Source organism: Geodermatophilus sp. SYSU D00766 (assembly GCF_054049915.1).
The window spans coordinates 1-57671 of the sequence record NZ_JBJGYI010000026.1 but is presented as its reverse complement, the minus strand read 5'-3'; the positions used below and the strand labels follow the sequence as shown (position 1 = coordinate 57671).

At 76.2% G+C, this 57671-nt stretch carries 51 protein-coding genes (1 of these 51 running past the window's edge); 28 read left to right on the top strand and 23 right to left on the bottom strand.

Annotated elements, in window-relative coordinates; all coding sequences use genetic code 11:
- Both ACI8AD_RS17560 and ACI8AD_RS17555 read left to right on the top strand, forming a co-directional pair.
- A protein-coding gene (locus tag ACI8AD_RS17560; protein WP_456871807.1) for an alpha-galactosidase crosses the window boundary here: on the top strand, positions 1–998 show its 3' portion. The gene continues 1180 nt to the left of window position 1, outside the view; only the last 998 of its 2178 coding nucleotides appear in the window; its start codon lies off the left edge, out of view; the stop codon is at positions 996–998.
- Positions 999–1009: 11 nt separating this feature from the next.
- A complete protein-coding gene (locus ACI8AD_RS17555; protein ID WP_456871806.1) occupies positions 1010–2191 on the top strand; it encodes an MFS transporter in 1182 nt (393 codons plus the stop codon).
- Positions 2192–2212: 21 nt separating this feature from the next.
- Here ACI8AD_RS17555 and ACI8AD_RS17550 read toward each other — a convergent pair whose 3' ends face one another.
- A complete protein-coding gene (locus tag ACI8AD_RS17550) occupies positions 2213–4132 on the bottom strand; it encodes an MFS transporter (RefSeq protein ID WP_456871805.1) in 1920 nt (639 codons plus the stop codon).
- Between the two features lie 306 nt (positions 4133–4438).
- Between ACI8AD_RS17550 and ACI8AD_RS17545 the strand changes: the two genes are divergently transcribed.
- A complete protein-coding gene (locus tag ACI8AD_RS17545; protein ID WP_456871804.1) occupies positions 4439–4870 on the top strand; it encodes a universal stress protein in 432 nt (143 codons plus the stop codon).
- Between the two features lie 15 nt (positions 4871–4885).
- Here the strand turns inward: ACI8AD_RS17545 and ACI8AD_RS17540 are convergent, their stop codons facing one another.
- The gene (locus ACI8AD_RS17540) at positions 4886–5389 is read right to left on the bottom strand and encodes an MmyB family transcriptional regulator (protein ID WP_456871803.1); all 504 of its coding nucleotides are present in this window, start codon (positions 5387–5389) and stop codon (positions 4886–4888) included.
- A 141-nt stretch (positions 5390–5530) separates the two neighbouring features.
- Between ACI8AD_RS17540 and ACI8AD_RS17535 the strand changes: the two genes are divergently transcribed.
- The 4 genes from ACI8AD_RS17535 to ACI8AD_RS17520 all read left to right on the top strand — a co-directional run bounded on the left by ACI8AD_RS17535 (position 5531) and on the right by ACI8AD_RS17520 (position 10030).
- Positions 5531–6553 (top strand): zinc-dependent alcohol dehydrogenase family protein, encoded by a 1023-nt coding sequence (locus ACI8AD_RS17535; protein ID WP_456871802.1) that lies wholly within the window; start codon positions 5531–5533, stop codon positions 6551–6553.
- Positions 6554–6799: 246 nt separating this feature from the next.
- The gene (locus tag ACI8AD_RS17530; RefSeq protein ID WP_456871801.1) at positions 6800–8200 is read left to right on the top strand and encodes a hemolysin family protein; all 1401 of its coding nucleotides are present in this window, start codon (positions 6800–6802) and stop codon (positions 8198–8200) included.
- Positions 8197–9222, top strand: coding sequence for a hemolysin family protein (locus tag ACI8AD_RS17525; protein ID WP_456871800.1), 1026 nt, complete (start codon positions 8197–8199; stop codon positions 9220–9222). Before ACI8AD_RS17530 ends, ACI8AD_RS17525 begins: the two co-directional genes overlap by 4 nt.
- A 139-nt stretch (positions 9223–9361) precedes the next feature.
- Positions 9362–10030, top strand: a complete 669-nt coding sequence (locus ACI8AD_RS17520; protein WP_456871799.1) for a hypothetical protein — start codon at positions 9362–9364, stop codon at positions 10028–10030.
- A 136-nt stretch (positions 10031–10166) separates the two neighbouring features.
- Here ACI8AD_RS17520 and ACI8AD_RS17515 read toward each other — a convergent pair whose 3' ends face one another.
- Together ACI8AD_RS17515 and ACI8AD_RS17510 are read right to left on the bottom strand one after the other, a co-directional pair.
- Positions 10167–11624, bottom strand: a complete 1458-nt coding sequence (locus tag ACI8AD_RS17515) for a LuxR C-terminal-related transcriptional regulator (protein WP_456871798.1) — start codon at positions 11622–11624, stop codon at positions 10167–10169.
- A 243-nt stretch (positions 11625–11867) separates the two neighbouring features.
- Positions 11868–12911, bottom strand: a complete 1044-nt coding sequence (locus ACI8AD_RS17510) for an AAA family ATPase (RefSeq protein ID WP_456871797.1) — start codon at positions 12909–12911, stop codon at positions 11868–11870.
- Between the two features lie 540 nt (positions 12912–13451).
- Between ACI8AD_RS17510 and ACI8AD_RS17505 the strand changes: the two genes are divergently transcribed.
- The 3 genes from ACI8AD_RS17505 to ACI8AD_RS17495 all read left to right on the top strand — a co-directional run bounded on the left by ACI8AD_RS17505 (position 13452) and on the right by ACI8AD_RS17495 (position 16180).
- Complete coding sequence (locus ACI8AD_RS17505) at positions 13452–14240, top strand: sigma-70 family RNA polymerase sigma factor (protein ID WP_456871796.1); 789 nt, start codon at positions 13452–13454, stop codon at positions 14238–14240.
- 73 nt (positions 14241–14313) lie between these two features.
- Positions 14314–15228, top strand: coding sequence for an anti-sigma factor RsbA family regulatory protein (locus ACI8AD_RS17500; protein ID WP_456871818.1), 915 nt, complete (start codon positions 14314–14316; stop codon positions 15226–15228).
- Positions 15229–15334: 106 nt separating this feature from the next.
- Positions 15335–16180: an SDR family NAD(P)-dependent oxidoreductase gene (locus ACI8AD_RS17495; RefSeq protein ID WP_456871795.1), complete on the top strand. Its 846-nt coding sequence runs from the start codon at positions 15335–15337 to the stop codon at positions 16178–16180.
- 48 nt (positions 16181–16228) lie between these two features.
- On the opposite strand, the gene ACI8AD_RS17490 is transcribed toward ACI8AD_RS17495, so the two are convergent.
- Positions 16229–17461, bottom strand: coding sequence for an epoxide hydrolase family protein (locus ACI8AD_RS17490; protein WP_456871794.1), 1233 nt, complete (start codon positions 17459–17461; stop codon positions 16229–16231).
- Between the two features lie 225 nt (positions 17462–17686).
- Between ACI8AD_RS17490 and serA the strand changes: the two genes are divergently transcribed.
- Positions 17687–18892, top strand: coding sequence for a phosphoglycerate dehydrogenase (gene serA / locus ACI8AD_RS17485; protein WP_456871793.1), 1206 nt, complete (start codon positions 17687–17689; stop codon positions 18890–18892).
- A 10-nt stretch (positions 18893–18902) separates the two neighbouring features.
- Here the strand turns inward: serA and ACI8AD_RS17480 are convergent, their stop codons facing one another.
- Positions 18903–19604 carry an NRDE family protein gene (locus ACI8AD_RS17480; RefSeq protein ID WP_456871792.1) on the bottom strand — a complete coding sequence of 234 codons (702 nt, stop codon included), beginning with the start codon at positions 19602–19604 and terminating at the stop codon, positions 18903–18905.
- A 41-nt stretch (positions 19605–19645) separates the two neighbouring features.
- Positions 19646–20917: a HupE/UreJ family protein gene (locus ACI8AD_RS17475; protein ID WP_456871791.1), complete on the bottom strand. Its 1272-nt coding sequence runs from the start codon at positions 20915–20917 to the stop codon at positions 19646–19648.
- Positions 20918–21091: 174 nt separating this feature from the next.
- On the opposite strand from ACI8AD_RS17475, the gene ACI8AD_RS17470 reads away from it, so the two are divergent.
- Positions 21092–21670, top strand: a complete 579-nt coding sequence (locus tag ACI8AD_RS17470) for a hypothetical protein (RefSeq protein ID WP_456871790.1) — start codon at positions 21092–21094, stop codon at positions 21668–21670.
- Between the two features lie 31 nt (positions 21671–21701).
- On the opposite strand, the gene ACI8AD_RS17465 is transcribed toward ACI8AD_RS17470, so the two are convergent.
- From ACI8AD_RS17465 to ACI8AD_RS17455, 3 genes are all read right to left on the bottom strand, one after another.
- Positions 21702–22967 (bottom strand): multidrug effflux MFS transporter, encoded by a 1266-nt coding sequence (locus tag ACI8AD_RS17465; protein ID WP_456871789.1) that lies wholly within the window; start codon positions 22965–22967, stop codon positions 21702–21704.
- 438 nt (positions 22968–23405) lie between these two features.
- Positions 23406–23933 carry a hypothetical protein gene (locus ACI8AD_RS17460; RefSeq protein ID WP_456871788.1) on the bottom strand — a complete coding sequence of 176 codons (528 nt, stop codon included), beginning with the start codon at positions 23931–23933 and terminating at the stop codon, positions 23406–23408.
- Between the two features lie 113 nt (positions 23934–24046).
- The gene (locus ACI8AD_RS17455) at positions 24047–24949 is read right to left on the bottom strand and encodes an AraC family transcriptional regulator (RefSeq protein WP_456871787.1); all 903 of its coding nucleotides are present in this window, start codon (positions 24947–24949) and stop codon (positions 24047–24049) included.
- 41 nt (positions 24950–24990) lie between these two features.
- Between ACI8AD_RS17455 and ACI8AD_RS17450 the strand changes: the two genes are divergently transcribed.
- Positions 24991–25830 (top strand): phytanoyl-CoA dioxygenase family protein, encoded by an 840-nt coding sequence (locus ACI8AD_RS17450; RefSeq protein WP_456871786.1) that lies wholly within the window; start codon positions 24991–24993, stop codon positions 25828–25830.
- A 272-nt stretch (positions 25831–26102) separates the two neighbouring features.
- A complete protein-coding gene (gene ftsH / locus ACI8AD_RS17445; RefSeq protein ID WP_456871785.1) occupies positions 26103–28193 on the top strand; it encodes an ATP-dependent zinc metalloprotease FtsH in 2091 nt (696 codons plus the stop codon).
- Between the two features lie 22 nt (positions 28194–28215).
- Here the strand turns inward: ftsH and ACI8AD_RS17440 are convergent, their stop codons facing one another.
- Both ACI8AD_RS17440 and ACI8AD_RS17435 read right to left on the bottom strand, forming a co-directional pair.
- Positions 28216–29058 (bottom strand): ABC transporter permease, encoded by an 843-nt coding sequence (locus tag ACI8AD_RS17440; protein WP_456871784.1) that lies wholly within the window; start codon positions 29056–29058, stop codon positions 28216–28218.
- Positions 29055–30050 carry an ATP-binding cassette domain-containing protein gene (locus ACI8AD_RS17435; RefSeq protein WP_456871783.1) on the bottom strand — a complete coding sequence of 332 codons (996 nt, stop codon included), beginning with the start codon at positions 30048–30050 and terminating at the stop codon, positions 29055–29057. The genes ACI8AD_RS17440 and ACI8AD_RS17435 overlap by 4 nt, the downstream gene beginning before the upstream one ends.
- Before the next feature lie 190 nt (positions 30051–30240).
- Here ACI8AD_RS17435 and ACI8AD_RS17430 point away from each other — a divergent pair, with 190 nt between their 5' ends.
- The 6 genes from ACI8AD_RS17430 to ACI8AD_RS17405 all read left to right on the top strand — a co-directional run bounded on the left by ACI8AD_RS17430 (position 30241) and on the right by ACI8AD_RS17405 (position 38185).
- Positions 30241–31665 (top strand): cytochrome ubiquinol oxidase subunit I, encoded by a 1425-nt coding sequence (locus tag ACI8AD_RS17430; RefSeq protein WP_456871782.1) that lies wholly within the window; start codon positions 30241–30243, stop codon positions 31663–31665.
- 2 nt (positions 31666–31667) lie between these two features.
- Positions 31668–32702 (top strand): cytochrome d ubiquinol oxidase subunit II, encoded by a 1035-nt coding sequence (cydB, locus tag ACI8AD_RS17425; protein WP_456871781.1) that lies wholly within the window; start codon positions 31668–31670, stop codon positions 32700–32702.
- Complete coding sequence (gene cydD / locus ACI8AD_RS17420) at positions 32702–34360, top strand: thiol reductant ABC exporter subunit CydD (protein ID WP_456871780.1); 1659 nt, start codon at positions 32702–32704, stop codon at positions 34358–34360. Before cydB ends, cydD begins: the two co-directional genes overlap by 1 nt.
- On the top strand, positions 34357–35976 hold the full coding sequence (cydC, locus tag ACI8AD_RS17415) for a thiol reductant ABC exporter subunit CydC (RefSeq protein ID WP_456871779.1): 1620 nt from the start codon (positions 34357–34359) through the stop codon (positions 35974–35976). The genes cydD and cydC overlap by 4 nt, the downstream gene beginning before the upstream one ends.
- A 47-nt stretch (positions 35977–36023) precedes the next feature.
- The gene (locus ACI8AD_RS17410; RefSeq protein WP_456871778.1) at positions 36024–36452 is read left to right on the top strand and encodes an ester cyclase; all 429 of its coding nucleotides are present in this window, start codon (positions 36024–36026) and stop codon (positions 36450–36452) included.
- A gap of 149 nt (positions 36453–36601) precedes the next feature.
- Positions 36602–38185: a M28 family peptidase gene (locus ACI8AD_RS17405; protein WP_456871777.1), complete on the top strand. Its 1584-nt coding sequence runs from the start codon at positions 36602–36604 to the stop codon at positions 38183–38185.
- Positions 38186–38296: 111 nt separating this feature from the next.
- Here the strand turns inward: ACI8AD_RS17405 and ACI8AD_RS17400 are convergent, their stop codons facing one another.
- Together ACI8AD_RS17400 and ACI8AD_RS17395 are read right to left on the bottom strand one after the other, a co-directional pair.
- The gene (locus ACI8AD_RS17400; RefSeq protein WP_456871776.1) at positions 38297–38725 is read right to left on the bottom strand and encodes an ATP-binding protein; all 429 of its coding nucleotides are present in this window, start codon (positions 38723–38725) and stop codon (positions 38297–38299) included.
- A gap of 96 nt (positions 38726–38821) precedes the next feature.
- Positions 38822–39784, bottom strand: coding sequence for an anti-sigma factor RsbA family regulatory protein (locus ACI8AD_RS17395; protein WP_456871775.1), 963 nt, complete (start codon positions 39782–39784; stop codon positions 38822–38824).
- Between the two features lie 205 nt (positions 39785–39989).
- Here ACI8AD_RS17395 and ACI8AD_RS17390 point away from each other — a divergent pair, with 205 nt between their 5' ends.
- Positions 39990–40826 carry an MEDS domain-containing protein gene (locus ACI8AD_RS17390; protein WP_456871774.1) on the top strand — a complete coding sequence of 279 codons (837 nt, stop codon included), beginning with the start codon at positions 39990–39992 and terminating at the stop codon, positions 40824–40826.
- Between the two features lie 5 nt (positions 40827–40831).
- A complete protein-coding gene (locus ACI8AD_RS17385; RefSeq protein ID WP_456871773.1) occupies positions 40832–41758 on the top strand; it encodes an anti-sigma factor RsbA family regulatory protein in 927 nt (308 codons plus the stop codon).
- Between the two features lie 24 nt (positions 41759–41782).
- On the opposite strand, the gene ACI8AD_RS17380 is transcribed toward ACI8AD_RS17385, so the two are convergent.
- The 7 genes from ACI8AD_RS17380 to ACI8AD_RS17350 form a co-directional block, all read right to left on the bottom strand.
- A complete protein-coding gene (locus ACI8AD_RS17380) occupies positions 41783–42625 on the bottom strand; it encodes an ABC transporter permease subunit (protein ID WP_456871772.1) in 843 nt (280 codons plus the stop codon).
- Positions 42622–43518, bottom strand: a complete 897-nt coding sequence (locus tag ACI8AD_RS17375; protein WP_456871771.1) for an ABC transporter ATP-binding protein — start codon at positions 43516–43518, stop codon at positions 42622–42624. Before ACI8AD_RS17375 ends, ACI8AD_RS17380 begins: the two co-directional genes overlap by 4 nt.
- 98 nt (positions 43519–43616) lie before the next feature.
- Entirely contained in the window at positions 43617–44717 is a 1101-nt protein-coding gene (locus ACI8AD_RS17370; protein WP_456871770.1) for a hypothetical protein, read from the bottom strand.
- Positions 44701–45213, bottom strand: a complete 513-nt coding sequence (locus tag ACI8AD_RS17365; protein WP_456871769.1) for a sigma-70 family RNA polymerase sigma factor — start codon at positions 45211–45213, stop codon at positions 44701–44703. Before ACI8AD_RS17365 ends, ACI8AD_RS17370 begins: the two co-directional genes overlap by 17 nt.
- A 162-nt stretch (positions 45214–45375) precedes the next feature.
- Positions 45376–46923, bottom strand: coding sequence for a multicopper oxidase family protein (locus ACI8AD_RS17360; protein WP_456871768.1), 1548 nt, complete (start codon positions 46921–46923; stop codon positions 45376–45378).
- A 191-nt stretch (positions 46924–47114) separates the two neighbouring features.
- Positions 47115–47495 (bottom strand): hypothetical protein, encoded by a 381-nt coding sequence (locus tag ACI8AD_RS17355; protein ID WP_456871767.1) that lies wholly within the window; start codon positions 47493–47495, stop codon positions 47115–47117.
- Between the two features lie 37 nt (positions 47496–47532).
- Positions 47533–49131, bottom strand: a complete 1599-nt coding sequence (locus tag ACI8AD_RS17350) for a fatty acyl-CoA synthetase (RefSeq protein WP_456871766.1) — start codon at positions 49129–49131, stop codon at positions 47533–47535.
- A 342-nt stretch (positions 49132–49473) separates the two neighbouring features.
- Between ACI8AD_RS17350 and ACI8AD_RS17345 the strand changes: the two genes are divergently transcribed.
- From ACI8AD_RS17345 to ACI8AD_RS17325, 5 genes are read left to right on the top strand one after another with little or no spacing between them, the layout of a single operon-like run.
- Entirely contained in the window at positions 49474–50265 is a 792-nt protein-coding gene (locus ACI8AD_RS17345) for an ABC transporter ATP-binding protein (RefSeq protein ID WP_456871765.1), read from the top strand.
- Positions 50253–51146 carry an ABC transporter ATP-binding protein gene (locus ACI8AD_RS17340; RefSeq protein ID WP_456871764.1) on the top strand — a complete coding sequence of 298 codons (894 nt, stop codon included), beginning with the start codon at positions 50253–50255 and terminating at the stop codon, positions 51144–51146. The genes ACI8AD_RS17345 and ACI8AD_RS17340 overlap by 13 nt, the downstream gene beginning before the upstream one ends.
- Entirely contained in the window at positions 51143–52033 is an 891-nt protein-coding gene (locus ACI8AD_RS17335; protein ID WP_456871763.1) for a branched-chain amino acid ABC transporter permease, read from the top strand. Before ACI8AD_RS17340 ends, ACI8AD_RS17335 begins: the two co-directional genes overlap by 4 nt.
- Entirely contained in the window at positions 52026–53282 is a 1257-nt protein-coding gene (locus tag ACI8AD_RS17330; protein WP_456871762.1) for a branched-chain amino acid ABC transporter permease, read from the top strand. The genes ACI8AD_RS17335 and ACI8AD_RS17330 overlap by 8 nt, the downstream gene beginning before the upstream one ends.
- Complete coding sequence (locus ACI8AD_RS17325; RefSeq protein WP_456871761.1) at positions 53279–54535, top strand: ABC transporter substrate-binding protein; 1257 nt, start codon at positions 53279–53281, stop codon at positions 54533–54535. The genes ACI8AD_RS17330 and ACI8AD_RS17325 overlap by 4 nt, the downstream gene beginning before the upstream one ends.
- Before the next feature lie 127 nt (positions 54536–54662).
- Here the strand turns inward: ACI8AD_RS17325 and ACI8AD_RS17320 are convergent, their stop codons facing one another.
- Together ACI8AD_RS17320 and ACI8AD_RS17315 are read right to left on the bottom strand one after the other, a co-directional pair.
- On the bottom strand, positions 54663–56369 hold the full coding sequence (locus tag ACI8AD_RS17320) for a CocE/NonD family hydrolase (protein ID WP_456871760.1): 1707 nt from the start codon (positions 56367–56369) through the stop codon (positions 54663–54665).
- A 77-nt stretch (positions 56370–56446) separates the two neighbouring features.
- A complete protein-coding gene (locus tag ACI8AD_RS17315) occupies positions 56447–56629 on the bottom strand; it encodes a hypothetical protein (RefSeq protein ID WP_456871759.1) in 183 nt (60 codons plus the stop codon).
- Positions 56630–56736: 107 nt separating this feature from the next.
- Here ACI8AD_RS17315 and ACI8AD_RS17310 point away from each other — a divergent pair, with 107 nt between their 5' ends.
- Entirely contained in the window at positions 56737–57621 is an 885-nt protein-coding gene (locus tag ACI8AD_RS17310) for an alpha/beta fold hydrolase (protein WP_456871758.1), read from the top strand.
- Positions 57622–57671 lie beyond the last annotated feature (50 nt).

Here is a 57671-nt window from a genome sequence, read left to right as displayed (position 1 = left end):
AGATGGTCAACCTCGACTCCGAGCTGGCCCGCGCGCACCCGGAGTGGCTGTTCAGCGCCGGCGGGCGCGTCGGCGACCCCTCCCGCAACCAGCACGTGCTCGACCTGGCCCACGCGGGCGCCTACGAGCACGTGCGCAGCCACCTGCAGGCGCTGCTCGACGAGTACGACATCGCCTACCTGAAGTGGGACCACAACCGCTATCTGGTCGACGCCGGGCACACGCCGGGCGGGGAGCCGGGGGTGCACGCCCAGACGCTGGCGACCTACCGGCTGCTCGACGAGCTGCGGGCGGCCAACCCGGGCCTGGAGATCGAGTCCTGCGCCTCCGGCGGGGGCCGGGTCGACCTGGGCATCCTGCAGCGCACCGACCGGGTGTGGGCCTCGGACACCAACGACGCGCTCGAGCGCCAGGGCATCCAGCGGTACACCCAGCTCCTGCTGCCCCCGGAACTGGTCGGCACGCACGTGGGGCCGCCGCGCTCGCACACCACCGGCCGCACCCACGACCTGTCCTTCCGCGCCGGCACCGCGCTGTGGGGGCACATGGGCGTCGAGTGGGACCTCGCGGGCGTCCCAGACGGCGAGCTGGAGGAGCTGGCCGCCTGGATCGCGCTGCACAAGCGGCTGCGCCCGCTGCTGCACCGCGGCACCGTCGTCACCGGCGACCACCCCGACCCGCAGGTGCAGGTGCACGGCGTCGTCGCGCCCGACCGCGGCGACGCCCTGTACGCGCTGGTCGCCGTCGGCCGCTCGGTCACCTGGCCGCCGGGCCCGGCCCGGCTGCCCGGCCTGGACCCCGACCGCCGCTACCGCGTGCGCCTGCAGCCCCCGGGCGTCGACACCGGCGGCGCCTGGCCCGGCCTGCCCCCCTGGTGCGCCGGCGAGGACGGCGTCGTCCTCCCCGGCCGCGTCCTCGCCCGCGCCGGGCTGCAGGTCCCGCCGGTGCACCCCGAGCACCTGCTGCTGGTCCGGGCCACCGCCGTGGCCGACGGCTGAGGGCGGCCGTCGTGCAGGTGCGGCCGCGCGGGCTCGTCCTGCTCGTGGCGCTCGCCTCCGCCGTCGCCCAGGCCTTCGGCCGGTTCTCCTACGCGCTGCTGCTGCCGGCGATCAACCGCGACCTGCTGGGCTCCTACGCGGTGGCGGGGCTGGTCGCAACGGCCAACGTCACCGCCTACCTCCTGGGGACGGTGGCCGTCAGCGCGCTGTCCCGCCGGGCGCGGCCGGCCGCGATGATCCAGGCCGGGCTGGCCTGCAGCGCCGTCGGCCTGGCGCTGCTCACCCGGGCCGGCGGCGTCGGGGGGCTGGCCGCCGGGCTGACGCTGACCGGCGTGGGCGGCGCGTTCATCTGGGTGCCGGCCCCCGGGCTCGCGGGCTCGGTGGTCCGCCCGTCGCGCCGCGGCGCGGCCATCGGCGTCGCCGGGTCGGGCATCGGCGGCGGGATCGTCTTCGCCAGCGCCCTGACCTGGGTGCTGCAATCCCGCGGCGGCGACGCCTCGTGGCGGACGGTCTACCTGGTGGAGACGGCGATCGCGGTGGTCGCGCTCGTCCTGTGCCTGCTGCTGCTCCGCCCGGCCCAGCACCGCGACGACGACGCCCCGGTCCGCACCGCCCCGCTGCGGCGGGTCCCCGGCTGGATCGGGCTGACCGGCGGCTACGCCGCCTACGGCCTGGCCTACTCCGTCTACACCAGCTACCTGGTGACCGCGCTGGAGGACGACGCCGGCTTCTCGGCCGGCCACGCGTCGGCGGTCTACACCCTGGTCGGCGTCGGGCTGGTCGCCGGCGGGGTGGTGCTCGGGCCGCTGTCGGACCGCTGGGGGCGCGGCGCCACGCTCGTCGGCGGCTACCTGGCGATGGCCGGCGCCATCCTGCTCGTCCCGCTGGGCCGCGAGCCCCTGGCCTCGGCGTCGGCCCTGGTGTTCGGGCTGACGATGTCCGGGCTGCCGGCGGTCATCGCCGCCCGCCTGTCGGACTTCCTGACCCCCCGGGAGTTCGCCGGCGCCTTCGGCCGCTGCACGCTCGCCTTCGGCCTGGCCCAGCTGTGCGGGCCCCCGCTCGGTGGCGCCCTCGCCGAGGCGACCGGCGCCTTCCTCGTCCCGTTCCTCCTCGCCGGGCTCGCCGCGGTGGCCGGCGCCGTCCTCAGCGTCGACGTCCTGCGCGCTCCGGCCGCGGGCCCGCCGGGGAGGTGACCCCGGCGCGCCCGCGACCCCTCACCGGCCCGGTGGCGGACCTGCGTCGTCCCCCGCCGCGAGCGGGCCGGCGCGGTCGTCGGCCGCCTCGGGCGCGGGTGCGAACAGCCGCTCCTCGTCCAGCGCCGAGGTCTGCACGACCAGGACGTCGCAGACGGCGTTGCGCACGACGCCGGCCGGCACCGACCCCAGCATCTGCCCCTCGCTGGCGCCCAGCCCGCGGTTGCCGACGACGATGAGGTTGGCCGGGTTGTTGCCGACGGTGTCGAGCAGGGCCTGCGCCGGGTCGCCGGCGACCAGCCGCTGCTCGATGAACCGGGCGCGCTCGCGGGTCAGGCCGGTGACCGACCTCCCCAGCGCCTCCCGGGCGGCGTCGGCGCCGTGGATGTCACGGTGCACCTTGCTGCCCGGGGCCGGGGCGGCATCCGGCGCGCCGTCGCGGTAGGCCGTGACGACGACCAGCCGCGCCTGGGCGGCCTGGGCCACCTCGGCGGCGCGGTCGACGGCGTACAGGCTGGTCGGCGTGCCGTCGGACCCGACCACGACCCGGTCGTAGACGGTGATGCTGCGCCTGCTGCCCAGCGGCACGATCGGGGACTCGTCGGCCTCGTCGGGCGGGTTGACCCACAGCATCGCCACCGCGCCGATGGCGAGCAGGATGCCGGCGAGTCGGATCGCGTTGGCCCCGCTGCCGCCGAGCAGGTTGGTGAAGATCCAGCCGAACGTCACCGTCTGGATGAGCATCGGCACGACGATCATCATGTTGAGGATCCCCATGTAGACCCCGGTGCGGTTGGCCGGGACCATGCTGGCGACCATCAGGTACGGGATGCCGACCGCGCTGGCCCAGAAGACGCCCAGCCCGATCATCGGGATCAGCGCGACGTACTGGTTGTCGATCTGCGCCAGCCAGATCAGCGACGCCGCGGCCAGACCGAGAGCCACCGCGTGCACCCGCTTGGCGCCGATCCGGCGGGCGAGACCCACCAGGAACAGCGCGGAGACCATGGTCACGAAGTTGTAGGCGGCGTTCTCCAGCCCGCTCCAGGCGATGGCGTCGTCCCAGGCGGGCCCGCCCTCCTCGGGCGTGGCACCGAAGACCGTCTCGCCGAGACTGACCGCCAGGAACTGCCAGTAGATGAACATGGCGTACCACTGGAAGAGGAACACCACGCCGATCTTGTGCATGGCCACCGGCATGACCCGGACGGCGTCGGCGATCTCGCGGACGGCGTGGTGCAGGCCCTTGGGCGCGGAACGGATCTCGGCGAGTTCCTCGTCGGAGGGGGTCAGTTCCTTCGTGCGAGCCATCGCGGTCAGGACCGTCAGCAGGATGCAGAACGTGCCGATGAGGAAGCAGACGTACATCCAGTAGGGCACGCCGTTCCCGGCGGTCTCCTGCAGCGCCGACACCTTCTGCAGGAGGAACAGCGACAGGTTCGCCAGCACCGCGCCGGCCCCGGTGAACATGCTCTGCGTCAGGAATCCCCGCGCCAGCTGCGACTTGGGCAGCCGGTCGGAGATCAGCGCCCGGTAGGGCTCCATCGAGGTGTTGTTGCCGGCGTCGAGGAGCCAGAAGCAGATCACGGCCAGCCACAGCACCCCGACGAACGGGAACGCGGCCAGGATGATCGCGCAGAGGATCGCGCCGCCGATCACGAACGGGCGACGGCGTCCCCAGCGGGGACTCCAGGTGCGGTCGCTGATCGCCCCGATCAGCGGTTGGATGACCAGCCCGGTCACCGGCCCGGCGAGGTTGAGGATCGGGAGCTGCTCGGGTGTCGCACCGATGAGCAGGAACAGCGGGTTCACCGCCGACTGCGTGAGTCCGAAACTGAACTGCACCCCGAAGAACCCGAGGTTCATCATCAGGATGGCGCCGCCCGACATCAGCGGTTTGCGCTCGACCTGCTCGGTACCCGCGGAAACGGACTCTGACATCGTGGCGGTCATGGCGACCCCTTCGGCCGACGCGATCCCGGTCAGATCAGCGCCGCGACGCTAAGCCCGCCGTGGAGAGGCCGCAACACGACTGCCGAATTTCGCGGAAATGCCTGTTCAGGCTCTCGCGGGCCACACCGGAGTCGATCACGGATCCGGTTGTCCAGGCAACGAAATGGCGATCCTGAATTCCTGTTCCGCCATTCCCGGCCGTTTCTCGACTCGACGGGACGGGCGCCGTGTAATACCGTTCCGCGGACACGTGCGGACAACGCCGGTGCGTCGACACTCGAAGAGGAGACGACCGTGAGTGTGTGGAAGTCCATCGTGGTCGGCGTCGACGGGTCACCCGGGAGTCGCAAGGCGCTGACCTGGGCCGCCGCGGAGGCCGCCGACCACGGGGCGGACCTGGTCGTCGTCAACGTGTGGGAGCACACGCTGCTGCCACCGGCGGGCAGCGTCAGCGTCTCGGAGCACTACGTGCCCGACCCGAGCCAGCGCACCGCCGAGGACCTGGTGCAGGTCATCAAGGAGGAGCTCGGCGAGGACCCGCCGGTGCTGGTGCACCCGCACGTCAAGCAGGGCCGGCCGGCCAAGACGCTCATCGACCAGTCCGCGAACGCCGACCTGCTGGTGGTCGGCAAGCGCGGTCACGGCGGCTTCGCCGGGCTGGTGCTCGGGTCGGTCAGCCAGCACGTCGTGGCCTACGCCCGCTGTCCGGTGACCGTCGTCCACTGAGGGACGACGGGCGGGTCAGGACGCGCCGGCCGCGGTCTCGCGCGCCTGCGGCGCGTCGGTCGCGGCCCAGCTCGCCAGCAGCCGCAGCGCGTCCTCCGACGCGGTGCCGGGTTCGGCGGTGTAGGCGGTCAGCTGCAGGTCCTCGGGGCCCTCGGTCGGCAGCGTCGTGGAGTGGTAGACCAGCTCCAGGGTGCCCACCGCGGGGTGCCGGAACGTCTTGGTCCCGGTGCGGTGGATGCGCACGTCGTGCGCCGCCCATCGGGTGCGGAACTCCTCGCTGAGGGTGGACAGCTCCCCGACGAGCTCGCGCAGGTCCCGGTCGTGCGGATCGCGCCCGGCCTCGGTGCGCAGGATGGCCGCGGTGGTGTTCGCCGCGCCGTCCCAGTCCGGGTGGAACGCCCGGGCCCGGGGGTCCAGGAACTGGAAGCGGGCGATGTTCGCCGGCCGGCGGGGGGCGTCGAACACCTGCGAGTGCAGCGCCCGCCCGAGGGTGTTGGCGGCCAGGACGTCCGTGTCCACGTCCCGACGGTAGGGCGGCCGCCCGCCGGAGGGAGGTCGAGCCTCTCCCCCCGACGAGCTCGACCTCTCACGCCGGGGGGAGACGGGGTTCCGTGGTGGGCAGTCACCCGAGGACCCGAACACCGAGAGAGGGAGTCAACCGTGCGAGGAACGCTGCTGTACGCCCCCGGCGACGTCCGCGTCGAGGACCGCGAGATGCCACGGATCGAGCAGCCCACCGACGCCGTCATCCGGCTGGCCGCCGCCTGCGTGTGCGGCTCGGACCTGTGGCCCTACCGCGGCATCGAGCAGGTGGACGGCCCCTCACCGATGGGCCACGAGTACGTCGGCGTCGTCGAGGAGGTCGGCAGCGAGGTCACCACCGTCCGCCCCGGCCAGTTCGTCGTCGGCTCCTTCTTCGCCTCCGACAACACTTGCGAGATCTGCCGGGCCGGCTACCAGACCCACTGCGTCAACCGGCAGCCCGGCGCCGCCACCGGCGCGCAGTCGGAGTACGTCCGCGTCCCGCTGGCCGACGGCACGCTGGTCGCCACGCCCGGCACGCCGCCGGACGACCTGGTCCCCGGCCTGCTCGCCGCCTCCGACGTGCTGGGCACCGGCTGGTTCGCCGCCGTCGCCGCCGAGGTCGGGCCCGGCAAGACCGTCGCCGTGGTCGGCGACGGCGCCGTCGGCCTGCTCGGGATCCTCGCCGCCCGGCAGCTCGGCGCGGAGCGGGTCATCGCCTCCAGCCGGCACGCCGACCGGCAGGCGCTGGCCCGGGAGTTCGGCGCCACCGACGTCGTGACCGAGCGCGGCGCCGAGGGGGTCGCGGCGGTGCGGGAGCTCACCGGCGGGCTGGGCGCGCACTCGGTGATCGAGGCCGTCGGCACGCAGGAGTCGATGATGCAGGCCATCGGCGCCACCCGCGCCGGCGGCCACGTCGGCTACGTCGGCGTCACCCACGACGTCTCGCTGCCCGGTGAGGCGCTGTTCTCCTCCGGCGTGCACCTGCACGGCGGGCCCGCCCCGGTCCGCCGCTTCCTGCCGGAGCTGATCGACCTCATCTGGAGCCGGACCATCGACCCGGGGCGGGTCTTCGACCTGGAGCTGCCGCTGGAGCAGGCCGCCGAGGGCTACCGGGCGATGGACGAGCGCCGCGCCATCAAGACCCTGCTCCGCCCCTGACCTCGCGGGCGGGGCGCGGGAGTTCCTCGGACCCTGGCGCCCCGGCGGCCGCCGCGGGACCCTTGCCCGTGGCCAGGGAGGCCACCGCGCCGCCGTCCGGCGCCGGCCGGAACGCCGACGGCGGCCGCGCCGTTCTGCTGGGGGCACCACCGGTGGTTCCCCCGCCCCGTCGTCGAAGAGAGCCATGAGTCCCTATCACAGTCCCCAGGCCACGTCCCCCGACCGCGGTGAGGGGGTGCGTGGCCGGTGACGGAGGTGCTCTCGCTGTTCCTGGGCGTCCTGGTGGTCCTCGCGATCACCGCCGCCACGGGGTACTTCGTGGCCCAGGAGTTCGCCTACATGGCGGTCGACCGCTCGACCCTGGCCGCCCGCGCCGAGGCCGGCGACACGGCGGCCGCCCGGGCCCTGCGGGTCACCCGGCGGACGTCGTTCATGCTCTCGGGCGCCCAGCTGGGCATCACCGTCACCGGGCTGCTCGTCGGCTACGTCGCCGAGCCGCTCATCGGGGAGTCCCTCGGCGCGCTGCTCGGCGGCGTGGGGGTCCCGACGGCGGTCGGCGTGGGCGTCGGCGCGGTCCTGGCGCTGCTGTTCTCCACGCTGGTGCAGATGCTCTTCGGCGAGCTGTTCCCGAAGAACCTCGCCATCGCCCGGCCCGAGCCCGTGGCCCGGTGGCTGGCCGCCTCCACGACGGTGTACCTGCGGGTGTTCGGCTGGCTCATCCAGGTGTTCGACCGCGCGTCGAACCTGCTGCTGCGGGTGCTGCGGATCGAGCCGGTGCACGACGTCGAGCACGCGGCCACCGCGCGCGACCTCGAGCACATCGTCGAGGAGTCCCGGGAGAGCGGCGACCTGCCGGCGGAGCTGTCGGTGATGGTCGACCGCATCCTCGACTTCCCCACCCGGGACGTCGAGCACGCCATGATCCCGCGGCCGCGGGTGGGCACCGTCGCCGCCACCGACACCCTGGGCCACCTTCGGGAGCTGATGGCCACCGGCCACTCCCGCTACCCGGTGCTGGAGGAGGGCACCGGCGACGTGCTCGGCGTGGTGCACCTGGGCGACCTGCTGACCACCACCGAGCCGGACTCCGCGCCGGTGACCGCGATCGCCCGCCCCTGCCTGGTGGTGCCGACCCTCGCGTCGCTGCCGGACGTGCTGCGGCTGCTCGGCGAGACGCGCAACCAGCTCGCCTGCGCCGTCGACGAGTACGGCGGCTTCGCCGGTGTCGTCACGCTGGAGGACCTCGCGGAGGAGCTGGTCGGGGAGATCACCGACGAGCACGACGCCGACGTCGACCCGGAGTACGTGCCGGTGGCCGGGGACGGCGTCTGGGAGATGGCCGGGGACGTGCACGTCGACGAGGTCGAGCGCGCGCTCGGCGTCGACCTGCCCCGCGGGCACTACGAGACGATCGCCGGGCTGGTCATCGCCGCGCACGGCGACCTGCCCGAGCCCGGCACCGCGCTCACCGTCGAGCTGCCGCCCGACCCCGCCGACCTCGTCCACGACGACCGGCCCGCGCCCCGGCACCTCGACGTCGAGGTGCTCGCCGTCGAGCGGCACGTGCCCTCCCGGGTGCGCCTGGAGCTGCCGGCCCGCGCCGACGACGTCCCCGCCCCCGCCCCCGCCGAGGAGACCTCCCGATGAGCGACAGCCCGTGGGTCGTCGTCCCCGCCACCGTGGGCATCGTCGCGCTGTCGGCGTTCTTCGTGGCCGTGGAGTTCGCCGCGCTGGCCGCCAAGCGGCACCGGCTGGAGGAGGCCGCCCCCACCAGCCGCTCGGCGCGGGCCGCGCTGCGCAACTCCTCGGAGCTGACGCTGCTGCTCGCCGGCTCCCAGCTGGGCATCACCGCGGCCACCCTCGCGCTCGGCGCGATCAGCAAGCCGGCGGTGCACCACTGGCTCACCCCGCTGTTCGAGACCTGGGGGCTGCCGGCGGTGGCCGCCGACGTCGCCGGCTTCGTCCTCGCGCTGCTGGTGGTGACCTTCCTCCACCTGGTGGTCGGGGAGATGGCGCCCAAGTCGTGGGCCATCGCCCACCCGGAACGCTCGGCCACCCTGCTCGCCGCGCCGATGCGCGCGTTCATGGCCCTGTTCCGCCCGCTGCTGCGGGCCCTCAACGCCGCGGCCAACGCGCTGGTCCGGCGGGTCGGCGTGCAGCCGGCCGACGAGCTCGCCGTCGGGCACAGCCCCGACGCGCTGCGCCACCTGGTGGAGCACTCGGCCAACGTCGGGGCCCTGGACGCGAGCTTCTCCGCGCAGATCTCCGGCGCGCTGGACCTCGAGCGGCTCACCGTCCGGGAGCTGCTGGGCCCGGCGTCCCGCCCGAGCGGGGTCCGGGCCGCGGCCACCGTCGGCGAGGTGCGGGCGGCCACCCGCGCCTCGGGGCACCTGCGCATCCTGCTCGGTGCGGTGGCGGGGGAGGGGATCACCGGGGTGGTGCACGTCCGCGACACCCTGACCGCACCCGACGACGCGCCCGCGGCGCCTCTCGCCCGGCCGGTGTTCTCCCTCGGCGCGGACACCACCGTCCACGCCGCGCTCCGGGCGATGCGCGAGACCCGCAACCACCTCGCGCTGGTCACCGACGGCGACGAGGTGGTCGGCGTCGTCACCCTGGCCGACGTGCTGCACCGGCTGTTCCCGCAGCAGGGGGCCACCGCCGGCTGACCGGCCGCGACGGCGGCGCGCCACGCCGACGGGCGGAACCCGATCCGCGGCCCCGGCCGTTCACGACGTGTCAGCGCCGGGAGCACGGGCCGCGGACACGCGCCCGCCGTCGGACGGACCACCACGGATCGGAGTCGCCATGCCCGTCGGCCAGGACGCCCTCGACGCCCTCGACGTCCCCGACGTCCTCGACGCGCGGGACGACCACGACGCCCTGGTCCGCGAGGCCGCCCTGGTGCACGCCCGGGCCCGGGCGGCCGAGCACCTCGTCCGCGAGGACCCGGCGGCCGCGGTGCGGGCGCTGCGCGGCCTGACCCGCTCCAGCGGTGCGGTCTACGACGCGCTGCGCGCCGGCGCGCTCCCGGAGCCGGCCGACACGGGTGCCCTCGCCGGCCCGGTGGCGCTGGCGGACCTGCTGGGCGGCTTCCGTGCCTCCGGGGGCGCGGTCCGGTTCACCGCGTCCGGCCCGGAGGGGCGGCTGTCCCCGGAGGGCGAGGCGGCGGTCCGGTCACTGCTGGACGAGGTGCTGCGGTCCGCGGGCGCGGCGGCGTCGCCGTCGGTGTCGCCATCGGCGTCGCTGTCGGTGTCGCTGACCTGGTCGCCGACGCACCTGGACCTGCTCGTGGTGCTCGCCCCCCCGCCCGGGCACGTTGCCGGGCCGGCCCCGGTGGCCGCCGGGGACCTGGCGCGCTGCCGGGAGCTGGTGCGCCGCGCCGGGGGCTCGCTGCGGGTGGAGACCCCGGACTCGGGGGGCTCGCTGGTGGCCGCGGCCCTGCCGGTGCCCGTGCCGGCGGTCGCCGGGGCCTGACCGGCTCCGGCTCCCGACCCCGGGCGACTCCTGCGGTGTCCTGCCCGCTCCCGCGGCGGTGCGGCACCGCGGGTGCGCGGGGAACACCGCAGGAGCACCGTGCCGGACCCGACCGGGGCCGCACGGGGCGACGCGGCTAGCCGGGCGGCGGGGGACCTTCCGGGAGGTGCCGCCGCAGCTGCCGGCGGTCGGTGACCCCGAGCTGGACGAACACCTTCCGCAGGTGCCACTCCACCGTGCGGCGGCTCAGGTGGACCGCGGCGCCGATCTCGCGGTTGGTGAGCCCCGCGGCGGCGAGCCGGGCGATGCGCTCCTCCTGGTCGGTGAGCCGCCCCGGGCCCGTGGCCGAGCGCGCCCGCACCGACTCCCCGGTGGCCAGGAGTTCCTGCCGGGCGCGCTCGGCGAAGGCCCGGGCGCCCATCGCCGACAGCGCCTCGTGCGCCGCCCGCAGCTGCACCCGGGCATCGACGCGGCGGCCCTCCCGCCGCAGCCACTCACCGTGCAGCAGCCGCGTCCGGGCCAGCTCCAGCTGCACCGGGGTGCGGGCGAGCCGGTCGACCGCCTCGCGGTACAGCGCGTCGGCGTCCTCGCCCCGGGACAGCAGGGCCTGCCGGCCGGCCGCCACCCCGAGCGCCCACTCGGTACCGCTGGCGCGGGCCGCCGCGGTCAGGGACTCCGACGCCGCGGCCGCCGCCCGGGGATCCCCGGCGCGCACGCCCGCCTCGACCAGCTCGGCCAGCGCCCACCGCGCCGGGCCGAGCCCACCGGGGGCCGCCGCCGCCTCGGCCGCACGGCGGGCGTCGTCGTAGCGGCCCAGGCCGTTGGCCAGGACGGCGCGGCCCCACCGCGCCGTGCTGACCGCGATGCCCTCAGCGCGGGCGAGGGCGTCGGCCAGGCAGCTGCGCAGCACCGGCTCGGCCCGCTCGGGGTCCCCCTGGACGGCGAGCAGGGCCGCCTCCCCGGAGGACGTGCGGGCGCTCGCCGCTCCCTCGGTGACCGACCGGGCCTCCTCCACCAGGGACGCGGCGCCCGCGAGGTCCCCGGTGCACACCCGTGCCGTCGCCCGGGCGTCCAGCGCCGCCGGGAGCACCCCGAGGGCCCCGGCCTCCCGCGCCGCCGCCAGGTGCCGCCGGGTGAGGGCGTCCCAGCCGGCGGCGTCCCACAGCGACGCCGCCGTCACCACCGCCAGCCGGACCGGTCCGGCCGCGTCGTCCAGGGGCAGCTCGCCGGTGAGGAAGCCCCGCACGGCCCGCTGCAGGAGCGGTGCCGCCGCCGCGTCCCCGTCGGTGAACAGCACGGCGAGCCCCTCGAGCAGGGCGCCCTCGCGGCCCGGTCCGGGCGGGAGCGGCGTCCCGCGCACGGCCTCCGCGACCCGCCGCGCGGCCGGCCGCCCGCCGGACACCCCGGCGCAGAACGCGTCGAGGTGGGCGTCCCTGGCCACCTGCGGGTCGAGCGCCGCCCAGCGGTGGGCCACGGCCAGCAGCTGCGGCAGCGCCTCGTCGGTGCGGTCCGCCGCGAGGGGGACCCGCGCGCGCAGCAGCTCGGCGCGGGCCCGGTCCGCCTCGGTCAGGGGTTGCTCCTCGGCCGTCGCCACCAGTGCCGCGGCGTCGTCGAACGCCCCCGCGGCGACCTTCGCCCGGGCGGCCCGCAGGCAGCGACGGGCCCGCCGGGCGGGATCGGCGGTCAGCTGCGCGGCCTTCTCGAGGAAGGCGGCCGCCGCGGCGAGCCCGCCGGTGCCCAGTGCCCGGCCGGCGGAGCGCTCGAGCTGTACGGCGACGTCCTCGTCGGGCCCGGTGGCGGCCCGGGAGAGGTGCCACGCCCGCCGGTCGGGGTCGGCCTAGGGGTCGGTGGCCTCGCCGAGCGCGCGGTGGACGGCCCGCCGCTGCACCGGTGCCGCCGACCGGTAGACCGCGGACCTGACCAGCGGGTGCCGGAACCGCACCCGGTGGTGCAGCGTCACCAGACCCGAGGTCTCCGCGGCTCCCGCGGCCCCGGGCCCGATGCCGAGCCGCTCGGCGGCGCGCCACAGCAGGGGGAGGTCCCCGGTCGGCTCGGCGGCCGCCGTCAGCAGCAGCCACCGGGCCGGCTCGGGCAGCGGCGCCACCTGGCGCAGGAACTCCGCCTCCAGGCGGCGGTCCAGGGGGCCGGTCACGGCCGTGGCGCCGCCGAACGCCAGCTCGGTCGGCGACAGGCCGCGCGAGAGCTCCAGCAGCGCCAGCGGGTTGCCGCGGCTCTCGACCAGGACGCGGTCCCGGACGCGCGGGTCGAGCCGGCCGGTCCCGGTGGAGTGCAGCAGCGCCGCGGCGTCGCCGTCGGCCAGCCCGCGCAGGCGCAGCGACGGCAGCCCCGAGAGCCGCGGCTCCTCGTCGGCGTCACGGACGGCGAGGACCACGGCGACCGGCCCGGTGGTCAGCCGGCGGCAGACGAACTCCAGCGTGCGGGCGGAGGGGCGGTCCATCTCCTGGACGTCGTCGACGAGGCAGACCAGCGGCCGCTCGGCCGCCACCGCGGCCAGCAGGGACAGCACCGCCAGTCCCAGCACGAACCGGTCGGGGACGCCGCCGGGCCGCAGCCCGAAGGCGGTGTGCAGCGCCTCCCGCTGGGGAGGCGGCAGGGCGTCCCCCCGGTCGAGCAGGGGACCGCACAGCTGGTGGAGGCCGGCGAAGGCCAGCTCCCGTTCCGACTGGACGCCGGCGGCTCGGCGGACCCGGCAGCCGGCCGCGCGCTCGGCGACGAACGCGAGCAGGGCGGTCTTGCCGATCCCGGCCTCGCCGCGGAGCACCAGGACCTGGCTGCGGCCGGCCTCCGCGGCGGCGACCAGCCCGCTCAGCCGGTCGCACTCGGCTCGCCGCCCCACGAGCCGGGGGGCCGTTCCGGACACGCGCATGCTCCACCGCCTGGGGTCGTCAGCAGGGCGCGCGGGCCCTCCCGGAGGGGCCGTCGGCGCCGGGGAACGGGCACGCGCGGGACCGGTCGTCGGTCGTCGCGACCGCTGGGCCGGGCGCGTGCCGGGGGGTGCCACGGGTGCGCACCGGCCCGTGGGGGACCGACGTCCGGGGTGGTCGGGGCCACCGCGGATCCGCCGGTGTCGTGGTCCTCCGCCCTCCGGGACTCCGGGAGGGCGGGCAGGGGGAGCGCTCCGCCGCGGTCGACGTGTCGCGTCGCGGTGCGCTGCCGGGATCGCTGGGATCGGGGTCAGGGGGTGGGCGCTCGCCCACGGCGGTCACGCCGTGACCATGTCGACCTCCTGCCGCTGGGGGTGCACGAGCTCTCCAGTAAGCCGCCGCGGGGCGCAGCCAAGGGGGTTCCCCGACAGGTTCCGGCGGGGTCGCGGTGCGTGCGACGATCCCCGCGCCCGGCGAGTGAGGGGGTGGAGGATGGTCCGACGGCCGGGACGCGTGCGGCCGGACCGTCCGTGGCGGTGACGTCCGCGGCGCGGCTCACCCCGCTGCAGGAGCGGGACCTGGTGATCGCCGCCGAGGCCGGGGACCGCCGGGCGTGCGCCGACCTGGTCGAGGCGTTCCTCCCCGAGATCGCCGGCCTGGCCAACACCTACCGGCACACTCCCGGCATCGAGCGGCGGGAGCTGCTGCAGGAGGGCGTCGCCGGGCTGCTGTTCGCCGCCCGCCGCTTCGACCCGGCGCTGGAGACCCCCTTCTGGGCCTACGCGTCGTTCTGGGTGCGCAAGGCCATGCAGGAGCTCGTCGCCGAGCTCAGCCGCCCCGTCGCGCTGTCCGACCGCGCCGTGCGCGGCCTGGCCGCGGTGCGGACCGCCCGCGCCGACCACCTGCGCGAGCACGGCGTCGAGCCGACCCCCGACCAGCTCAGCGGGTCGACCGGACTGCGCCGACAGCAGGTCGAGCAGCTGCAGGCGGCCGAGCGCAGCCCCCGCAGCCTCGAGGAGCGCCTCGGCGGGGGCGACGCGCCCGGGGCCACCGTGGCCGACCAGCTCCCCGACCCCCGCGCCGAGCAGGCCTTCGACGTCGTCCTCGACGACATCGAGGTCCAGGAGGTGTACGCGCTCGCCGAGCGGCTCGACGAGCGCGAGCGGTACGTCATCCGCGCCCACTACGGCCTGGGCGAGCCCGCCCGGAGCCTGCGCGAGATCGGGACCAGCCTCGGCGTCACCGCGGAGCGGGCCCGGCAGATCGAGGCGGGCGGGCTGGGCAAGCTGCGGGCGTCCCTCACCCGGTCGGCTCCGGTCCGCTGAGAGCGGGCTTGCGACCGGGAGCCGGCGGCTTACTGGAGACGTCGTCACGGGGGACCGGGGAGGGGTGGTGGCCATGCGGCCGGCCGGATCGGCGTTGCGGCACGACGCGTTCGTCTACGACGGCGAGGAGGAGTTCCTGGCGCTGTCGCTGCCGTTCCTCCGGGAGGGACTGGAGGCCGGGGAGGGCGCGGTCGTCGCCCACACCCGCCGCGGGCTGGCCGCGGTGCGCGACGCGCTGGGCCCGGACGCGGAGTCGGTGACCTTCGTCGACGTCGGCGGCGCGTACACGCGCCCGGTCAGGACGCTGGCCGCCTACCACGCCGTCTACGCCGACGAGCTGGGGAGGGTGCCCTCGCTGCGCGCGGTGGCCGACGTCCAGGTGGGCCCGGACCCGGGGGACCGGGCGGTGTGGACGGCCTACGAGGCGGCCTTCAACCGCTCCTTCGCGCACCTGCCGGCGTGGGTGCTGTGCACCTACGACACCGGCGCGGTGCCCGACGAGGTCCGCGAGGACGTGTGGCGGACGCACCCGCAGGTCGTCGCCGGGGGCACCTGGCAGGCCAGCGACCGGTTCGACGACGTCGACGCCCTGGTGCGCGCCCTCGCCGGTGCCCCCGACCCGCCGGCGCGGCTGCGGCCGGTGCCCGCCGGCCGCGACGCCGAGGAGTTCCGCGAGCACCTGGCCCGGGAGCTGGCCGCCGAGGGGGTGCCCCCCGCCCGCGCCCTCGACGCCCTCCTCGCCGCGACGGAGGTCCACGCCAACGCCGTGCGGCACGGGGGCGGGGTGCGCGCCGTGCGCGCCGGACGCGCCGGCGGCCGGTTCGTGTGCGAGGTCGTCGACGCAGGCCCGGGCTTCGACGACCCGCTGGCGGGCTACCTGGCGCCCCGGCCGGGGGTCGGCACCGGCCTGTGGGTCGCCCGCCAGCTCACCTGGCAGATCGACTTCGCCCGGGCGGCCGACGGCTTCACCGCCCGGATCGTGCTCTGAGGGCAGCGCCCTCCACCGGGTCCGGTGCACGGGCCCCGCCCCCGGGTGCGCGGGCCCGGGGTCGACACCGGCGCGACGGCCGCCGCGTCCCGGGACGCTCCCCGCCATGACAGACCGCAGCCCCTCCACCTGGTTCATCACCGGCGCCTCCTCCGGGATCGGGCTGGCGCTCGCCCGGGCCGCAGCCGGCCGCGGCGACCGGGTCGCCGCCCTGGCGCGCGACGTGTCGGCGCTCGCCCCGCTCGCCGACCAGCACGGGGACCGGGTCCTCGCCCTCGCCGCCGACGTCCGCCGGCCGGCCGAGGTCGACGACGCCGTCACCCGCGCCGTGGCGTCCTTCGGCCGCCTCGACGTGGTGGCCAACAACGCCGGCTACGGGCTGTTCGGCGCGGTGGAGGAGTCGACCGACGAGCAGGCGCGCGCCGTCTTCGACACCAACGTGTTCGGCGTGCTGCACGTGCTGCGGGCGACCCTGCCGGTGCTGCGCGCCCAGCGCGGCGGGCACGTGCTGCAGGGCTCGTCCTACTACGGGCGGGTGGCGCACGCCGGCGTCGGGCTGCTGGCCGCCACCAAGTACGCGGTGGAGGGGCTGACCGAGGCCCTCGTCGGGGAGGTCGAGCCGCTGGGGATCCGGGTGACCCTGGTCGAACCCGGCCCGACCGCGACGGCGTTCGGCGCCAAGCTGGAGGTCGCGGGGACCATCGGTGACTACGACCCGACGGTCCGCGAGGTGCAGCGGGCGATCGCCGCGCTGCCGCCGGAGGCCTTCAACGGGGCCGACCGGGTCGCCGCGGCCATCCTGACCGCCGTCGACGCCGACCGCCCCCCGCGCCGGCTGGTGACCGGCAGCTACGCGGTGCAGGAGATCCGCGCCGCGCTGCGCGGCCAGCTCGACGAGCTCGACGCCTGGGCGGGCACCGCCGCCGCCGTCGACGGCGCCGCCGCGGCGTGACGCCCGCGCGGCGGGCGTGACGGACGCACCGGAGGGCGCGTCACGCGGTCAGCGCAGTGACCGGAACCCCGCGCGCATCTCCTCGGCGAAGACCTGCGGCTGCTCCCAGGCCGGGAAGTGCCCGCCGGCCGCGGCCCGGTGGAAGTAGACCAGGGTCGGGAAGGCGCGGCGGGCCCACGTCTCCGGCGCCCGGAACAGGTCGTCGTCGGGGCAGACCGTGACGGCCACCGGGATGCCGATCGTGTCGGTCCGCTGCCCGGCCGCGCTGATCAGGCTCTGCGCGCGGTTCTCCCAGTAGAGCCGTGCCCCGGAGACCACCGTGTTGGTCAGCCAGTGCAGGGAGAAGTTGTCCAGCACCTCGTCGACGGTCGGGGTCTGGGCGGGGTCCTCGCCGTAGCTCCAGTGGCCGAACCCGCCGTGCACGAGCATCCAGCCGGCGAGGCCGGCGGGGGAGTCGGTCAGGCCGTAGCCGACGGCCTGGGGCCGCGCGGTCATCATCTGGTAGTAGCCCCAGCCGCCGCCGGCCAGGAACGACCGCACGTCGTCGAACGCCGCCTGCTCCTCCTCCGACAGGCCGTCCGGTGCCGGCCCGCCGCTGGAGATCGCCGCGGCCGCGTCGGGCGGGAACACCGCCGGCAGGTTGGTGTGGATCGCCGCCAGCCCCTCGGGCGCCTGTCGCGCCATCGCCTCGACGACACCGGCGCCCCAGTCGCCGCCCTGCGCGACGTAGCGGTCGTAGCCCAGCCGCCGCATCAGCACCCCGCACAGGTGCCCGATGCGTTCCACGTCCCAGCCGGTCTCGGTGGGGCGCGAGGAGAAGCCGTAGCCCGGCAGGGACGGGATGACGACGTCGAAGGCGTCCTCCGGCCGTCCGCCGTGGGCCGTCGGGTCGGTGAGCGGCCCGAGCACCTTGATCTGCTCGAACACCGAGCCCGGCCACCCGTGCACGATGACCAGCGGCAGTGCGTTCTCGTGCCGCGAGCGCACGTGGAAGAAGTGGACGTCGACCCCGTCGATGGTCGTGGTGAACTGCGGCCAGGCGTTCAGCAGCGCCTCGCCGCGGCGCCAGTCGTAGTCGCTGGCCCAGTACCGGACCAGCCGTTGCATCTCCGCCAGGGGCGCGCCCTGCGAGCGGTCGTCGACGGTCTCGGCGTCCGGCCAGCGCGTCGCGGCGAGCCGCCGGCGCAGGTCGTCGACGTCGGCCTGCGGCACGTCGGCCCGGAACGGGCGGACGGCGTCGTCGGTGGCCGCGGTCTGGGGCCGGGTCGTGGTGGCGGTCACGGGGGTCTCCCTCCCTGAGGACGTCGGGCGGGAGAAGCGTCGTGACCCCGGGCGGTCCGCCGCCCCGGTACAGGCGACTGGTCCGCCGACCGGCCCGGGCCCCGGCCCGTGCCAGGGAGGCCCGGGGCACCCCTGAGGGGCAGGCCCGGGGTGGCGGTTCCCGGGACGTCGCCGGCCGCTGGGAGACTCGTCGTCGACGTGCACGACGAGAGGGACGGGTCCGACATGCCGAGAGCGCTGCTGCTGGAGAACATCGACCCGGTGGCGGTGGAGCTGCTGTCGTCGGCCGGCTACGAGGTGGAGGCGCTGCGCGGGGCGCTGGACGAGGCGGACCTGGCCGCCGCGCTCGACGGCGTGGACCTGCTGGGGATCCGGTCCAAGACGCAGGTGACCGCGAAGGTGCTCGAGAGCCGCCCGGGGCTGGCGGCGGTGGGCGCCTTCTGCATCGGCACCAACCAGATCGACCTCCCCGCGGCGGCCGCGGCCGGTGTGGCGGTGTTCAACGCGCCGTACTCCAACACCCGCAGCGTCGTCGAGCTGGCCATCGCGGAGATCATCAGCCTGGCGCGGCGGCTGACCGACCGGGACCGCGCGCTTCATGACGGGATCTGGGACAAGTCGGCGGCCGGCAGCCACGAGATCCGCGGGCGGACCCTGGGGATCGTCGGCTACGGCAACATCGGCAGCCAGCTGTCGGTGCTGGCCGAGGCGCTGGGCATGCGGGTGCTGTTCTACGACCTCGAGGACAAGCTGGCGCTGGGCAACGCCGAGGCGTGCGGCAGCCTCGAGGAGCTGCTCGAGCGGGCGGAGACCGTCACGCTGCACGTCGACGGCCGGGCCGGCAACGCCGGGATGTTCGGCGCCGAGCAGTTCGCCCGGATGCGCCGGCGCAGCCTGTTCCTCAACCTCTCGCGCGGCTTCGTGGTCGACCACGAGGCGCTGCGCGAGCACGTCCTGAGCGGGCACATCGCCGGCGCCGCCGTCGACGTGTTCCCCGACGAGCCCCGCGAGCAGGGCGACGCGTTCGACTCGGTGCTGCGCGGGCTGCCCAACGTCATCCTCACCCCGCACGTGGGCGGGTCGACGCAGGAGGCGCAGTACGACATCGGGCGGTTCGTCGCCGGCAAGCTCGTCGACTACGCGCGCACCGGGACGACGACGCTGAGCGTCAACCTGCCCGCGGTCGCCCTGCACGGGTCCTCGGCGGCCCGGTTCGCGCTGCTGCACCGCAACGTGCCCGGCGTGCTCGCCGGTGTCGACGCCCTGGTCGGCGAGCACGGGCTCAACGTCGACGGGCAGGTGCTGGCCACCCGCGGCGAGCTCGGCTACGTGGTCACCGACGTCAACGGCGAGCTGACCGGGCCCCTGCTGGCCGCGCTGCGGGCGCTGCCGGAGACCGTCCGGCTGTCGACGTTCCCGCCGCAGGGCTGAGCCGCGGCCCTCACCGGGGCCGCGCCGCCGTGTGGTCGGTGACCGCCCACGTCCCGGCGGTCCAGGGCCGGCGGCTGAACTCCACCTGCAGCGTGCCCGGGCGGGTCTCGAGCAGCTGACCGCACACCGTGGCGAACACCGCCCCGTCCTCCTCGTGGCGGACCACGAGCGCGCCCGGGTCGTCCTGGGGCGGCGCCTCCTGCACCAGCGCGCGCCAGCCGTCGGGGGGCTCGGCGGTGGTGAAGGCGGCCAGGTACCGGTCGGCCTTGCGGTCCTCGGGGCCGCCGGAGGTGATCATCGTCGTCCCCTCGGCGTGCGCGGTGCTGGTGAGGGTGTCGCCGTCGAAGTCCCAGGTGGTGAGCCGGTCCGGGCCGGCCAGCACGAGCAGGAAGCTCGCCATCCCCTCCAGCCGCGTCCCGGTGGGCCAGTCCGCGCCCCGGGCCACCCCGAGCAGCGGCAGGACGCCGCGGCTGGCCGCACCCGGCTCGGCGGTCCGCTTCTGCGGGCGGTTGAGCACCAGGGCGGTGACCCCGGTGCCGACGTCGGTGGCGCACCAGGTGCCGCCGGCGGCCCGGTCGCGCCCGCCGACGACGTCGGGCAGCTCCGGCCACCAGCGGCCCGGGTCGTCGAACTCCCGCGTCGTCAGCTCGTCGCGCAGCGCCAGGACGCGGACCGGACGGCCCGCGGACCAGCGCACGACCACGGTGCACACGCGGCCGATGCTGCCAGTCGTCCGGCGTCCCCGCCCCGGCGTCACCCGGCGGCGGGGACGGGGGGTCCGGCCGGCACGTCCCGGCCCGCCCGCGGGGACGGGGGCCTGCGGTCGGCCGCCCAGGCGCAGACCGCCACCAGGGCCAGGCCGGCGACGACGGTCCAGGGGTGCGCGATCACCGCCTCCTCCGCCCCGGTGAGCGGGTCGGTGAGCACGCCGAGGCGGTCGAGCGCCCAGCCGAGGGCCGCGGCCAGGGCGAGCGCCGCGCCGGCCAGGCGCAGCGCCGGGTACCAGCGGGTCCGCGACACCAGGTACAGCGACGGGAACACCACCGCGACGGTGAGCAGCTGGGCCAGCTCCACGCCGACGTTGAACGCGAGCAGCGCGGGCACCGAGGCCGACCCGTCGAGGCCGAGGCCGGTGAGGATCCCGGCGAACGCCAGCCCGTGCACGAGGCCGAACCCGCCGGCGAGCAGCACCTCGCCGCCGCGGGCGAGCGGGCGCGCGGCGTGCACCGCGGCCGCCCCCACCGAAGCGGCGACGAGCACCTCGACCGGCGCGGCCGGCACCGACACCCAGCCGAGCGCGGAGGCCACCAGCGTCAGCGAGTGGCCCGCGGTGAACGCCGTGACGACGCCGAGGACCCGGCGCAGCGTCGGGACCAGCCCCTCGCGCCGCCGCCAGCGCCCGGCCACCGCGACCAGCGGTGCCGCCAGCAGCAGGGTCAGCAGGAACAGCAGGTGGTCGGCGCCGGCGAGCACGTGGTGCAGGCCGTACCCCACCATGTCGGCGATCCCGGTGGCGGCGACGTCGCCGACCCGCAGGCTGTCGTCGGAGGCGGTGAGCACGCCGGCGGTGGAGACGTCCCCGGCGGCGTCGGTGAGGACGACGACGGCCTCGTGGGTGGGGTCGGCCTCGACGACCCCGTCGTAGGCGAGGGTGAACGCCGACGGGTCGGCGCCCCCGGGGTCCAGCGTCACCGCCACGCTCAGCGTGTCGATGCCCTCGACGGACTCCCGGACGACGTCGGTCCAGGTCTCGGCCCACGCCGTCCCGTCGGCGCCGGTGACGGTCAGGTGCTCGTCGAGGTAGGCGACGACGGCGTCGGCGGAGGAGCCGGCGTCGGTGCCCAGCGCCCGGTCGAGGGTCGCCGTCGCGACGCTGACGGTGACGTCCACGGCGTCCTCCCCGACCCGCACCGACAGGGTGCTGCTGTCCAGGCTGTGCGCGCTCGCGGCGGTCGGGGTGAGCAGGACCAGGCCGGGGGCCAGGGCGGCACCGGCGGCGAGCCGGCGGGGGAGGCGGGAGGGCATGGCGCCCGACCGTGCCGACCGTTCCTGGGGGCCCGCCGGGAGCCGGCTGGGAACTCGTCACCCAGCGCCACGGACTCGTCTCCCAGCGTTCTCGCAGTGGTCGTTCAGCCGGACCGGAGACGCGCTCCGCACCGTGGAGCCCGACCGACTCCCCCGAGCACGAGAGAAGTTCCCGTGACGCTCCGCAGGACCCTCGCCACCCTCCTCCTGACCGCCGTGGTCCCGATCGCCGCGGCGTGCGGCACGACGGCCGAGGCGGCCTCCACCACCACCAGCAGCACGGTGTCCACCGACAGCAGCACCGACGCCGGCCCCGGCGGCAGCACCGACGCCGGCCCCGGCGGCGGGGGACCGGGCGGTGTCGACGTCGCCTCCGTCAGCACCGAGGAGCAGCTCGTCGCGCTGGTCCAGGAGGCCTACGGCGACGCCGGTCTCGGCCTGCACCGCGGCCACCAGCCCGTCGAGGACGTGCTCGACGAGGTGCTGACCATCAGCCACGACGAGCTGCACGTCCGCATGGACGCCGGGCAGAACCTGGCCGCCGTCGCGGAGGACCTCGGCGTCGACCCGCAGGACCTCGTCGACGCCCTCGTCGCGGAGTACGGCCCCGCGATCGACGCCGTCCTGGCGTCGGGGGAGATCACCGAGGACGAGGCCGGGCAGTACCGCGCGGCACTCGAGGAGGCGTTCACCTTCCGCGTGACCTGGGACGGCGAGGAGGCCACGCCCACGTTCGCCGGCCTCGACGCCTGACGGGCCGCCGGGCCGCCGGCCGAGCCGCCGCTCAGTGGGCGACGGCGACCGCCGGCGCCCCGCCGGCCTCGGTGAGCTGCCACGGCCGGACGACGCTGCCGAGCACCCCGATGGCCAGCACCAGGCCGGCCACCATGGTGAGCGCCATCGCGGTGGCGTCGTTGCCGAGCACGCCGACGAGCGGGGAGACTGCGGCACCGATGCCGAACTGCACCGCGCCGAGGAGGGCGGCCGCGGAGCCGGCGGTCTCGCCGTGCGCGGCCAGCGCCAGCGCCGGGGCGTTGGGCAGGGCCAGCCCGACGGCGGCGAGCACCGCCCACAGCGGGACGACCACGCCGGCGAGCCCGCCGGTGCCGGTGGCCGACAGCGCCAGCAGCACCAGCGCCGCGACGGCGCCGGCCAGCATGGCGGTCGACAGCAGCTGCGCCGGGGACCACCGGCGCAGCAGCACCGGGTTGAGCTGGGTGGCGCCGATCAGGAAGAAGGCGCCGGCGCCGAACAGCATGCCGAACTGCTGCTCGTCGAGGCCGAACTCGCGCTGGTAGACGAACGACGACCCCGACACGTAGCTGAACAGCGCGGCCATGGTCAGCCCGGCCACCAGCACCAGGCCGACGTAGACCCGGTCGCGCAGCAGCCCCCGGTAGGTGCGCAGGACGCCGACGACGCCGCCGGTCGCGCGGCGGCCCGGCGGCAGGGTCTCCGGGACGACGAGCGCGCCGACGACGAGCAGCAGCAGCCCGTAGCCGGCGAGGACGAGGAACACCCCGCGCCACGAGGTGATCCGCAGCAGCTCCCCGCCGATCGTCGGGGCGAGCACCGGGGCGGCGCCCATGACGAGGAACAGCCGCGACAGCATCGCGGCGGCCGCCCGTCCCTCGAAGAGGTCCCGCACGATCGCCATGGCGACCACGCCGCCGGCGGCGCTGCCCACGCCCTGCAGGACGCGCAGCACGCCGAGCACCTCCACGGTCGGCGCGACCAGGACCAGCAGCGAGGCCACCACGTGCAGCGCGGTCCCCGCCAGCATCGGGCGGCGCCGGCCGAGGGCGTCGGCCAGCGGGCCGATCACCAGCTGCCCGAGCGCCAGCCCGACCAGCGTGCCGGTCAGGGTCAGCTGCACCATCGCCGGACCGGTGCGCAGGTCGGTGGCGATGGCGGGCAGGGCGGGCAGGTACATGTCGATGGTGAAGGCGCCGACGGCGACGAAGGCGCCGAGGACGAGGGCCAGCACCGCCCGGTGCGGCGTCGGGACCTGCTCGGGCACGGCGGTACTGCGGTCCTGGGTGACGGTCACGGACTTCCCCCTGGGCGCGCGGCAGCGCCCCGTCTCGGAACTGTGGTTGCAGACCACAAGCGTTCCCGCCCGCCGGCTGTTCCACTCGCCGAGGCCCGGAGGATCGTTCCCGTCGCAGATCACACCGGCGGCCCCGGGGAGGACCGTCCCGGTGGACGCGACCCGACCGAGGAGCGGGAGGCAGCGTGCCGGCCGTGGTCGTCGAACGCACCGGTGGACCCGAGGTGCGGCAGGTCCGCGACCTCCCCGACCCCGAGCCGGGGGAGGGGCGGGCCTCGTCGACGTCCTCCGGCGGGCTCGACGTGCGCGTCGGCGGTCGCTACCCGCTGGGTGAGGCCCGCCGCGCCCACGAGGACCTCGAGGCGCGACGGACCACGGGCGAGCTCCTGCTGCTGCCGGAGCGGCGGTCGGCCCGCCCGGCAGCCCGCGGTCGGTCGGTCAGGGGGCCAGGCGGGCGCAGACCCGGTCGGTGGACTCCGGCCGACCCCCCTGGAACACGACCTCACCCGTCTCCAGGTCGTACCGGACGACGCCGTTGTAGTCGAAGGGCACCTGGCCGCTCACCTGCACGTAGCCGGTGCCGTCGGGCTCGATCCGGACGAGGTCGGCCCCGACGTCGCGGAAGCGGACGGACCCGTACTCGGAGGTCGCCACCAGGCCGACGTTGATGGTGAACACCGACACCACCCCCGATGCCCGCTGGAACTCCCGGAGCCGGGCCTGACCGGTGGCGGTGGTGGTGACGGGGACCCCGCACTCCTCGGTGAGGAAGTCGTCGGCGAACTCGTCCTCGATCGGGAAGACCTGCGGCGGGCCGCGAGCGCGGGCGCCGCGGGGACGGCGACCAGCGCGAGGACGGCAGCGGCGACGGCGGTGCTCGAACGCTTCACGGGGATCCTCCCAGCGACGTCGGGGGACGGGTTCCGCACGGTGGGGGACGGTCGGGGCGCGGGTCGGGACGGTCAACCGGTCCGGCCACGTCCGGTGGAGGAGGACGCCGTCCCTACCAGCGGGTACGGCGCGTCCTGCCCGGCCGCACCCGCCCCGACACGCCCGGGGCCGCCGCCGCGGGCGGCGTCTCAGACGAGGTCGCGACGCGCCAGCCGGCGCCGCCGCCAGGCCGCGGGCGGCTCGCCCACCTCCCGGGTGAAGGCCGCGTAGAAGCTGCTCGTCGACCCGAAGCCGGCCCGGCGGGCGACGGCGTCGACGTCGGCGGTGGTGACCAGCAGCAGCCGCTGGGCCTCGGCGAGCCGGCAGCGCAGCAGGAACGCGCCGGGCGTGGTGCCGGTGACCGCGCGGAAGGCGGCGGTCGCCGTGGCCGGGTGCAGGTGCGCGGCCGCGGCGACCTCGGCGACGCCGACCGGCTCGCGGAACCGCGCCGCGACGAAGGCCGCCATCTGCGCCACCCGCCGGGCGTGCCGGTCACCGGCGGTCTCGGGCGCCGCGTCGTCGTCCCCGGCGTCGTCGTCGACCGGGACCGGGGCGGCGACCGAGAGTCGCTCCAGCAGCGCCCGCGCCTCCAGCCGGGCCGCCCGGGCCCGCGCGGGCACGCCACCGGCCAGGTCGGCCGCCCAGCCGGCGAACCGCGCGGCGTCCGCTGAGCGGCCGGGCAGCACCCGCCGCTCGCCGCGCAGCAGCGCCGCGGTCAGCCGGCCCTCGACGTCCCACTCGAGCGCGTCGGCCAGCGGCACGGTCAGCCACCGCACCGCCGCGCCGTCGGCGGCCGCGCTGACCCGGTGCGGCAGCGCGCCCCAGGCCACGACCAGCGTCCCGTCCTCCACCCGCACCCGCCGGCCGGCGTGCTCGTGCTCCACCCAGCCGCCCACGGCCAGCGCGAGCTCGACGTCGTCGTGCCGGTGCGCGCGGCGCATCACCGGCCGGGTGCTCAGCCGGCAGGCCAGGCCGTGCTCCTCGTGCACCGGGCCGGCGAGCAGGGTCTCGGCCGGGGACCCGGCGAGGATCCGGGAAGCACCGCCGTCCATGCCGGGAGTCTCCCGCGCCGGTGCGGCCGAGCATCGGGGGCATGACGCCGCTGTCCCTGACGCCCGAGCAGGTCGCCCGCTTCGACGCCGAGGGGTTCCTCGTCCTGCGGAACCGCGTCCCCGCCGACCTGCTCGCCCGGCTGCGCGCCGCCGCCGACCGGTGGACGGCGATGCCGCCGACCGGTGACCACCTGTTCTCCAACGGCGTGCTGTGGCGGGTGGACTACCTGCACGACAAGGGCGAGGACGCCTCGCTGGAGCTGCTCGGCAGCCCGGAGGTGCTCGGCATCGCCGAGTCGCTGGCCGGGCCGGACCTGGTGCCCACCTACGAGTCGCTGGTGGTCAAGGCCGAGGGCGCCGGCGCGCCCGTGCCCTGGCACCAGGACGCCGTCCACGCCCGGCGGCACCGGCTGTTCAACGTCGACGTCTACCTCGACGCCGCGCTGCCCGGGCAGGGCGCGCTGCGGGTGGTGCCCGGCTCCCAGCGGGCGCGCACCGACGCCTGCGGGCTGCGCGACGAGCACGGCTGGGACGTGCCCGGCGCGGTGGAGGTGCCGATGGCGCCGGGGGACGTGCTCGTCCACGACGACATGGTGGTGCACGGCTCGCCGCCCACCGCCGGCTCGCCGCTGCGGCGCACCGTCTACCTGGAGTTCCGGCCCGCCGCCTCGGTGGTGGAGGACGGTCCCTGGGACGGCGAGTGGCTGGCCGCGCGGATGCGGCTGCTGCCCGCCGCGCTGGCCGCGCACGCCGCCGCCCGGCCCACCGCGCCGCGGCACGACTGGCGGCCCTCGCCGCACCTGGTGCCCGGCGACGACGGCGTCGACCTGCGGGTGGCCCACGGCGTCCACACGCCGGGGGAGTGGTGCAGCGCCGGGTGACGCCGGCCCCCACGTCCCGTCGTCGACCCGGTGTCGTCTCCCGAGCGCACGAGGCAGCGCCAGGTCGACATCCGGCGCCCCCTGCCGTCGAGATGCGGGTGGGTGCGGTCACGAGGCAGCGGTGACCGCGCTGGGCCGCATCTCGCCGGCCGGGCGGCGCCGCCAGGGCACGGGCCAGGGGCACTCCCTGGCGCGACGGGCCCCGCCGGGGCACGACGGTGGTGCGCAGCCGCGGCGGACGAGGCTGCGCCGGACACCCCGGGAGGACCCCGATGGCCAGTGCCACCACGCCGGGGGAGCCGGTCGCCCCGCAGGACGACGGCGGGCGGCGGCGCGGACCCTGGGCCCGGCTGCGCGGGCGCGACGACGCCACCCCGCACCGCCCGGCGCCCTGGCGCGTCGAGGGCATGCCCGAGCAACCGGGCAGGACCGAGGGGCAGCGGCCGCGGTGGGGCGGCTTCTGGTGGCTGGTGCTCGCCGCGCTGGTCGTCAACTGGATCGTCGCCGCGGTGGTGATGGGACCGGCGCCGCGGGCCGAGGTCCCCTACACCTTCTTCACCGCCCAGGTCAGCGCCGGGAACGTCGCCTCGGTGACCTCGACCGACGAGACCATCGACGGCCGCTTCGAGGACGCCGTCGACCCGCCCGGACCGGAGGACTCGGCGGAGCGCTTCACCACGCAGCGACCCTCCTTCGCCACCGACGACCTGCTGTCGGCGCTGGAGGCGCAGAACGTCACCGTCGACGCGCGTCCCCCCGACGCCGGGCCGCCGCTGTGGGTGCAGGTGGTCGTTGGCTTCGGCCCGACGCTGCTGCTGGTCGGGCTGCTGCTGTGGTTCCTGCGGCGCCGCGCGGCCTCGGGCGCGGCCGGAGCGCTCGGCGGCTTCGGCCGGTCCCGGGCGACCCTCTACCGGCCCGACACCGGCCGGCGGACGACGTTCGCCGACGTCGCCGGCATCGACGAGGTCGAGCACGAGGTCAGCGAGATCGTCGACTTCCTGCGCGACCCCGGCCGCTACAGCCGCCTCGGGGCCCGCATCCCGCGCGGCGTGCTGCTGTCCGGCCCGCCCGGCACCGGCAAGACGCTGCTCGCCCGCGCCGTGGCCGGGGAGGCGGGGGTGCCGTTCTTCTCCATCTCGGCCTCGGAGTTCATCGAGGCGATCGTGGGGGTCGGCGCCAGCCGGGTGCGCGACCTGTTCACCCAGGCCAAGAAGGTGGCCCCGGCGATCGTGTTCATCGACGAGCTCGACGCCATCGGCCGGGCGCGCGGCGGCGCGGGCGTCACCGGCGGCGTCGACGAGCGCGAGCAGACGCTCAACCAGGTCCTCACCGAGATGGACGGCTTCCAGGGCAACGAGGGCGTCGTCGTGCTGGCCGCCACCAACCGCCCCGAGATCCTCGACCCCGCCCTGCTGCGGCCGGGCCGCTTCGACCGGCGGGTGACCGTCGGCGCCCCCGACCGCGCCGGGCGGCTGGCGATCCTGCGGGTGCACACCCGCGGGGTGCCGCTGGACCCCGACGTCGACCTCGCGGCGGTGGCCGCCGCGACGCCGGGCATGGTGGGCGCCGACCTGGCCAACCTCGTCAACGAGGCCGCGCTGCTGGCCGCCAAGCACCGCCGCGACAAGGTCACCGCCGCCGACCTCGGCGACGCGCTGGAGAAGACCGTCCTCGGCACCGTGCGCGGCATCGTGCTCTCCCCGGAGGAGAAGCTCAGCACCGCCTACCACGAGTCCGGGCACGCGCTGCTCGGCATGCTCACGCCGGGGGCCGACCCGGTGCGCCGGGTGACGATCATCCCGCGGGGGCAGGCGCTCGGGGTGACCGTGCAGACGCCGGAGGGCGACCGGTACGGCTACTCGGCGCAGTACCTGCGCGGCCGGATCGTCGGCGCACTCGGCGGGCGGGCCGCCGAGGAGGTCGTCTACGGCGACGTCACCACCGGCGCGGAGAACGACCTCGAGCAGGTCACCCGCATCGCCCGCCAGATGGTCGGCCGGTGGGGCATGTCCGCCGCGGTCGGCCCGGTCGCGGTGCTGCCGGCCTCCGGCGAGCAGCCCTTCGGCCTCGACGGCGTCGCCCCGGCGACCCGGGAACTCGTCGACGTCGAGGTCCGCCGGCTGGTCGAGGAGTGCTACGCCGAGGCGCTGGCCACCCTGCGCGGCCACCGCGAGCGCCTCGACCGGCTCGCGCACGTCCTCCTCGAGCGGGAGACGCTGGAGGCCGACGAGGCCTACGCCGCCGCGGGCCTTCCCCGGGCGACCACCCCGGAGACGACCGCGGCGGCGGCCCGGGGCGAGGCGCCGCCCGCGCCCCGCGCGCCGGGCCCGCCACCGGACGTCGCCGCCGCGCCGGCCCGCTGAGCGGCGGGCCGGCGCGCCCCGGTCAGTCCCGGGAGCGGCGGCGGAACGCCGACACCGCCAGCGGCGCGAACACCGCGGTGAGCAGCAGCGACCAGGCGATGGACACCGGGACGGCGTGCTGCAGCGGCCAGGCGGCGTCGGCCGGTGCCGGCAGCCCGTTGCCCCACAGGTCCCGGCAGGCCTGGGTGAGCGCCGAGACGGGGTTCCACTCGGCGATGGTGCGCAGCCACGCGGGCATGCTCTCCGTCGGGGCGAAGGTGTTGGCCACGAACGTCAGCGGGAACATGACGGTGAACATGAACCCCTGCACGGCCTCCACGGTCCGCATCAGCGAGCCGACCCAGATGCCGAGCCAGATCATCGCGAAGCCGAACAGCAGCAGCAGGCCGAACCCCAGGACGCCGTCGACGACGCCGTCGCGGATCCGCCAGCCGATGAGCAGCCCGGTCACCGCCATGACCGCGACGCCGATGCTGGAGTGGATCAGGCTGGACATGCTCCGCCCGACGAGCACCGCCGGCCGCGGCACCGGCAGCGACTTGAAGCGGTCGACGAACCCCTTCTGCAGGTCGTTGGTCAGCCCCATCGCCACGATGGCGGAGGAGAAGACCATCGTCTGCACCATGATCCCGGGCAGCAGGAACTCCCGGTAGTTCGAGCCCGCCACCGCGATCGCGCCGCCGAAGACGTAGGCGAACAGCAGCACGAACATCACCGACTGCACGGTGACGTCGAGCAGCATCTCCGGCATCCGCCGGATGTGGATCAGGTTGCGCCAGACGATCGTGGCCGACGCCCGCAGCAGCGACGGCGGGTCGATCTGCGGCCGGGTCGCGGCCCGGGGCGGGGACTGGGTGGCGGTCACGGCGCGGCTCCCTCGGTCGGGGTCCCGGTGGCGGTCTGCTCGGCGCCGGCCGACTCGGCGCGGTGCCCGGTCAGGTGCAGGAAGACGTCGTCGAGGCTGGGCCGGGCCAGCCCCAGGTCGTCGAGCTCGATCCCGCTGTGCTCGAAGACGGTGGCGATGCGGGTCATGTCGCCCAGCCCGCCGGCCTGCGCCGTCAGCCGGCGGCTGCCCGCCTCGACGTGCACCTCGGGGGAGTGGTCGCGCAGCAGCGCGGCGGCCGCGTCCAGGTCGGCCGCGGAGGTCAGGGTGACCACGACGCTGGCCTGCCCCGCCTGGTCCTTGAGCTGGGTCGGGGTGCCGGCGGCGATGACCCGGCCTCGGTCGACGACGACGATCTCGTCGGCGAGGTGGTCGGCCTCCTCCAGGTACTGGGTGGTGAGCACCAGCGTGGTGCCCTCCTGCACCAGCTCCCGGAGCACCTCCCACAGCCCCGACCGGCTCTGCGGGTCCAGGCCGGTGGTGGGCTCGTCGAGGAACAGGATCGGCGGCGCGGCGAGCAGGCTGACGGCGAGGTCGAGCCGGCGGCGCATGCCCCCCGAGTAGGACTTCGCCGGGCGGTCGGCGGCCGCGGCGAGGTCGAAGCGCTCCAGCAGCTCCTCCGACGCCCGCCGCACGTAGCCGCGGGACAGGCCGTAGAGGCTGCCGATCAGCCGCAGGTTCTCCCGGCCGGTGAGGATCTCGTCGACCGTCGCCGCCTGGCCGGTCAGGCCGATGCTGCGGCGGACCGCCTGGGGCTCGGCGACCACGTCGAACCCGGCCACCCGGCCGGTGCCGCTGGTGGGCACGCTCAGGGTGGTCAGCATCCGCACCAGCGTGGTCTTGCCCGCGCCGTTGGGGCCGAGCAGGCCGAGGACGGTGCCGGTGGGGACGACGAAGCTGACGCCGTCGACGGCGCGGTGGTCGCCGAAGTGCTTGGCCAGGTCGATCGCCTCGACCGCGGGGGAGCCGTTCACGCCGTCAGCATGCGACCTGCAGTGCACGTGAGGGCAACGCTTTTCCGCCCGCGCCGGTCGGCGCCGGTCAGCGACCCGTGCTGCACCCCAGCCGGTTGCGTGCAATGGTCGTGCCCGGACGGCCGGCTCCCCCTGGCGTGACCCCCCGCGCTCCCTCCTCCGGCCGGGCCCCGGACCGAGGTGGTGCCCCGTGGACGTGGTCGATCTCTCCCGTTTCCAGTTCGCCTCGACCAGCATCTTCCACTTCTTCTTCGTGTCGCTGACCGTCGGCCTGGCGTTCCTCATCGCGGTGATGGAGACGATCGCCTACCGCCGGTCGGACCGGCGCGAGGTGTACGGGAAGATGACCAACTTCTTCGGTCACCTGTTCCTCATCAACTTCGCCGTCGGCGTCGTGACCGGCATCGTGCAGGAGTTCCAGTTCGGGATGAACTGGAGCCGGTTCTCCTCCTTCGTCGGCAACATCTTCGGGGTCCCGCTGGCCCTCGAGGTGCTCATGGCGTTCTTCCTCGAGAGCACGTTCATCGGGCTGTGGTGGTTCGGCAAGGACCGGCTCCGGCCGTGGATGCGGCTGGGCAGCATCTGGCTGGTGGCGATCGGCACACAGATCAGCGCGTTCTGGATCGTGCTGGCCAACGCCTGGATGCACCACCCGGTCGGCTACGAGGTGGTCGACGGGCAGGCCCGGCTCACCGACTTCACCGCCGTCGTCCTCAACTACAAGGCCTGGCTGTACTTCGCCCACGTGCAGGGCAGCGCCTGGGTCGTCGCCGGCTTCCTGGTCCTCGGCGTCAGCGCGTACCACCTGCTGAAGCGGCAGGACTCCGACGTGTTCTCCCGGTCGCTGCGCATCGGGCTGGTCTTCGCCGCCATCGGCACCCTGTTCTCCGTCGTCAGCGGGCACACCGCCGCGCAGGTGTCCCGCGAGGACCAGCCGATGAAGTTCGCGGCGATGGAGGCACAGTGGGAGACCTCGGACTCGCCGGCGCCGTGGTCGCTGGTGGCGGTCATCGACCAGGAGAACCGGGAGAACACCTTCAGCCTGGAGATCCCCTACGTCGGCTCGATCCTGGCCTACAACAGCCTCGAGGGCCGCTACGAGGGTCTCAACCCGCTCAACGAGGAGTACCAGGAGCGCTACGGCGAGGGCGACTACATCCCGCCGGTGGCCTGGGTGTACTGGTCGTTCCGGATCATGGTCGCCATCGGGTCGCTGCTGCTGGCCACGGCGTTCCTCGGGCTGTTCCTGTGGTGGCGGCGCAAGCGCGGGCTGGACACCACCCGCTGGTACCTGCGGGCGCTGGTGCTGTTCATCCCGCTGCCCTGGATCGCCAACTTCACCGGCTGGATCGTCACCGAGATGGGCCGCCAGCCGTTCATGGTCTACGGCGAGCTCACCGTGACCGAGGGGGTGAGCGCGAACACCGCCGGGGAGGTCCTCGCCGGCCTGATCGGCCTGTGGGCGGTCTACCTCGCCCTCATCGGCCTCGACGTCTACCTGCTCACCGTGACCGCGCGGGCCGGCATCCACCGCAAGCCCGAGGCCCAGCTGGTCGCCGCGCCCGCGCCCGACTACGAGGGCGCCGGGTTCCAGGGGTACGAGAAGAGGGACTGACGGTGGACCTCGTCACGCTGTGGTTCTGGCTGATCGCGCTGACGTTCACCCTCTACTTCTTCCTGGAGGGCTTCGACTTCGGCGTGGACGTGCTGCGCCCGACGCTGGCTCGCACCGAGGCCGAGGAGCGCGCGCTCACCGGCACCATCGGCCCGTTCTGGGACGGCAACGAGGTCTGGGTGATCGCCGCCGCCGGGCTGATGTTCTCCACCTTCCCGGTCTGGTACGGCGCGGTGTTCAGCGGCATGTACCCGCTGTTCGTGCTCATCCTGCTGGCGCTGCTGCTGCGGGGGGTCTCCTTCGAGTACCGCAACCAGGTCGACAGCGAGCGGTGGCGCGCGCTCTGGGACTGGATGTCCTTCGGCGGCAGCGTCGTGCCGTCGTTCCTGTGGGGCGTGATCATGGCCAAGCTCATCGAGGGCCTGCCGGTCGATGCCGACGGCCGCGTCGAGGGCGGCTTCGCCGTGATGTTCACGCCGTTCTCCGTCGTCGGCGGCCTCACCACGCTGCTGCTGTTCGTGCTGCACGGCGCGAACTTCCTGCTGCTGCGGCTGCACACCGACACCGTGCTGTACCGGCGTGCCCGGAAGGCGGCGCTGCGCTGGGGGGCGCTGGCCACCGTGGCGATCGTGGCCTTCGTCGTCATGGGGTACGTGACCGAGGACCTGTTCGAGGACTTCGGCGTCGTGCCGTGGGCGTTCCCGATCGCCGCCTTCCTCACCCTGGCCAGCATCTGGCTGGCGCTGGTGCGCCGCCGTGACACCCTGGCGTTCACGATGAGCGGCCTGACCGTCCTGTTCGCCACCGTCACCGTGTTCATCGCGCTGTTCACCCGCGGCGAGGTGCTGCCCTCCACCCTGCGCGCGGAGTACGGGCTGACGCTGCAGGAGTCCGCCGCCCAGCACTACACGCTGGTGCTCATGACCTGGGTGGGCGCGGTCTTCCTGCCGCTGATCATCGGCTACCAGATCTGGAACTACTATGTCTTCCGGGAACGGGTGCGTCCCGACGAGGGCGCGCTCAGCCACGGCTACTGATGGACCGGGGACCGACGGGCCGCCTGCTGGCGCTGCCCGCCGCGCGCCGGCTGGTCGTGCTGTGCGGCCTGCTCGGCGTGCTGGTGTGGGCGCTGCTGGTGGTGCAGTGGGCGCTGGTCGCCGCCGTCGTCAGCGCGGTGGTCACCGGCGCGGCGACGCCGTCGGCGCTGTCGGGCGCCCTCGCCGGGGTGCTGGCCGCCTGGGCGCTGCGCGCGGGCCTGCTCGGCCTGCGCGACCGCGCCGCCGCGCGCACCTCCGCGCGGGTGCGCCGCGAGCTGCGGGAGGCCCTGCTCCGGACGCTGGTGTCCCTCGGTCCCGGGCACGCGGCCGGGGAGCGCGCCGGCGAGCTGGTCACCACGGTCACCGAGGGCGTCGGGAGGCTCGACGGCGTCCTGGGCCGCTACCTGCCCGGCGCGGCGACGGCGGCCGTCGTCCCCCCGCTGGTCGCCCTCACCGTGCTGGTCCTCGACCCGGCCAGCGGCGGCCTGCTGCTGCTGACCGGGCCGCTGGTGCTGGTCTTCCTGTGGCTGACCGGCACGCTCGCCGCGCGCTCGGCCCGCGCCTCCTGGGAGACCCTCGCCCAGCTCGGCGCGGTGCTGGTCGACACCCTGCGGGTGCTGCCCACCCTGGTTGCCTACGGCCGGGCCCGCGGCAGCGCCCGCTGGCTGACCGGGGTCAGCGAGGCCCACCGCCGCACCACGATGCGGGTGCTGCGCACCGCCTTCCTCTCCGGGTTCGTCCTCGAGCTCGGCGCCGTGCTGTGCACCGCGCTGGTGGCCGTCACCGTGGGCGTGCGGCTGTTCCAGGGCGGGCTGGAGCTCGAGCGGGCGCTGCTGGTGCTGCTGCTCACCCCGGAGTTCTTCGCGCCGCTGCGCGCCCTGGGCGCCGACCGGCACGCGAGCCTGGAGGGCCGCCCGGCCGCCGAGCGGGTGTTCGCCCTGCTCGACACCCCGCAGCCGGCCCGCGGCGGCCGCCCGGTGCCCGCCGGCGTCCCGCACGTCGAGCTGCGCGGCGTCACCGTGCGGTACGGCGAGCGGGCCGCCTTCGACGGCGTCGACCTCGACCTGCCGCCGCTGTCGCGGACCGCGCTGGTCGGGCCCAGCGGCGCGGGCAAGACCACCGCCGTCCGGCTGCTGCTGGGCTTCGCCGCCCCCGACGCCGGCGCCGTGCTCGTCGACGGCGTCCCGCTGGGCGACCTGGACCCCGACGGCTGGCGGGCGCGGGTGGCCTACGTGCCCGAGCGGCCGTTCCTCGCGCCGGGCACCGTCGCCGACAACGTGCGGCTGGGCCGCCCGGGCGCCACCGACGCCGAGGTCGAGCAGGCGCTGGCCCGCGCCGGCCTGCTCGACCTGGTCCGCCGGCTGCCGCAGGGCACCGCCACGCCGCTGGGCGAGGACGCCGCGCGGCTGTCCGGCGGCGAGCGGGTGCGGCTGGCGCTGGCCCGCGCGTTCGTCAAGGACGCCCCCCTCCTGGTGCTCGACGAGCCGACCGGCCAGCTCGACGCCGCCACCGAGGCGGAGGTGCTCGCCGCCCTCGACGACCTCGCACGCGGGCGCACCGTCCTCACCGTCACCCACCGGGCGGCGCCGCTGGCGCTGCACGAGCGGGTGGTGAGCCTGCAGGACGGGCGGCTGCGGGCGCCGGCGGTGCCGCGGTGAGGGAGACGCTGGCGCTGCTGCACGGGCCGCGGACCGCGCTCGCCGTCGTCCTCGGCGCGCTCACCGTGCTGTGCGGCGCGGCGCTGCTGGCCGTCTCCGGGGCGCTGATCACCGGCGCGGCGCAGCGGCCCTCGACCCTGCTGGTCCTCATGCCGCTGATCACCGGGGTCCGCCTGTTCGGCCTGTCGCGGGCCGCGCTGCGCTACACCGAGCGGCTGCTCACCCACGACGTCACGCTGCGGGCGGTCACCCGGGTGCGCGCCCGGGTGCTGGAGCGGCTGGTCCCGCTCGCCCCGGCCGCGCTCACCGGCGCCCGCGGCGGGCAGCTGCTGTCGCGGGTGCGCACCGACGTCGACGAGCTGCAGGGCGTCGTCGTCCGGCTGGTGGCCCCCTCCGGGGTCGCGCTCCTCGCCGGCGGGGTCGCGGTGGGCCTCACCGCCCTGGTCTCCCCGGCCACGGCCGCCGTCCTCGGCGCGCTGCTGGCCGTGCTGGGCGTCGCCGTCCCCGCGGCCGCCGCGCGGGCCGGGCGGCGGGCGGCGGTGGCCGCCGCCCGCGCCGACGCCGACGTCGCCGCCGACACCCTCGACCTGGTGCGCGGCCTGCCCGACCACCTCAGCGGTGACGGCGGCGCCACGGCGCTGCGCGCGCTCGGGGCGCACCTCGACCGGCAGGAGGAGGCGCAGCGGGCCGCGGCCCGGCTGACCGCGGTCACCACGCTCTGCCGGGAGGGCGTGCCGGGCCTGGGCCTGGTCGCGGCGCTGTGGCTGGTCGGCACCGACGTCGCCGCGGGCCGGACCGGTCCGCTGCTGCTGGCCGGCTGCGCCCTCGGCGTCCTCGGGGCCTTCGAGGCCGTCGGCGGCGTGGGCGCGGCCTGGAGCGCCGCCGGCGGGATCCGCGCGGCCGCCGGGCGGGTGCACGACCTGGCCACCGCGCGCCCGGCGGTCACCGACCCCGCCGAGCCGCTGCCGCTGCCCGCGGGCTCCGCGCTGCGGTTCGAGGGCGTCACGCTCACCCACCCCGGCGCGGTGCGCCCCGCGCTGCGCGGGCTCGACCTCGCCGTCCCCGACGGCGCCAAGGTGGCCCTCACCGGCGGCAGCGGAGCCGGCAAGAGCACCGTGCTCGCCCTCGCCCTGCGCGCCCGCGACCCCGACGCCGGCCGGGTCACCCTCGGCGGCACCGACCTGCGCCGGCTGCCGCTCGACGCCGTCCGGTCCCGCCTGGCCTGGAGCGCGCAGGCCCCGCAGGTGCTCGGCGCCACCCTGGCCGCCAACCTGCGCCTGGGCCGGCACGACGCGACCGACGACGAGCTGCGCGCCGTGCTCGCCGGCGTCGGCCTCGACGGCGTGGCGGCGACCCCGGGCCTCGACGGCTGGGTGGGGGAGGGCGGCGAGCGCCTCTCGGCCGGCGAGCGGGCCCGGGTCGGGCTGGCGCGGGCGCTGCTCTCCCGCGCCGACGTGCTGTTCCTCGACGAGCCCACCGCCCACCTCGACCCCGCGCTCACCGGGCGGGTCCTCGACCTCCTCGCCCGCGACCGGCGCACCGTGCTGCTCGTGACGCACGACCCCGGCGCCCTCGACGGCCGCTGGCAGGTCGTCCGCCTCGACGCGCCGGCCTGACCGGCTCCCCCCTGGTGCCGGCCGCGACCGCGGACCACCATGGCGGGATGGCGTTCGACGTCGACCGGCTGCTGCGCCTGTGGACCGACCCGTTCCCCGACGGGCCGGCCGCGGAGGAGGCCTTCCGCGCCGTCTACACCGACCCGGTCACCGTCAACGGGGCCACGCTGACCGCCGCCGACCTCGCCGCCCGGGCCCGGGCGGTGCAGGCGACCTTCGCCGACGCCGAGCGGGAGGTCGTGTCCGTCGTCGAGGACGGCGACCGGGTCGCGGTGGCCTTCCGGATGCGCGGGCGGCACGTGGGCACGCTCCACACCGCGGCGGGGCCGGTCGCGGCGACCGGCGGGCACCTGGAGCTGCGGGTGATCGACGTGCTCACCCTGCGCGGGGGCCGCATCGGCGAGGTGTTCATGGTCGCCGACGAACTCGGTGCGCTCGCCGCCGTCGGCGCGGTCCACCTGGCTCCGGCCGGCTGACCCCGGACCCGGCGACACGCCGGGCGCCCCGGCCGGACTCGCCGCCGGGGGCTTCCCCCACTGTGACCTGCACCTCTAGGTTCCGCCTGCCTCACCGCGCCGCGGCGCTGACCGCGGCCGGCTTCGACGACGAAGGAGGAACCTCCCGGATGACCCGTTCCCGCATGGTGGCCGGAGGACTCGCCACCGTGACCGCGCTCGGCGTGACCACGGTGCTCGGCATGTCCTCGGCAGCCGCCGTCCCGAACAACAACACAGCCGCCAAGCTGACCAAGGCCGTCACCGCCGAGGGGGTGCTCGACCACCTCGAGGCCCTGCAGGCCATCGCGGACGCCAACGGCGGCGACCGCGCCGCGGGCCGGGCCGGCTACGACGACAGCGTCGCCTACGTCGTCGACCAGCTGCGCGCGGCCGGGTACACCCCCGAGGTCCAGCCCTTCACGTTCACCTACGCCGAGGAGAACTCGCAGCTGGTGCGGACCTCGCCGTCGCCGCGCACCTTCGTCGAGGGCACCGACTTCCTGCGCAACACCTTCGACACCGGCAGCCCCGAGGGCACCGCGACCGGCACCCTGGTCCCCGTCGAGCCCGGCGGGGCGACCCCCGGCTGCGAGGCGACCGACTTCGCCGGCTTCGCCGCGGGCTCCATCGCGCTCATCCAGCGCGGCGGGTGCCCGTTCGCCACCAAGGCGCTCAACGCCCAGGCCGCCGGGGCCGGCGGCGTGGTCATCTGGAACAACACCACCGGCCTGATCAACATGATCGGCGCCGCCCCCGGCCTCACCATCCCCGCGGTCTTCGCCACCATCGAGGCCGGCACCGACCTCGCGGCCACCCCCGGCGCCACCGTGACCGTCACCGTCGACTACGCGGCCGAGGAGCGCACCACCTACAACGTCATCGCCCAGACCCGCACCGGCAACACCGACAACGTCGTGATGGCCGGCGCGCACCTGGACTCGGTGCAGGAGGGCGCGGGCATCAACGACAACGGCTCGGGCAGCGCGGCGCTGCTGGAGACCGCGATCCAGATGCAGAAGGTCAAGCCCAACAACGCCGTCCGGTTCGCCTGGTGGGGCGCCGAGGAGGAGGGCCTGCTCGGGTCGGAGCACTACGTCGGGCAGCTCAGCGACGACGAGATCGCCGACATCGGGCTGTACCTGAACTTCGACATGATCGCCTCGCCGAACTACACGACCGGCATCTACGACGGCGACAACTCCGGCGGCACCGCGGCTCCCGGCTTCATCCCCGAGGGCTCGGCGGAGATCGAGGACGTCTTCGAGGGCTTCTACGCCTCGCGCGGCCTGCCCTACGTCGACTCGGAGTTCTCCGGCCGGTCGGACTACGGGCCGTTCATCGCCGTGGGCATCCCCTCGGGCGGCCTGTTCACCGGCGCGGAGGTCCCCAAGACCGCCGCGGAGGCCGCCGTCTTCGGCGGCGTGGCCGGCGCGTCGCTGGACCCGTGCTACCACTCGGAGTGCGACAACCTGACCGGTGAGGGACAGGACGCCGCCCTGTACGCGGCCCTGGCCGAGGACTACACGCTGGTGGGCAACGTCAACGTCGACGCCCTCGACCAGAACTCCGACGCCCTCGCGACGGCGATCATCACCTTCGCCTACGACACCTCGACGGTGAACGACGTGCCGCGGGCGCCCGGTCGCTCGCACGGTGCGGGCAACAGCGCGGACGCCGGCCGGCACGACCACGGGGCCGACGCCGCCGCCTGACGGCGTCCCTCCGCCGGTCCACCGCTACGCACGGCGCAGGCCCCCGGCGCGACCCGCAGCGGTCCCGCCGGGGGCCTCGTCGTGCGGCGGGTGCCCCGGCGGGGACGGGGCTCAGCGGGTGTGCAGGCAGGCCCACACGTGCTTGCGGCGGCCCGCGACGGTCCAGCCCCGCTCGCCGGTGAGCCGGGCGACCACGTGCAGCCCCATCCCCCCGAGCGCGGGGTCGCGGTCGATCGCCGGCTGCGGGCCGTGGTCGGGGTCGTCGTCGCTCACGTCGAGCAGCAGGCCGGCCGAGGTCGGCGCGGCGCGGACGCACACCGAGCCGGCGCCGTGCCGCAGCCCGTTGGACGCCAGCTCGTCGACGGCGAGCAGCAGCGACTCGAGGACGCCGTCCTCGTCGGCCCCGTCGAGGACCTGCGGCAGCCAGGACCGCAGCCCGGCGCGCACCGCCCGCAGCTGCGCCGCACGGGTGATCTCGTACTCGTAGGGAGGTCCCGTGGTCTCGGGAGGGGGCCGTCGCGGCCAGGAGTCCGGCTGCATGTGCTCGTTCCGGTCGGGGCTGTTCTGCTTCCAGTTCCCCGCCGTGGCCCTGCCGAACCGGCGACCCGCCCGCCGGGCGGGTCGGGCCCCCGGTGGTCACTCCAGCCGGGTCACCAGCCGCACCGACGTGCCCTCGGCGGTGCGGTCGACGTGCACGTGGTCGCACAGCTGCCGGGCCAGCCACAGCCCCATGCCGCCGCGGGAGAGGTCCTCGCCGTGGGCGGGCCCGTACCCGGCGAAGGGGTCCGCGGGACCGGGACCGCGGTCGGTGATGCGGCAGGCCACCCGCCCGGCGCCGGCCCACAGCTCCAGGTCGACGGGCGGCCGGCCGTGCCGGACCGCGTTGGAGGTCATCTCGTCGACGGCGAGCAGGAGGTCCTCGACGGCGTCGCGCGAGCCCGGCAGGGCGGCCAGCACCGCGGCGACGGCGTGCCGCAGCCCGATGAAGTCGGTGACGTCCCGGGCGGTCAGCCGCGGCGTGCCCCGCTCGAGCGGTTCGGGCGGCGCGGGCAGGTCGCGCAGGAAGACCGCCGGGTCGACGTAGCCGGGGTTGGCCACCCGGCGCCCCGGGGTCACCAGGTGCGGGTGGGTGCGGCGGGCCGACTCGAGCACCGGCTCGGGCAGCCGCCGGGTGTCGAAGACGCACAGGCCCCACAGCGGCCGGTCGGCGAGCGCGACGTTGACCACCGCCTCGTAGCGCTGCCACTCGTAGCGCTCCTGCTCGGTGGTGCCGAAGTCGGTCTCGCCGACGACCCGCACCCGGGGGACGCCCGCGGCTGCGTGCCGGTCGGCCAGGCGGCGGAAACCGGTGATGGCGGCCGGGGTCCGCCCCCGGTAGGCCTCGGACCGGTCGACGACCAGCAGCCGCGGGTCGTCGTCGAGGGCGTCCCGGACGACGCCGGCGGTGCGGGGGCCGGTGGCCAGGACCGCGGCCTCACCGGCGGCCAGCCCCTCGCGCAGGAAGGGCACGACGACGTCGACGAGCCGGCCCGGGTCGTCGTAGAGCAGCGCGTCGTGCACGTAGCCGACGGCGGATCCCGGTCCTCCGCCCGTGCACACCGCAGACACCTGGAGACTCCCGAACGGTCGACCTCTGGAGAGCACGCGCCCGGCCGTCGCCGACGCGGTCCCCGCCCCCTCGGGTGCCCGGCACGAGCGCGATCCAGAACGGTACCCGGTCGTCCGCAGCAGGCGGGGGACCGGCGCCCGGTCCCCGGGTCGCAGGGGCCTGACAGCGGGTGCCCGCCCGCGTAGCGTCGCATCGGTGACGGTTCCTCGGGGACTGCCCTCCCTGACCGGCCTCCGGCCGGGTGACCACGTGTGCCGGAGCTTCGCCGACGACGCCGACCTCGCCCGCGCGGTCGTGCCCTACCTCGACGAGGGTCGCCGGCGCGACGAGCAGCTGCTGGTGGTGGGCTCCTCCCGGTCCGCCGCCCTGGCCGCCGTCGCCGGCCTGCCGCACCGCGACGAACTGATCGCCGCGGGCCGGCTCGAGGTGCTGGGCACCGGGGACACCTACGCGGCCGGGGGCGGGCTGGTGCCCGAGGACCAGGTGGAGCGCTACCGCAGCGCGGTGCGCGCGGCGCTCGACCGCGGGCGCACGGGGCTCCGGGTGGCCGCCGACGTCACGCCCCTGCTGCGGGCCGGACCGGGCGGGCGGCGGTTGCTGCACGCCTACGAGCGGCTGGCCGACGGGCTCATGGCGACCGAGCCGATGACCGCGCTGTGCCTCTACGACGCCGCGCTGGGCGTCGAGGCCCTCGGGCCGGTCGCCCTGCTGCACCCGGTGCAGCACCTGGGCGACCGGGAGCCGCTGGCCCACCTCTCCGGCCGGGGACCGCGGCTGGCGCTGTCCGGGGAGGTGGACCTCACCGAGGCCGCCGCCGTGCGCACCGTGCTGGTCGACGTCGCCGGCGACGTCCCCGGCGTGCTGGAGCTCGACCTCTCCGACCTCGCCTTCCTCGACGTCGCCGGCGCGCGGGCGCTGACCCTCGCCGGGCGCGACCTCGCCGGCCGGGGCATCGCCCTGCGGCTGACCGGCGCGCGGCGGCACCTCCGCCGGCCCCTGGAGCTGTTCGACCTGGCGGTGTCCGGACGGTGACCCTGATGCGTCCCACCGGCGGCTGGGACGGGACCCACCTCGCCCACGAGGGCTTCGTCTTCTCCGACGACGCCTCGCTCGTCGAGCGGGTGGTGCCCTTCGTCCTGGAGGGCTTCCGCCGCGAGGAGCCGGTGCTGGTGGTGGCCGGCACCCGGGTCCGCTCGCTGCTCGCCGCGCACCTGGGCGCCGACCTCGGCCGCCTGGCGGCCTTCGACGCCGCGGAGACCTTCTGGCGCGGCGGCCACGGCACGCTGCACGCCTACGCCCGCGACCTGCGCGCGCTGCGCGCCCGCGCGCCGAGCTGGCGGCTGGCCGCCGAGCCGGTCTGGCTCGCCCGGGAGGAGGGGCGGGAGTGGAGCCGGTTCGAGGCGGTCGCCAACGACTGCCTGCACGACGTGCCGTACTACAGCCTGTGCCTGCACGACGCCCGGCAGGTGCCCGCCGACGTCCTGGCCGACGTGGCCCGCTCGCACCCGCTCACCTGGGACGGGACCGCGCCCGCGCCCCAGCCGGCCTACCAGGACCCGGCCGCCGTCGTCCGCGCGCTGCAGCCGCCGTGGACCGAGCGTCCCGGCGGGGCCGCCGTCACCCCGGTGACGGCGGCGGTGGCCGCCCGCCGCCGGCTGGCCGCGGCGGTCCCGGCCGGCCACAGCGCCCGGCGCGAGGACGTCGTGGCGGCCGGCCACGAGCTGGTGGTCAACGCGCTGCGGGTGGCGCCCGCCGCGGGGGTGGCGACCTGGACCGAGGGCGACGTGCTCGTCGTCGAGGTGTCCGACGACGGGCCGGGCCTGACCGACGAGACGCAGGGCTACGTGCCGCCCGACCCCGAGGAGGGGCCGCGGGGGATGTGGCTGGCGTGGAGCCTGGCCGACGACGCCGCCGTCCGCACCGGCCCGGCCGGCACCGCCGTGCGGCTGTTCTTCGGCCCCTGACCGGTCGTGCTCAGGTGTCGCGGCTCAGATGTCGCGGCGGGTGAACGACAGCGCGGCCAGCCCGCCGATGAGCAGCAGCCACACCACCACCCAGCCCAGGTAGGCCGGGCTCAGCGGGGCGATGGACAGGAACGGCGAGCCCTCGAAGCCGAACGCGCCGAGGGCCGTGGAGTCCTGGAAGGCGTGCATCGCGCCGCGCCACAGCCCGTCGGTGGGCAGCAGCACCCGCGACACCACCCCGACCCGGGCGACGCCGTCGTTGCCGATGACCTCCCCGACGCTGCCCACCACCCCGGCCACCCACGTGGCGCCGAACAGCCCGACGGCGACGATGCCCGACGCCATCGGCGAGATCGCGGTGGCCAGCAGCAGCGCCAGCGTCATCAGCACCGTCGTCTGCGCGGCGAGCAGCAGCAGCCCGGTGACCGGGTCCGGCGGCCAGTAGTCGACGGCCCACCGGACGACGAGGAACTGCGCGAACCCGGCGACGAGCACGTAGCCGGTGCCGAAGGCCACCAGCCCCAGCCACTTGCCGACCAGGACCGTGCTGCGGCGCACCGGGCGGGCGAGGATCGACAGCGCCTGGCCGGACTCGACCTCCCCGGACAGCGTCGGCCCGGCCAGGAAGGCGGTGCCGAGGGCGGCGATGAGGCTGTAGCCGAACATCACCAGGTTCAGCAGCTGGGAGGCGAACAGCCGGGCCTCGCCGCTGGTCAGCGCGCCGAACTCCGGGTCGACGGTGGCCAGCCGGGAGAAGCCCCACGCCGAGAGCGCCAGCAGCGCGACGGTGAGCGCCCCGAGGGCGCGCAGCACCTTGCGGCGGGCGGCCTCCCGCAGGGTCAGCCCGGCGAGCGTCAGGACCGTCACGCGTGCTCCTCCCTCAGGATGCCCAGCAGCCGCTCCTCGAGGCTGATCCGCACCGGCTCGACCGCGTGCACCTGCACGCCCAGGCCCACCAGGTCGGCGACCAGCCGGGGCACGGTGGCGCCGTCGTCGTCGGCGGGGAGGGCCACGGTGACCTCCGCGCCGGTGCGGCTGGTGGCGCCGGTGGCGGCCAGCCGGGCCTCGGCGGCGGGGGTGAGCCCGGTCAGGCGCAGCTTGAGCTCCCGCTGGCCGAGCAGCTCGGCCAGCGTGCCGGCGGCGGCGACCCGGCCGCGGTCGAGGATGACCACCCGGTCGCAGACCCGCTCGACCTCGCCGATCAGGTGCGAGTTGAGCAGCACCGCGACGCCGCGCTCGCGCAGCGACAGGACGGTGTCGCGGACGTCGACCCGCCCCAGCGGGTCCAGCGCGCTGGTCGGCTCGTCGAGCACGACCAGCTCGGGCCGGGCCACCAGCGCCACGGCGAGCCCCAGCCGCTGCTGCATGCCCTTGGAGAAGCCGCCCACCCGGTCACCGGCGCGCTCGGCGAGCCCGACGCGGGCCAGCACCTCGCGCTGCTCGGCGACGGGGACGGCCGCGCCGGCCAGCCGCACGTGCAGCGCCAGCACCTCCGCCGCGCTCAGCCACGGCTGGTAGCGGAACAGCTCGGGCAGGTAGCCGACCCGCTCGCGGGCCCGCGGGTCGCGGCCGGGCCGGCCCAGCAGCAGCACCTCGCCGGCGTCGGGCCGCACCAGCCCGAGCAGCATCTTGATGACGCTGGTCTTGCCGGCGCCGTTGGGCCCGAGCAGGCCCACGACCTCGCCGCGGCCCACGGTGAACGAGACGCCGTCGACGGCGGTGCGCCGGCCGTACCGCTTGCGCAGTCCCGAGCACCACACCGCCGGGGACGGCGGCAGCTGCGCGAGCAGCTCCCGGCCGGCCCCGGCGACGTCCGTGGCGCTCCCGGTGCTCCTGGTGCTCCTGGCGCTCCCGGTGCTCAGCTCAGCCCCCGCGCGACGGCGAGGACCTCGTCCTCGCCCAGCGAGCCGGCGACCGCGGTGACGACGCCGTCCTCGACCCACACGACGCCGGTCAGGGCGCCGTCGCGGCTGGCCAGCACCGTGGCCTCGGAGCCGTCGACGTCGGCGGTCGACGTCGTGGCCAGCTCGGCGGGCACGGGCAGGGGCAGGGTCGTGCCGTCGCCGCTGAAGCCCTGCAGCTGTGCGGCGAGGTCGGCGGGGAAGCCGGGCAGGGACAGCAGGTAGTCGCGGGCGGTGTCGAACGGGACGCCGGAGGCGTAGGCGGTGGGCGCGGTGGCCCGGCCGACGACGAGCGCGGGCACCCCGCGGGCCTCGGCCCAGACCGCCGCCACCCCGGGACCGGCCTGCAGCCGGAACGTGGCGCCGTCGAGACCGGGCGGCGGGGGCGGGAGCGTCTCGCCGGCCGCGGCGGCGGCCTGCGCGGCCCGGTCGGTGGAGAAGGTGAACTCCGCGACGGCCTGGCCGCCGACGGTGTAGCGCGGCTCGCCGGTCACGCCGGCGGGGAGCGCGTCGACCTGCGGCACGTCGAGGCCGGTGGCCTGCTCCGCGGCGTCGGCGTCGGGGACCTCGCGGACGTCGGGGTCGGAGACGACCACCAGCTCGCCGTAGGCCGACAGGTCCGGCAGCGCGACCAGGTCGGTGCTGGTCACCGGGACGGCGGCGACCTCCTCGGTGCGGAACACCTGCAGCCAGTCGGCGGCCGCGGCCGCACCGGCGCCGCCGAGGACGACGACCACGCCGAACGCGGCGACGACGGGGCTGCGCAGCGCGGCGCGCCACCGGCCGGGCCGGGCGGGGGCGGGCGCGGGTGTGCGGCCGCGGGTGTCGGCGTCGACGGCGGCCGACAGCCGCCGCCAGGCACCGTCGACGTCGGGGGCGGCCGCCGGGGTGAGGGCGGCACCGGCGGTGGCGGCGTCGGCGCGGGCCCCGGCCAGGCCGTCGAGGCACACCGCGCAGCCTGCGACGTGCGCGCGGTCGGCGTCGGGGACCCCGGCGGGCTCGTCGACGAGCCGGCGCAGGGTGCCGGCGGTGGGGTGGCGGTCAGCGAACAGGGGCACGGCGGGTCAACTCCTCGCGAAGGGCGGACTCGGCGCGCCGCACGGTGGTGCCGACGCTGCCGGGGGAGAGGTCGAGGGCGGCGGCCACGTCGGCGTAGGACAGGCCGCTGTGGCGCAGGACGAGGGCGACGGCCTGCCGGCGGGGGAGCCGGGCGAGCGCGGCCCGCACCCGGCTGCGCTCCTCGCGGACCAGGACGTCGTCGGCGACGTCGGGGACGGGCCGGTGGCCGTCGGCGGCGGCCTCCTCCCGGGCGGCGCGGCGGCGGCCCGAGCGGAGGTGGTTGAGCGCGGTGTGCGCCGCGGCGACGGCGAGCCAGCCCGGTGCCTCCGCGACCGGCACCGCCGAGCGGGCGAAGGAGAGGAACACCTCCTGGGCGACGTCCTCGGCCTCGTCCCGGGAGCCGAGCACGCGGGCGGCGACGGCGACCACCGCCGGGTAGCCGCTGCGGAAGACCTGCTCGAGGTCGGCCCGGACGGCGCCCCGCTGGCCTGCCACGGCACCGTCCCCCCGGCCCGGGCGCCCGCGTGCCGTCCCGCGCGTCACCGCGGTCCCGAGCGCGGCCACCGGTGCCTGCCTCACGACGTCCACACCCCTACAGCACCGCCGGGCCGGCGGATGTGACACCGGCGCCGCCGCGGGGTGGCCGCCGCCGTCGGCTCAGCCCGGCACGGCCTCGACGACGGCCATCATGCCGCCGTCCTCGTGGTCGCTGATGTGGCAGTGGGCCAGCGTGCGGCCCGGGAAGTCGGTGAAGGGGATGCGGACGGTCAGCTCACCGCCCGCGCGGACGAGCACGACGTCCTGCCGCTCGACCGCCGTCACCGGGCGGCCGTCCTCGGCGACCACCTGCACCGGCCACACGTGCAGGTGCATCGGGTGGTCCATGCCCGAACGGTTCACCCAGGTCCACTCCTCGACCGTGCCGAGCCGGACGACGTGGTCGGTGCGGGCCGGGTCGAAGGAGCGGCCGTCGATCGAGGCGATGGCGTGACCGGTGTCGCCGGCACCGCCGCCGGCGCCGTCGTGTCCCTCGTGCCCGTCGCCGGCCCGGCCGCCCGGTGCACCCATCGCGAGCACCAGCCGGCGGCGCGCCACCGGCTCGACCGCGCGCAGGTCCGCCGGCGGCGCGGCGGGCGGCACCGGGGGGAGGGCGGGGACGGCGGCACCGCCGACCTGCAGGGTGGCCAGCACGCCGGGGGCCGCCGACGGCCCGTCGCCGCGCCGCACCCGGGGGAAGGGCAGCCCGGTGAGCTGGCTGGTGCCCGCGGTGGTGGTGACCAGCAGGTCGGCCCGGCCGCCAGGGAGGACGTCGACCTGCTCGACCGGCCGCGGCTCGGGCAGGCGGCCGCCGTCGACGGCCAGCAGGGCCAGCTGCTGCCCGTCGAGCCGCAGCCGCAGGAAGCGCGACGCGCACGCGTTGACGACCCGCCACCGCTCCCGCGCCCCGGGCGGCGCGCTCAGCACCGGCCGCAGCTGCCCGTCGACCAGCACCAGCTCGCCCTCCCGGCCGCGGAAGCGCTCCGCCGTCGAGACGGCCACCGGGCGCCCGGACCCGTCGAGGGTGGTGTCGGACACGACGAGCACCCGGTCGCGGGTGACCGGCACCTCCTCGGGGTCCTCGACGACGACCGCGCCGAAGAGGCCGCCCCACAGCTGGTCGGTGACCAGGTGGTGCTCGTGCGGGTGGTACCAGTAGGTGCCCGGCGGGTGGTCGGCGGGCACCGCGATGTCGTAGTCGAAGGTCTCCCCGGGCAGCAGGTGCACGGTGAGGGTGTTGTCGGCGTCGCCCGAGGGCGAGACGTGCAGGCCGTGGGTGTGCAGGTTGGTCGGCACGGCGAGGCGGTTGACCAGCTGGACCTGCAGCCGGTCGCCGGGGCGCAGCCGCAGGGTCGGCCCGGGCACGGTGCCGTCGTAGGTGAGCAGCCGCGCCCGCCGGCCGGCCACGGTCACCGTGGTCTCGGCGACCTCCAGCCGGGTGCGCAGCACCCCGTTCTCGCTGGCCAGCGTCGGCGGCTCGGCCAGCGGGTCCCCGCCCGCGGGCGCCGGGCCGCCGGGGTTGGTGGGGCGCGCCCAGGCGGTGCCGCCCAGCGAGGCGCCGAGCAGGCCGAGGCCGCCGAGCTGCAGGGCGCGCCGGCGGGTCAGCCGCAGGGGGCCGCCCGGCGACACGAGGGCGGGGGCGGGACGGCCCTGGGGAGTGTCGGTCATGGCCGCGCCCTCCGGGTGGTCGCGGAGGCGTCCCGGCCGGGCCGGGACGCGGCGGGACCCGGTGCGCGGGGGACCGCCGGGGCCCCGCCGGCGCCGGTGGCCGTCGGCTTCGGCGTGGTGCCGGATGCTAGCCCCGGGGACGGCCGTCCGGCAGGCGCCGCCGCCCCGGGAGCCGGGTCAGCGGAGCCGGGTCAGCGGGGCTCGAACAGGACCACCTCGTCGGGCCGGGTCGTGAACGGGTTGGCCCACGCCGAGGCCGTGCCGGTGATCGGCTGGGCGTCGGTGACCACCACGTGCGGCGGGCCGGGGTAGATGGCGAGCACCCGGGCGGGGTCGGTGAGCGTCTCGGTGCGCTCGACGAGCTCGCCGCGCCGCAGTGACGACGTCGTGCGCTCCCCGCGCAGCTCCTCGCCGACCCGCGCCACCCACCGGGCGCCGTCCTGGGTGAACCCGATCGACCGCACCCGCGCACCCGGGGGCGCGGGCTCGCAGCCGGCGAACTCGGCCAGCGCCTCGTACAGCCGCTCGGCCTGGTCGTCGTCGGTGGCGCGGGGGAGGAAGAAGGTGGTCACGCCGGCGATCCTGCCCGCCGGCACCGACGGTCCCGGGTCAGCCCGCCCGCTCGGCGGCCAGGCCGGCGAAGGTGGTCCGCAGCTCGCGCTTGAGGATCTTCCCGCTGGCGTTCTTGGGCAGGGCGTCGACGACGGTCACGTGCCGCGGCGTCTTGAAGCCCGCCAGCCGCTCCCGGCAGAAGGCGACGAGCTCGTCGGGGTCGGCCCGCTGCCCCTCCCGCACGACGACGGCGGCGGCCACGGCCTCGATCCACCGCGGGTGCGGGATGCCGAAGACGGCGACCTCCGCGACCGCGGGGTGCTGGTAGAGCACCTCCTCGACCTCCCGGCTGGCGACGTTCTCCCCGCCGGTCTTGATGACGTCCTTCTTGCGGTCGACGATCGTGGTGTAGCCGTCGGCGTCCATGACGCCGAGGTCGCCGCTGTGGAACCAGCCGTCGCGGAAGGCCTCGGCGGTCTTGTCCGGGTCGTTCCAGTAGCCGGCGGTGGCGTGCGGGCTGCGGTGCACGATCTCGCCCTCGACGCCGGGGCCCACCGGCTCGCCGAGGTCGTCGACGATCCGCGTCTCGCTGTTGATCACCGCGGTGCCGGCCGAGCCGGGCTTGCGCAGCTGGTCCTCCGGGGACAGCACCAGCGCCAGCGCCGACATCTCCGTCTGCCCGTAGAAGTTGAACAGCGCCATGCCCGGCAGCCGGCGGCGCAGCTCCTCCACCACGGCCACCGGCATGATCGACGCGCCGTAGTAGCCCTTGGCCAGCGAGGACAGGTCGCGGCGGTCGAGGTCGGGGGAGCGCAGCAGCCCGATCCACACCGTCGGCGGGCAGAACAGGCTGGTGATCCGCTCCCGCTCGATCGCGGCCAGGACGGCGGCGGGGTCGGGGCCCTCGAGGACGACGTTGGTGCCGCCCAGGTACAGGTTGGGGTTGAGGAAGCAGTGCTGGGCGGCGACGTGGAACAGCGGCAGCGCGTGCAGGGCGACGTCGTCGGCCGCGTACCGGCCGCCCACGATGCAGCTGACGTACTGGGTGATCAGGCTGCGGCTGGTCATCGCCACGCCCTTGGGGCGGGACTCGGTGCCGCTGGTGTACATCAGCTGCAGGACGTCGTCGTCGGCCACCGGCACCTGCGGGGGAGTGTCGTCGGGGTGCGCCGCCCAGGTCTCGTACGCCTCCCAGCCCTCGGGCGGCTGCCCGCCGCCCAGGACGCCGCGGACCCGCACCCCGTCGGCCCGCCCGGCAAGGTCGATCGCCTCCCGCGCGACCGGCAGCAGCGCGGCCTCGGCGACCACGCCGACGGCCTCGGCGTGCCCGAGGATGTAGGCCACCTCGGCGGCCTGCAGCATGAAGTTCACCGGGACGGCGACGGCGCCGAGGCGGGCCAGGGCGAAGGTCAGCACGACGTAGCCGTCGTCGTTGTGCGACAGCAGCGCCACCCGGTCGCCCCGGCCGATCCCGCGCGCGGTCAGGGCGTTGGCGGTGCGGTCGACGACGGTGTCGAGCTCGGCGTAGGTGTGGCTGCGGTCGCGGAAGCGCAGCGCCGTCTTCCCCGGGGTGCGCGCGGCCGAGCGGTGCAGCAGGTCGCCCAGGGCGTGCCGGCGGGCCCGCGCGATCGTGCCGGTGAGGTCGTCGTCGAACACGGGAGCTCCTTGTGTCCGGGTGGTGTCCGGGTGGTGTCCGGGTGGTGTCCGGGTGGTGTCCGGGTGGTGTCCGGGTGGTGTCCGGGTGGTGTCCGGGGTCGGTCCGGGGTCGGTCCGGGGTCGGTCCGGGTCGGTCCGGGGTGCCGGGTGTAGCAGCCGCCGGCACCCGGCGTCGAGAGGTCCCGGAGCCCCCCGCGGGAGTGGCGCCGGACCACCCGATCGAGCAGAACCGCGCCGACCCGTATCACCGAGTGGTCACGGTCGCGCCCGTCCGGGCGGCCCCGCCTTGACCTGCCGCCTATCGTTCCGCCGCATGTGGGACACATCACTCCCGGTAGCCCCGTGCTGAGCATCGACTCACTGCGCGTCACCTACGGCGGCGCGGTGGAGGCGGTCCGCGGCGTGTCGATGGAGGTCCGCGACGGCTCGGTCGTCGCCGTCCTGGGGAGCAACGGGGCCGGCAAGAGCACGCTGCTGCGCACGATCTCCGGCACGCTGCGGCTGCACAGGGGGCGCGTCGACGAGGGCACGGTGCGCTTCGAGGACACCGACCTCACCCGCCGCGACGCGGGCCAGATCGTCCGCCGGGGCGTGGTGCAGGTCCCCGAGGGACGGCGGATCTTCGGGCGGCTCACCGTCGAGGAGAACCTGCGCGCCGGGGGGATGGGCAACCGCGACCGCGCCGCCAAGGCCAAGGCGGTCACCCGCGTGCACGACCTCTTCCCGGTGCTGCGCGAGCGGGCCGGGCAGCGCGCCGGGCTGCTCTCGGGCGGCGAGCAGCAGATGCTGGCCATCGGCCGGGCCCTCATGGCCAGCCCCCGGCTGCTGCTGCTCGACGAGCCCTCCCTGGGCCTGGCGCCCCGCGTCATCGGCCAGATCGGCGAGGTGGTCGCCGAGATCAACCGCCAGGGGACGGCGGTGCTGCTGGTGGAGCAGAACGCGACCATGGCCCTCGGCGTCGCCCACCACGCCTACGTCCTCGACGTCGGCCGGGTGTCGCTGTCCGGGGACGCGCGCGAGCTGGCCCAGACCGACGAGGTGCAGCGGCTCTACCTCGGCCACACCGGCGAGGACGGGCCGGTGCACCGCGCCGAGCAGGCGCCCCGGCGCACCCTGTCGCGGTGGACGGCGTGAGCGGCGCGCACCCGGCCGGCGCGCAGGCCCGCGACACCGCGACCCGGTCCGACGTCCCGCCGGTCGAGGTCGACGGCGTCAGCGTCGCCTTCGGCGCCATCAAGGCCCTCAACGACGTCTCCTTCACCGTCGCCCCCGGCACCATCCACGCCGTCATCGGCCCCAACGGCGCGGGCAAGTCGACGCTGTTCAACGTGCTCTCCGGTGTCTACCGGGCCACCGCGGGGGAGGTCCGGTTCGGGGACGCGCGGCTGAGCGCGATGCGGCCGTTCCAGATCGCCGGCGTCGGCGTGGCCCGCGCGTTCCAGAACATCGCGCTGTCCGGCGCGCAGACCGTCGCCGAGAACCTCATGCTCGGCCGCCACCACCTGACGAAGGCCGGCTTCCTCTCCTCCGGCCTGCGGCTGCCCCGCGCCACCCGCGAGGGGAGGGTGCACGGCGAGCGGATCCGCGAGATCGCCGAGTTCCTCGACCTCGGGGACAAGCTGCACACCCCGGTCGGCGTGCTGTCCTACGGCGACCAGAAGCGGGTCGAGGTGGCCCGCGCGCTGTGCATCGAGCCGCGGCTGCTGCTGCTCGACGAGCCGGTCGCCGGCATGAACGCCCAGGAGACCGACCGGATGGCCGACTCCATCCGCGAGATCCGCGCGGCCCTGGGCATCTCGGTGATCCTCGTCGAGCACGACATGGGGATGGTGATGTCGCTGGCCGACCGGGTGACCGTCCTCGACTTCGGCCGGCGCATCGCCGACGGCACCCCCGCGCAGGTGCAGTCCGACCCCGAGGTCATCCGCGCCTACCTCGGCTCGGGCACCGAGGACAACCCGGCCGACGCGGTCGCCGCAGCCCACACCCCCGAGCCGACGGAGCGCCAGCCGTGACCCAGTTCCTGTCCCTGCTGCTCAACGGCATCTCGCTGGGCGCGATCTACGCGCTCATCGCCCTGGGCTTCGTGATCATCTTCAAGGCCAGCGAGGTCGTCAGCTTCACCCACGGCTCGTTGCTGCTGCTCGCCGCCTACACGATGGCCCGGCTCGCCGACCCGATCGGCTTCTTCCCCGCCGTGCTCGTCGGGATCCTCGTCACCGCGCTCGCGGCGTTCCTCATCGAGCGGCTGGTCATCAACCGGCTGCGCGGCGCCCCGGTGATCAGCCTGGCCATCGTCACCATCGGCGTCGACATCATCCTGCTCACCGAGCTCATCCGGCGGATCGGCCCGGACATCCTCAACGTCCCGCACCCGTGGGGCGGGGACTCGGTGCGCATCGGCGGCGTCGGCATCAGCGAGAACCGGCTGATCGCGATGGGCGTCGCCGGGGTCCTGATCATCGCGTTCTTCGTCGCCTTCAAGTACTCCAGCTGGGGCGTGGCGATGCGCGCCTCGGCCGAGGACGGCGAGGCCGCCGCGCTCATGGGCATCCGGCAGGGCCGGGTCTCCGCGCTGGCCTGGATCGTCGCCGGCGTCCTCGCCGCCGTGGCCGCGCTGTTCCTCGTCGGCGCCCCCACCCCCGGGGTGAGCGCGGCGGCCTACACCGTCGCGCTGCGCGCCTTCCCCGCGGCGATCCTCGGCGGCCTGGACTCCACCGGCGGCGCCCTGGTGGGCGGCCTGCTCATCGGCATCACCGAGGCGATGGCGGCCGGCTACCAGGACCAGCTGTCCTTCCTCGGCCGCGGGTTCGGCGAGGTCGCCCCCTACGTCGTCATGATCATCGTGCTGCTGGTCCGCCCCTCCGGCCTGTTCGGGACCAAGGAGCTGACACGTGTCTGACACCCTCTCCGCCCCGGCCGGCGCCACCCGCAGGACACCCTCGGCGGACGCGTCCGGCCAGGCCCGCTCGCCGATGCGCTTCCTCAAGCCGCTGCTGCTCGTGGCCGCCCTCGTCGTCCTGCTGGTGCTCCCGCTGTACGTCGAGGAGTTCTGGCTGCGCACCGGGTTCGCCGTCGCGGGGGCCATCGTGGGCGCGATCGGGCTGAACCTGCTGGTCGGCACCACCGGCCAGCTGTCCTTGGCGCACGCGTTCTTCCTCGCCGTCGGCGCGGTCAGCTACACCTACATCTCCGGGGAGTCCGGCGGTCTGGGCACCCGGGCGTCGCTGCGCGGGCTGGAGCTGCCGCCGATCGTCGGCATGGTCGTCGGCGTGCTGCTCGCCGGCGTCGCCGGGCTGCTGTTCAGCCCGATCGCGGCGCGGCTGCGCGGCATCTACCTCGGCGTCGCCTCGCTCGGCCTGGTGTTCATCGGCGTGCACGTGCTCAACACCTGGACCCCGGTCACCGGCGGGTTCAACGGCCGCTCGGTGCCGGAGTTCTCGCTGTTCGGGTTCACCTTCGGCAACAGCGACCCGCAGCTGTTCGTCCTCGGCGTCCCCTACCGGGAGGCCGAGCGGCTCTGGTACCTGGGCATCGTCCTGGCGCTGGCCGCCTACCTGTTCGCCCGCAACCTGCTGCGCAGCCGCCCGGGCCGGGCGCTGCAGACCCTGCGCGACAGCGAGGTCGCCGCCTCCGTCATGGGCGTCAACGTGCAGGCCTACAAGGCGCGGGTGTTCCTCGTCAGCTCCATGTACGCCGGGCTGTCGGGCGTCATGTACGCGCTGTCGATCGGCAGCATCGCGCCGGAGTCCTTCGGGCTGACCGTCTCGATCCTCTACCTGGCGATGATCGTCCTCGGCGGGCTCGGCTCGGTGGCCGGCGCGGCCCTGGGCGCGGCGTTCGTGACCGCCCTGCCGCTGGTGTTCCAGCAGTTCGCCGACGTCCTGCCGCTGGTCAGCGCCCCCGGCGAGGGCGGCATCTCCGCCGGCATCGCCGCGCGCTACCTGTTCGGCCTGGCGATCGTCCTGGTCATCCTCTTCGAGCCCGGCGGCCTGGCCGGGTTCGCCAACCGCTTCCGCCACCGGGGTCGCAGACCCGGCCGCGGATCACCGGGCGCCTCCCCGCGCTCGTCCGGCGGCCCCTCCCCGGGCGCCGGCCCCGGCACCACCGTCCCGTCCGATCCACCAGCGCAAGGGAGCAGCACCAGATGAGAGCAGGTAAGCGTCTGCGGGGGGCCACCGTCCTGGCCGCCGTCGCCGTGGTCGCGGTCAGCGGCTGCAGCACCCGGGCCGAGGACAGCGGCGGCGGCGGTGGCGGCGGCGGGGGCGGAGGCGGCGAGGACGTCGCCACCGACGTCGGCGTCGAGGGCACCACCATCCGGCTCGGCGTGCTGACCGACCTGACCGGCGTCTTCGCCGCGCTGGGCACGGACATCACCAACGGCAACACGCTGTACTGGCAGGACAACCAGGTCTGCGACACCTACGACGTCGAGCTCGACGTCCAGGACACGAACTACGTGCCGCAGAACGGCGTGCAGCTCTACAGCGCCATGGAGCCCAACGTCCTGGCGATGCAGCAGACCATCGGGTCGCCGATCAACACCGCGCTCGCGCCGGAGTACGAGGCCGACCAGATCGTCAACTTCCCGTCGGCGTGGGCGCGCACGCTCACCGAGATCCCCGGCACCGGCGTGCTGGGGGCCACCTACGACGTCGAGATCGCCAACGGCTACCAGTACCTCTTCGACCAGGGGCTGCTGCAGGACGGCGCCACCGTCGGGCACATCTACTTCGAGGGCGAGTACGGGGAGAACGGCCTGGCCGGCACCCGCGCGGTCGCGGAGGCCCGCGGGCTCAACGTGATCGAGGCGCAGATCAAGTCCACCGACCAGGACATGTCCGCGCAGGTCACCCAGTTCGCCGCCGAGGGCGTCGACGCCATCGTGCTGACCGTCGCGCCCGCCCAGACCGCCTCGGCGGCCGCGGTGGCGCAGGCGGCCGGCCTCGACGTGCCGATCCTGGGCAGCAACCCGGTGTTCGCGCCGGGTCTGCTGCAGGGCCCCTCGGCGCAGTGGCTCAAGGACCACCTGTACGTGGCCTCGCCGATCACCGCCTGGCAGGCCCAGCCCGAGCTGCTCGAGCAGTACGAGGCCGCCTACCCCAACACCACGCCCAGCCTGGGCGCGATCTTCGGGTACGCGATGGGCGACGTCATGAACCAGGTGCTCGACTCGGCCTGCGAGAGCGGCGACCTCACCCGCGAGGGCGTCACCGCCGCCTTCTCGGAGCTCTCCGACGTCGACACCGGTGGCCTGCTGGTGCCGATCAACGCGTTCGAGACGGGGGTGTCGCCGAGCACGGAGAGCTTCATCCTGCGCCCGGCCGACGCACCCGGCGGCGCCGAGGTCGTCCAGGAGGCCTTCGAGGGCGAGCTGGCCGCCGACCTCGCCGGCGGCGAGTAGCGAGAGGACCCCCTGCCCCCCGCCGCTCGCAGGCCCGCGGCGGGTCCCTGCAGGCGGGCCGTTCCAGCAGCTCACCACCGGCGCCCCTCTCTCCGGGGAGGGGCGCCGGTGGCGTGTCCGGGACCCGTCAGCGCAGGACGGGCAGCTCCAGCCGGGACGGGTGCGCCGCGTCGTGGAACACCGTGAACCCGCACGGCCGGCCGGTGGTCGCCGTGGCGAACGGCTCTCCGGTGCCGGGGTTGCGCGCGAACCGGGGGAACGCGCCCCCGGCGACCTGCACCCGCAGCCGGTGCCCGGCGCGGAAGCGGTAGGCGGTGGGGAACAGCTCGACGTCGACGGCGAGCACCCCGTCGGCCCCGACGGAGACGTCGGCGGCCGGGACGCTGCCCGGGTCCAGCCGGCGGATGCCGTCGACGACGTTGCGCGAGACCCCCGCCGGGTCGACGTCGCACAGCCGGACGACCAGGTCGGCGTGCGGCAGCTCGGGGCGCACGTGGACGCGGGCGCGCACGTGCCCGACGACGTCGACGTCGCCGTCGAGCACCGGGCCGGTGAAGACCAGCACGTCGTCGCGGGCCTCGACGGCGTGCTGGTCGGCCTGCTTGCCCGGCCGCTCGAGCAGCGGGCCGCCGGCGCTCGGCGTGGGGTCGGCGGGGTCGTGGGTGAACCGGCTGGGCGGCCCGTCACCCGTCTCGTCGCCCGTCTCGTCGCCCGTCTCGTCGCCCGTCTCGTCGCCGGTGTCGGCGGTCAGCCCGCCGCCGGCGCGCAGGTGGTGGTGCACCGGCCGGCTGCCCGGCGGCGGCCAGGTCGGCGACTCCAGCCAGGTCCCGGCCTGCTGCAGGTACAGCCGCACCGGCGCCCCCCGCGGTGCCGGGCCGCCGTGGAGGTGGTGGTCGAGCCAGGTCACGTCGCTGCGCAGCGCCGCCCGCAGCTCGCCGGGCTCGCCGTGGCTCCACGGGCCGACGACGACCCGCGCCGGGACGCCGGCGGCGTGCAGCCGGGTGACGTCGGCGAGTTGCGCGGCGGCGAAGAGGTCCCACCAGCCGGTGACCATGCTGACCGGGGGCATGCGGGTGAGGTCGGCGCGGTCGTGGTCGGCGACGTCCCAGAACGGGTCGCCGGGGGCGGCGTGCGCGGTGAAGTCGCGCCAGAAGGGGACCGGCGCGCCGACCGCGGCGGTGTCGGCGGCCTGCAGCGGCAGGAGCCGCAGCGCCCGCTCGACGCGGGCCCGCAGCAGGGGCCGCAGCAGCGGTGCGGGCAGCCCGCCGGTCTCCTGCCGGCCGATGGCCACCGACCACCGCAGCGCGTTCTCCAGGCCGGGGGCGCCGTGGTCGTAGAAGGCCGCCGTGATCCGCGCGGCGGTGACGTGCGGGGAGACGGCCACCAGCGGCGGGTCGGCGTAGGGCGCCACCGCCCACTGGGTGTGGCCGAAGTAGCTCGCGCCGGTCATCGCCACCCGGCCGTCGCACCACGGCTGCGCCCGCAGCCAGGCGAGGGTGGCCAGGCCGTCGTCGTGCTCGGTGGTGAACGGCCGGAAGTGCCCGCCGGAGCCGAAGGTGCCGCGGGTGGACTGCACGAACACCTGGAACCCGCGCCGGGCGTAGGGCGCGGCGAAGGCGTGCGCGAACACCCCCGCCCGGCCGTAGGGCAGCCGGACCAGCACGACCGGCAGCGGGCCGGCCGCGGCCGCGGGGCGGTAGTGGTCACCCAGCAGCGTCACCCCGTCGGGCATCGGGACGGCGACGTCGCGCTCCACGGTGTACGCCGTCGCCCGCAGCGGCAGGCCCAGCGCCGCGTCGGCCAGCAACCCGCCCAGCCTGCCCAGTGCGCCCACGCCCGTCCTCCCGCCGCCGCCCCGACCCGGTCACCGTGCCTCGCTCACCGTGCCAGGGCCGCGCGGCGGGTGCCCGCTCACCGCATGGGGCGGGGCGGTGGCACCGGCTCCTCGATCCGGTCCCAGCTGTGGTGGCTGTAGACGGTCTTGTTGCCGCGGGCGTCGTAGACGACGAGGTGGCCGGTGGCGGTGAAGCTGAACCGGGCGGCGTCGTCGTAGCGGAGCACCTCGCCGTCGGTCCGGTGCAGGTCGAAGGCCATGCCGGAGCGTGGCACGACCGCCCGCGTCGCGCAGCGATGAGAACCGGCGCCGGCGGCGGTCTCCCTCCCAGACCCGCACGCGAGGACCGACCGCCCCGGAGGCCGCCATGACCACCCCCACCCGCGAGATCCGCACCCAGCTCCTCGACGTCCCCGGTGCGGAGCTCACCTACGACGTCCGGCCCGCCGCGCCGGGCAGCCCCGATGCGCCGGTCCTGCTGCTGGTCGGCTCGCCGATGGGCGCGGCCGGGTTCACCACGCTGGCCGAGTACTTCCCCGACCGCACGGTGGTCACCTACGACCCGCGCGGCGTGGAGCGCAGCCGGCGCACCGACGGCGCGGCGCAGAGCACGCCGGAGGAGCACGCCGACGACCTCGCCCGCGTGCTCGAGGCGGTCGGCGGCGGGCCGGCCGACGTGTTCGCCAGCAGCGGCGGGGCGGTCAACGCCCTCGAGCTCGTCGTCGCCCGCCCGGAGCTGGTGGGCACCCTGGTGGCGCACGAGCCGCCGTCGCTCGCGGTGCTGCCGGACCGGGCGGAGGCCTCCTCGGCCACCCGCGCGGTCGCCGAGGCCTACCGGCGCGACGGCTGGGCGGCGGGCATGGCGGGGTTCATCCGGCTGGTGGCCCACCGCGGCCTCGTCCCCGCCGACCTGGGGCCGGTCCCCGACCCCGCGACCTTCGGCCTGCCGGCCGGCGACGACGGCTCCCGCGACGACGTGCTGCTCGGGCAGAACCTGCTCACCTGCACCCACCACGAGCACGACGTCGCCGCGCTGCGGGCCGCGCCGACCCGGGTGGTCATCGCCGTCGGCGCCACGTCCGACGGCGAGCTCGCCCACCGGGCCGGGGAGGGCGTGGCGCAGCGGCTGGGGACGGCGCCGGTGGTCCTCCCGGGTGGCCACGACGGCTTCCTGGGCGGTGAGTACGGGCAGACCGGCGAGCCCGAGGCGTTCGCGGCGGCGCTGCGCCGGGTGCTCGACGGCGCGGCCTGACCGCCGTCGTCTCCAGGCGCGTTCCGTGCACGGAGCTAGAGCCGGCCGCC

Bases quoted from the DNA above. Each gene is read 5' to 3' on its own strand.
- serA (WP_456871793.1), top strand. From the start codon at position 17,687: ATGCCGAGAGCGCTGCTGCTGGAGAACATCGACCCGGTGGCGGTGGAG.
- ACI8AD_RS17520 (WP_456871799.1), top strand. From the start codon at position 9,362: ATGCCCGTCGGCCAGGACGCCCTCGACGCCCTCGACGTCCCCGACGTC.
- ACI8AD_RS17450 (WP_456871786.1), top strand. From the start codon at position 24,991: ATGACGCCGCTGTCCCTGACGCCCGAGCAGGTCGCCCGCTTCGACGCC.
- ACI8AD_RS17315 (WP_456871759.1), bottom strand. From the start codon at position 56,629: ATGGCCTTCGACCTGCACCGGACCGACGGCGAGGTGCTCCGCTACGAC.
- ACI8AD_RS17310 (WP_456871758.1), top strand. From the start codon at position 56,737: ATGACCACCCCCACCCGCGAGATCCGCACCCAGCTCCTCGACGTCCCC.
- ACI8AD_RS17495 (WP_456871795.1), top strand. From the start codon at position 15,335: ATGACAGACCGCAGCCCCTCCACCTGGTTCATCACCGGCGCCTCCTCC.
- ACI8AD_RS17500 (WP_456871818.1), top strand. From the start codon at position 14,314: ATGCGGCCGGCCGGATCGGCGTTGCGGCACGACGCGTTCGTCTACGAC.
- ACI8AD_RS17325 (WP_456871761.1), top strand. From the start codon at position 53,279: ATGAGAGCAGGTAAGCGTCTGCGGGGGGCCACCGTCCTGGCCGCCGTC.
- ACI8AD_RS17550 (WP_456871805.1), bottom strand. From the start codon at position 4,132: ATGTCAGAGTCCGTTTCCGCGGGTACCGAGCAGGTCGAGCGCAAACCG.
- ACI8AD_RS17405 (WP_456871777.1), top strand. From the start codon at position 36,602: ATGACCCGTTCCCGCATGGTGGCCGGAGGACTCGCCACCGTGACCGCG.
- ftsH (WP_456871785.1), top strand. From the start codon at position 26,103: ATGGCCAGTGCCACCACGCCGGGGGAGCCGGTCGCCCCGCAGGACGAC.
- ACI8AD_RS17475 (WP_456871791.1), bottom strand. From the start codon at position 20,917: ATGCCCTCCCGCCTCCCCCGCCGGCTCGCCGCCGGTGCCGCCCTGGCC.
- ACI8AD_RS17385 (WP_456871773.1), top strand. From the start codon at position 40,832: ATGCGTCCCACCGGCGGCTGGGACGGGACCCACCTCGCCCACGAGGGC.
- ACI8AD_RS17455 (WP_456871787.1), bottom strand. From the start codon at position 24,949: ATGGACGGCGGTGCTTCCCGGATCCTCGCCGGGTCCCCGGCCGAGACC.
- ACI8AD_RS17410 (WP_456871778.1), top strand. From the start codon at position 36,024: ATGGCGTTCGACGTCGACCGGCTGCTGCGCCTGTGGACCGACCCGTTC.
- ACI8AD_RS17525 (WP_456871800.1), top strand. From the start codon at position 8,197: ATGAGCGACAGCCCGTGGGTCGTCGTCCCCGCCACCGTGGGCATCGTC.
- ACI8AD_RS17360 (WP_456871768.1), bottom strand. From the start codon at position 46,923: ATGACCGACACTCCCCAGGGCCGTCCCGCCCCCGCCCTCGTGTCGCCG.
- ACI8AD_RS17400 (WP_456871776.1), bottom strand. From the start codon at position 38,725: ATGCAGCCGGACTCCTGGCCGCGACGGCCCCCTCCCGAGACCACGGGA.
- cydD (WP_456871780.1), top strand. From the start codon at position 32,702: ATGGACCGGGGACCGACGGGCCGCCTGCTGGCGCTGCCCGCCGCGCGC.